General features: G+C 57.0%; 41 protein-coding genes and 4 pseudogenes. 19 read left to right on the top strand and 26 right to left on the bottom strand.

Annotated elements, in window-relative coordinates:
• Positions 1–127: 127 nt before the first annotated feature.
• Positions 128–1,213 (bottom strand): annotated as a pseudogene (locus EFD55_RS31140) (cation:proton antiporter); the annotation flags it as partial.
• Between the two features lie 96 nt (positions 1,214–1,309).
• Here EFD55_RS31140 and EFD55_RS31135 point away from each other — a divergent pair.
• Positions 1,310–2,548 (top strand): flavin monoamine oxidase family protein, encoded by a 1,239-nt coding sequence (locus tag EFD55_RS31135; protein WP_125850724.1) that lies wholly within the window; start codon positions 1,310–1,312, stop codon positions 2,546–2,548.
• A 476-nt stretch (positions 2,549–3,024) separates the two neighbouring features.
• Here EFD55_RS31135 and EFD55_RS31130 read toward each other — a convergent pair whose 3' ends face one another.
• The 5 genes from EFD55_RS31130 to EFD55_RS31110 all read right to left on the bottom strand — a co-directional run bounded on the left by EFD55_RS31130 (position 3,025) and on the right by EFD55_RS31110 (position 7,993).
• Complete coding sequence (locus EFD55_RS31130; RefSeq protein ID WP_125850722.1) at positions 3,025–4,128, bottom strand: NADH:flavin oxidoreductase/NADH oxidase; 1,104 nt, start codon at positions 4,126–4,128, stop codon at positions 3,025–3,027.
• A gap of 76 nt (positions 4,129–4,204) precedes the next feature.
• The gene (locus tag EFD55_RS31125; RefSeq protein ID WP_125850720.1) at positions 4,205–5,434 is read right to left on the bottom strand and encodes an MFS transporter; all 1,230 of its coding nucleotides are present in this window, start codon (positions 5,432–5,434) and stop codon (positions 4,205–4,207) included.
• 124 nt (positions 5,435–5,558) lie between these two features.
• Positions 5,559–5,858 carry a putative quinol monooxygenase gene (locus EFD55_RS31120; protein WP_125850718.1) on the bottom strand — a complete coding sequence of 100 codons (300 nt, stop codon included), beginning with the start codon at positions 5,856–5,858 and terminating at the stop codon, positions 5,559–5,561.
• A gap of 424 nt (positions 5,859–6,282) precedes the next feature.
• On the bottom strand, positions 6,283–6,966 hold the full coding sequence (locus tag EFD55_RS31115) for a type 1 glutamine amidotransferase domain-containing protein (RefSeq protein ID WP_125850716.1): 684 nt from the start codon (positions 6,964–6,966) through the stop codon (positions 6,283–6,285).
• Between the two features lie 145 nt (positions 6,967–7,111).
• Positions 7,112–7,993, bottom strand: a complete 882-nt coding sequence (locus EFD55_RS31110; RefSeq protein ID WP_165504879.1) for a helix-turn-helix domain-containing protein — start codon at positions 7,991–7,993, stop codon at positions 7,112–7,114.
• Between the two features lie 218 nt (positions 7,994–8,211).
• Here EFD55_RS31110 and EFD55_RS31105 point away from each other — a divergent pair, with 218 nt between their 5' ends.
• The 5 genes from EFD55_RS31105 to EFD55_RS31085 all read left to right on the top strand — a co-directional run bounded on the left by EFD55_RS31105 (position 8,212) and on the right by EFD55_RS31085 (position 16,924).
• Positions 8,212–9,681, top strand: coding sequence for a xylulokinase (locus tag EFD55_RS31105; protein ID WP_125850712.1), 1,470 nt, complete (start codon positions 8,212–8,214; stop codon positions 9,679–9,681).
• Between the two features lie 527 nt (positions 9,682–10,208).
• Positions 10,209–13,076 (top strand): ATP-binding protein, encoded by a 2,868-nt coding sequence (locus EFD55_RS31100; protein ID WP_125850710.1) that lies wholly within the window; start codon positions 10,209–10,211, stop codon positions 13,074–13,076.
• A gap of 319 nt (positions 13,077–13,395) precedes the next feature.
• Complete coding sequence (locus EFD55_RS31095; RefSeq protein ID WP_165504880.1) at positions 13,396–15,267, top strand: FUSC family protein; 1,872 nt, start codon at positions 13,396–13,398, stop codon at positions 15,265–15,267.
• 119 nt (positions 15,268–15,386) lie between these two features.
• A complete protein-coding gene (locus tag EFD55_RS31090) occupies positions 15,387–16,148 on the top strand; it encodes a response regulator transcription factor (RefSeq protein WP_245438661.1) in 762 nt (253 codons plus the stop codon).
• Between the two features lie 257 nt (positions 16,149–16,405).
• The gene (locus EFD55_RS31085; RefSeq protein WP_125850706.1) at positions 16,406–16,924 is read left to right on the top strand and encodes a Dps family protein; all 519 of its coding nucleotides are present in this window, start codon (positions 16,406–16,408) and stop codon (positions 16,922–16,924) included.
• Between the two features lie 539 nt (positions 16,925–17,463).
• Here EFD55_RS31085 and EFD55_RS31080 read toward each other — a convergent pair.
• The 3 genes from EFD55_RS31080 to EFD55_RS31070 form a co-directional block, all read right to left on the bottom strand.
• Positions 17,464–18,369 (bottom strand): alpha/beta fold hydrolase, encoded by a 906-nt coding sequence (locus EFD55_RS31080; protein ID WP_245438659.1) that lies wholly within the window; start codon positions 18,367–18,369, stop codon positions 17,464–17,466.
• Between the two features lie 20 nt (positions 18,370–18,389).
• Complete coding sequence (locus tag EFD55_RS31075; RefSeq protein ID WP_125850704.1) at positions 18,390–19,142, bottom strand: alpha/beta fold hydrolase; 753 nt, start codon at positions 19,140–19,142, stop codon at positions 18,390–18,392.
• Between the two features lie 217 nt (positions 19,143–19,359).
• Positions 19,360–20,826, bottom strand: coding sequence for a mechanosensitive ion channel domain-containing protein (locus EFD55_RS31070; protein ID WP_125850702.1), 1,467 nt, complete (start codon positions 20,824–20,826; stop codon positions 19,360–19,362).
• A gap of 430 nt (positions 20,827–21,256) precedes the next feature.
• Here EFD55_RS31070 and EFD55_RS31065 point away from each other — a divergent pair, with 430 nt between their 5' ends.
• Positions 21,257–22,231: an alpha/beta fold hydrolase gene (locus EFD55_RS31065; RefSeq protein ID WP_125850700.1), complete on the top strand. Its 975-nt coding sequence runs from the start codon at positions 21,257–21,259 to the stop codon at positions 22,229–22,231.
• A gap of 101 nt (positions 22,232–22,332) precedes the next feature.
• Entirely contained in the window at positions 22,333–23,007 is a 675-nt protein-coding gene (locus EFD55_RS31060) for a type 1 glutamine amidotransferase domain-containing protein (RefSeq protein WP_125850698.1), read from the top strand.
• A 184-nt stretch (positions 23,008–23,191) separates the two neighbouring features.
• On the opposite strand, the gene EFD55_RS34010 is transcribed toward EFD55_RS31060, so the two are convergent.
• Positions 23,192–23,404 carry a hypothetical protein gene (locus EFD55_RS34010; protein ID WP_376774120.1) on the bottom strand — a complete coding sequence of 71 codons (213 nt, stop codon included), beginning with the start codon at positions 23,402–23,404 and terminating at the stop codon, positions 23,192–23,194.
• Positions 23,405–23,640: 236 nt separating this feature from the next.
• Here EFD55_RS34010 and EFD55_RS31045 point away from each other — a divergent pair, with 236 nt between their 5' ends.
• The 5 genes and pseudogenes from EFD55_RS31045 to EFD55_RS31025 all read left to right on the top strand — a co-directional run bounded on the left by EFD55_RS31045 (position 23,641) and on the right by EFD55_RS31025 (position 25,825).
• The gene (locus tag EFD55_RS31045; protein ID WP_097596198.1) at positions 23,641–23,919 is read left to right on the top strand and encodes a type II toxin-antitoxin system TacA family antitoxin; all 279 of its coding nucleotides are present in this window, start codon (positions 23,641–23,643) and stop codon (positions 23,917–23,919) included.
• On the top strand, positions 23,916–24,443 hold the full coding sequence (locus tag EFD55_RS31040; RefSeq protein ID WP_097596161.1) for a GNAT family N-acetyltransferase: 528 nt from the start codon (positions 23,916–23,918) through the stop codon (positions 24,441–24,443). The genes EFD55_RS31045 and EFD55_RS31040 overlap by 4 nt, the downstream gene beginning before the upstream one ends.
• A 190-nt stretch (positions 24,444–24,633) precedes the next feature.
• Positions 24,634–24,833, top strand: a pseudogene (locus EFD55_RS31035) (helix-turn-helix domain-containing protein); the annotation flags it as partial.
• A gap of 176 nt (positions 24,834–25,009) precedes the next feature.
• The gene (locus tag EFD55_RS31030; RefSeq protein ID WP_125850696.1) at positions 25,010–25,309 is read left to right on the top strand and encodes a type II toxin-antitoxin system TacA family antitoxin; all 300 of its coding nucleotides are present in this window, start codon (positions 25,010–25,012) and stop codon (positions 25,307–25,309) included.
• A 3-nt stretch (positions 25,310–25,312) separates the two neighbouring features.
• On the top strand, positions 25,313–25,825 hold the full coding sequence (locus EFD55_RS31025; RefSeq protein ID WP_125850694.1) for a GNAT family N-acetyltransferase: 513 nt from the start codon (positions 25,313–25,315) through the stop codon (positions 25,823–25,825).
• 786 nt (positions 25,826–26,611) lie between these two features.
• On the opposite strand, the gene EFD55_RS33400 is transcribed toward EFD55_RS31025, so the two are convergent.
• From EFD55_RS33400 to EFD55_RS31010, 3 genes are read right to left on the bottom strand one after another with little or no spacing between them, the layout of a single operon-like run.
• On the bottom strand, positions 26,612–27,049 hold the full coding sequence (locus EFD55_RS33400; protein ID WP_165504881.1) for a hypothetical protein: 438 nt from the start codon (positions 27,047–27,049) through the stop codon (positions 26,612–26,614).
• Positions 27,050–27,083: 34 nt separating this feature from the next.
• The gene (locus EFD55_RS31015) at positions 27,084–27,380 is read right to left on the bottom strand and encodes a type II toxin-antitoxin system RelE/ParE family toxin (protein ID WP_125850691.1); all 297 of its coding nucleotides are present in this window, start codon (positions 27,378–27,380) and stop codon (positions 27,084–27,086) included.
• Positions 27,377–27,643, bottom strand: coding sequence for a type II toxin-antitoxin system ParD family antitoxin (locus EFD55_RS31010; RefSeq protein WP_125850689.1), 267 nt, complete (start codon positions 27,641–27,643; stop codon positions 27,377–27,379). The genes EFD55_RS31015 and EFD55_RS31010 overlap by 4 nt, the downstream gene beginning before the upstream one ends.
• Positions 27,644–27,930: 287 nt before the next feature.
• Between EFD55_RS31010 and EFD55_RS33395 the strand changes: the two genes are divergently transcribed.
• On the top strand, positions 27,931–28,104 hold the full coding sequence (locus EFD55_RS33395) for a hypothetical protein (protein WP_165504882.1): 174 nt from the start codon (positions 27,931–27,933) through the stop codon (positions 28,102–28,104).
• Positions 28,105–28,218: 114 nt separating this feature from the next.
• Here EFD55_RS33395 and EFD55_RS31005 read toward each other — a convergent pair whose 3' ends face one another.
• Positions 28,219–29,154, bottom strand: coding sequence for an NmrA family NAD(P)-binding protein (locus tag EFD55_RS31005; RefSeq protein ID WP_125850687.1), 936 nt, complete (start codon positions 29,152–29,154; stop codon positions 28,219–28,221).
• A gap of 73 nt (positions 29,155–29,227) precedes the next feature.
• On the opposite strand from EFD55_RS31005, the gene EFD55_RS31000 reads away from it, so the two are divergent.
• Positions 29,228–30,055 carry an AraC family transcriptional regulator gene (locus EFD55_RS31000; RefSeq protein ID WP_125850685.1) on the top strand — a complete coding sequence of 276 codons (828 nt, stop codon included), beginning with the start codon at positions 29,228–29,230 and terminating at the stop codon, positions 30,053–30,055.
• Between the two features lie 218 nt (positions 30,056–30,273).
• Here EFD55_RS31000 and EFD55_RS30990 read toward each other — a convergent pair.
• Together EFD55_RS30990 and EFD55_RS34005 are read right to left on the bottom strand one after the other, a co-directional pair.
• Positions 30,274–30,891, bottom strand: a pseudogene (locus tag EFD55_RS30990) (AraC family transcriptional regulator); the annotation flags it as partial.
• A 3-nt stretch (positions 30,892–30,894) separates the two neighbouring features.
• Positions 30,895–31,192, bottom strand: a pseudogene (locus EFD55_RS34005) (DDE-type integrase/transposase/recombinase); the annotation flags it as partial.
• 210 nt (positions 31,193–31,402) lie between these two features.
• Between EFD55_RS34005 and EFD55_RS30985 the strand changes: the two are divergent.
• Entirely contained in the window at positions 31,403–32,617 is a 1,215-nt protein-coding gene (locus tag EFD55_RS30985; protein ID WP_125850684.1) for an AAA family ATPase, read from the top strand.
• 74 nt (positions 32,618–32,691) lie between these two features.
• Here EFD55_RS30985 and EFD55_RS30980 read toward each other — a convergent pair whose 3' ends face one another.
• From EFD55_RS30980 to ilvB, 3 genes are all read right to left on the bottom strand, one after another.
• Positions 32,692–33,069, bottom strand: a complete 378-nt coding sequence (locus EFD55_RS30980; RefSeq protein WP_312860854.1) for a DNA-binding protein — start codon at positions 33,067–33,069, stop codon at positions 32,692–32,694.
• 193 nt (positions 33,070–33,262) lie between these two features.
• A complete protein-coding gene (locus tag EFD55_RS30975) occupies positions 33,263–33,601 on the bottom strand; it encodes a hypothetical protein (RefSeq protein ID WP_245438352.1) in 339 nt (112 codons plus the stop codon).
• Positions 33,602–34,107: 506 nt separating this feature from the next.
• A complete protein-coding gene (gene ilvB / locus EFD55_RS30970; protein WP_125850680.1) occupies positions 34,108–35,805 on the bottom strand; it encodes a biosynthetic-type acetolactate synthase large subunit in 1,698 nt (565 codons plus the stop codon).
• 291 nt (positions 35,806–36,096) lie between these two features.
• Between ilvB and EFD55_RS34000 the strand changes: the two genes are divergently transcribed.
• The gene (locus EFD55_RS34000; protein ID WP_125850678.1) at positions 36,097–36,315 is read left to right on the top strand and encodes a DUF6500 family protein; all 219 of its coding nucleotides are present in this window, start codon (positions 36,097–36,099) and stop codon (positions 36,313–36,315) included.
• 400 nt (positions 36,316–36,715) lie between these two features.
• Here EFD55_RS34000 and EFD55_RS30960 read toward each other — a convergent pair whose 3' ends face one another.
• The 3 genes from EFD55_RS30960 to EFD55_RS30950 all read right to left on the bottom strand — a co-directional run bounded on the left by EFD55_RS30960 (position 36,716) and on the right by EFD55_RS30950 (position 39,258).
• The gene (locus EFD55_RS30960) at positions 36,716–37,927 is read right to left on the bottom strand and encodes an MFS transporter (RefSeq protein WP_245438657.1); all 1,212 of its coding nucleotides are present in this window, start codon (positions 37,925–37,927) and stop codon (positions 36,716–36,718) included.
• Between the two features lie 146 nt (positions 37,928–38,073).
• Positions 38,074–38,490: a GlcG/HbpS family heme-binding protein gene (locus EFD55_RS30955; protein WP_125850676.1), complete on the bottom strand. Its 417-nt coding sequence runs from the start codon at positions 38,488–38,490 to the stop codon at positions 38,074–38,076.
• A 69-nt stretch (positions 38,491–38,559) separates the two neighbouring features.
• Positions 38,560–39,258 carry a type 1 glutamine amidotransferase domain-containing protein gene (locus tag EFD55_RS30950; protein WP_125850674.1) on the bottom strand — a complete coding sequence of 233 codons (699 nt, stop codon included), beginning with the start codon at positions 39,256–39,258 and terminating at the stop codon, positions 38,560–38,562.
• Between the two features lie 166 nt (positions 39,259–39,424).
• Here EFD55_RS30950 and EFD55_RS30945 point away from each other — a divergent pair, with 166 nt between their 5' ends.
• Positions 39,425–40,333, top strand: coding sequence for a LysR family transcriptional regulator (locus EFD55_RS30945; RefSeq protein WP_125850672.1), 909 nt, complete (start codon positions 39,425–39,427; stop codon positions 40,331–40,333).
• A gap of 821 nt (positions 40,334–41,154) precedes the next feature.
• A complete protein-coding gene (locus EFD55_RS30940) occupies positions 41,155–41,349 on the top strand; it encodes a hypothetical protein (RefSeq protein WP_125850670.1) in 195 nt (64 codons plus the stop codon).
• An 84-nt stretch (positions 41,350–41,433) separates the two neighbouring features.
• Here the strand turns inward: EFD55_RS30940 and EFD55_RS30935 are convergent, their stop codons facing one another.
• The 4 genes from EFD55_RS30935 to EFD55_RS33995 form a co-directional block, all read right to left on the bottom strand.
• Positions 41,434–41,706 carry a hypothetical protein gene (locus tag EFD55_RS30935; RefSeq protein ID WP_125850668.1) on the bottom strand — a complete coding sequence of 91 codons (273 nt, stop codon included), beginning with the start codon at positions 41,704–41,706 and terminating at the stop codon, positions 41,434–41,436.
• Between the two features lie 139 nt (positions 41,707–41,845).
• Positions 41,846–42,058 carry a hypothetical protein gene (locus tag EFD55_RS30930; protein WP_125850666.1) on the bottom strand — a complete coding sequence of 71 codons (213 nt, stop codon included), beginning with the start codon at positions 42,056–42,058 and terminating at the stop codon, positions 41,846–41,848.
• Positions 42,043–43,368 (bottom strand): HipA domain-containing protein, encoded by a 1,326-nt coding sequence (locus EFD55_RS30925; RefSeq protein ID WP_167493250.1) that lies wholly within the window; start codon positions 43,366–43,368, stop codon positions 42,043–42,045. The genes EFD55_RS30930 and EFD55_RS30925 overlap by 16 nt, the downstream gene beginning before the upstream one ends.
• A 26-nt stretch (positions 43,369–43,394) precedes the next feature.
• A complete protein-coding gene (locus tag EFD55_RS33995; RefSeq protein WP_245438655.1) occupies positions 43,395–44,003 on the bottom strand; it encodes a helix-turn-helix transcriptional regulator in 609 nt (202 codons plus the stop codon).
• Positions 44,004–44,702 lie beyond the last annotated feature (699 nt).

Genomic DNA, 44,702 nt, shown 5'->3' with positions numbered 1-44,702 from the left:
GTCCAGATCCAGACCGAGCTTCAAAGCCAACTCAGCTGCGATGATCACCAGTGAAATCGACGGCCAAAAACATAACTCGTGAAAGCCTCGGCACCGAATACCCGCAGTTTTAGACGACCGCTAACAGGAGAGCGAAGGCAGTCGCAAGAGTGACGAGGCCACGCATCCCGGCCCACCCCACAAGCATAGTCTCTCCATGTTGGAATGGTGCGAGGTAACCCCCTCTTTTGTGTCGGTACACGACTACCGCGTGAAAGAGAAAAGCAATCGCAATTCTGCAAACGATCACGCTGATGACGACAATCGTGGCGAAGCTGATCGCGCGGGTTAGCTCATCAGGAGACATTGTCTGAACGATGCTTTTCGCCTGCAGGCCCATCAGCAAGAACGCTACCACATTCAGGAGAAAAACCACGGTCGTCCATACGGCAAACGAATGGACGCGCATCCGGGGGGAGTCGTTGACAGTCGCCAAAGTGGCGATAGTCATAGCGCTTGATACGGTAGCCAATACCGCCGACAGATGCAGTCTCTCGGCGATTATCCAGGTTGCGAACGCGTAAACGAACTGGAGAAGCGTCCCGCCTACCGTGTTTTCCGTGAGTGGCCTGAGTCTGGAAAGAAGATAACCGAATGCGATACCGAAAAGTATCCCACCCGGTGCCGCGATCGCAATCTTGATAACGGTCGCCGACCCTAGCCCGCCACTGGCATGGACGTTCAGAGCCGCGCTGAACAGCAAAAGGGCGGTCGCGTCGTTGAACAGGCTCTCGCCCTTGAGCAGCGTATCCACCCTGCGATCGACGGGTAGTCCTGACAGAACGGCGGTTGCCGCCGCAGCGTCCGGAGGAGCGACGATCGCGCCAAGAGTGACGGCAACCGCTAGGGGGAGGCCGGCGGTCATCGTGCCGATAGCAACGACGATACCCGTGGTAGCGAGAACGGCTACTACTGCGTAAACAAAGATCGGCAGGAGCATGCGCCTCGCAGCGCCGATAGGAAAGTCATAGGCGGAGTCGACGAGGACAGGCGCGATAAAAAGCGCCAACGCTGTATGGGGATCAATCGGGATGTTAGGTGCTCCGGGAACCATCGCGACCGCTACGCCAGCCGCGGCAAGGATGCCTGGATAGGGCAGGTGGACTCGCCTTGTGATCTGCAACAGAAACACGGCGACTGCCAGAAGCGCCACTAGGGTTTCGAAAAAGCTCATGATGTACAATAACAAAGATCTGTAGGCGTTATAGTCTCGGTAGCCCGAATCATGAGCATCCGGCGGCCAATTTCACCAAAATTAACGGAGCGCGTTATGGACTTCGAGGTGGCAATAATCGGCGCTGGGGCAGCTGGTATTTCCGCGGCCCGTATGCTGACCTCGCTGGGTCGCAAGGTAGTTGTCATTGAAGCAAGCAGCCGCGTCGGCGGCCGAGCCTGGACCAACGAGATCTATGGTCTCCCACTCGACATGGGGTGTGGCTGGTTACATTCTGGTGAACGCAATCCGCTGGTCGATATGGCAAGGGCTGAAGGCTTCGATGTCGTAGAAGGTCGCACCGCTTGGCAGGATCAATGGCGGGACCTCGGATTCACTCCCGATGATCGAAAAGCTGCCCTTGAGGCTTGGGCGGGAATGTCTAAACAGATGGAAAGAGACCCACCTGCCTCTGACCGAGCTTCGGATGCCCTTGACCCGGGTGGGAAGTGGAACGCTTACTGTCAGTCTCTAAGCGGATATCTCAACGGTGCGCCGCTCGATAGCCTCTCAGTCGAGGATTTCCTTGCCTACGACAAGGCTGCGACCCAGGCAAACTGGCGGGTGCGTGAAGGATATGGAACGTTGTTGGTAAGGAGTATGCCGGCTGTTCCTCTTTATCTATCTTGCGCTGCGAGGAAGGTGCGGCTAACCCGAACCGGCGTTAGGATTGAGACCGATCGCGGAGCAATTGGTTCCCGGGCGGTGATTGTGACGGTCTCGACAGCCGTGCTTGCCAGAGCCCTTATCGAATTCGATGCGGAAATGGACGACCACTTGCACGCAGCTGGGAACCTGCCGCTTGGCCTGGCGGACAAACTTTTCTTCCACCTTGAAGGCAATCATGGTCTGGAGGCGGAAACTCATCTTCTGGGCAATCCCGCAAACGACAAAACGGGCAGTTACTACATCCGACCGCTTGGTCGTCCGATCGTTGAGGGATTTTTTGGCGGACCTGGCGCGATCGCGATCGAAGACGCTGGAGTTCTCGAAGCTTTCGCCTTTGCCATCGAGGAGTTGACGGCGCTGCTCGGTGGTAAAATTGAAAAATACCTCAAGCCAATTTCGTCCTCTTCATGGTGCAACGTTGAATGGATCCACGGCTCATACAGCCATGCATTGCCCGGATGCGCTCGAGACCGCGAGACATTGGCAAAACCAGTGAGCGAGCGACTGTTTTTTGCAGGCGAGGCGACAAGTCGTTTCGACTTCTCTACAGCTCACGGTGCATGGGAGAGTGGCATCAGGGCAGTTCAAGAATTCGCGGCGTGCTATCCTAAAGCAGTCGCTCCCTAATGGGCAGGACTGACCGCATAGCGAATAAGGTTGGCTTTCAAGATTCGACATTTTCTTCTAAACCCGAACCCCGATCCCCTCCGAGGCATCGCTAATTTGCGGCCACGCGGCCAGCGGCGTGCTCAGCGTCGACGGCCGCAGCGGCCATCGACCTTTGGAGACCTACGCCTTCTGCGAAGACGAAGCCCGGCTGACAATGCCAAATGCCGTTTTCAAGATCACCAAGAGAAATGGCGTCCATGCGCCCGCCGACCATTGCCAATCACTCCTCAACAAGAACGGCTTGGGTCTCTGACTTGGCCTGATCTATAAAATGGAGCCTTCCCGGACAGCTCCGAGTGGGATGCACCCCGTGAGTGTTAGCTTTCATTCGTCCGAGAAAATGTCCCCGCGCCATTTGCTGCATAATCCCGGAATCTGCAATGACGGGGCATCCTGAGATCCTTTCTGCGTTGATGTTAGCGTGGAGCTGCGTGTTATTCCGTCTCAAAAAGACCGCGATACCGATTGGGCTGCGAGCGAAGGTATTGGTTTGGTACACGAATTTTACCACCCAGCTCCGCTGCAGCGTGCCACGGCCAGTTCGGATCGAATAGGATAGTTCTTGCCAAGGCTACCATGTCGGCGTCACCAGTCCCGACGATCGCTTCGGCTTGATCGTAGCCGGTGATCAAGCCAACCGCGACCACGGGAACGTGGACGACCTTCCGCACCTCTCGAGCCAACGGGACCTGGTAGCTAGGCCCTACTGCGATCTTCTGGGCGGGATGGAGGCCCCCACTGGACACATGTATCGCGCCAGCGCCATGCTTTTCTAGTTCTTGTGCGAAAACAAGCGACTCTTCAAGCGTCAGGCCACCCTGAACCCAATCCGTCGCAGAGATACGCACTGAAACCGGCTTCTCACGGAATGCTGCGCTGACCGTATCGAAAACTTCTAAGGGAAAGCGCATTCGGTTCTCGATGCTCCCGCCATATTCGTCCGTGCGTTGGTTGGCTAACGGTGACAAAAACTGATGGAGTAGATAACCGTGCGCGGCGTGAAGTTGCACGATGTCGATACCGAGTTTGTCGGCTCGCGCCGCGGCAGCTCCAAATGCATCGCGAACGCGTTTCAGTCGCTCTTTATCCAAAGCGACGGGGGGTTGTTGATCAGCGTTGTAGGAGATCGCCGACGGGCCGTATGTTTGCCAACCGAGTCCGGCAGTTGGAGCAAACTGGCCGCCACCTTTCCAGGGAACTTCGGTCGACGCCTTCCTGCCGGCGTGACTGAGCTGAATCGCGATAGGCATGTCCGACCACCGCCGGATGCTCTCGAGCGTCAAGCTCATAGCCGCGTAATTCTGATCGCTGTAGAGGCCGAGATCTCCATAGGTAATCCGTCCTTCCGGGAGAACTGCAGTTGCCTCGATCGTCAAGAGCGCTGCGCCTGAGAGGGAAAGCTTGCCCAGATGTATCAAGTGCCATTCGTTCATGTTCCCTTCTTCGGCGGAGTACTGACACATCGGCGCGATGACGATCCGATTGGCCAATGTGAGGCCCTTGATTTCAATGGGCGTGAAAAGCTTTGGCTTGGACATTGTTGCTGCTCCCAACACGGCTTCCTGTTGCCGTACGTTTGTCCTTATGCGCTAAGGTACCACGATGTGTGACGGTCTAGGCGGCTGCCAGATTAGGACGGCGAGTGAGCGTCATGGTGAAGATGACGAGACCGGTGAGCGTGAGGCAAAACCCCGCCCAAGCGGAGGAGAGAATGCCAAAGCCGCTCGCAATCGCGAAGCCACCCGACCATGCCCCGATCGCATTGGACAGGTTGAGTGCCGCCAAATTCATCGCGCCTACAAGGGTGGGCGCCTCGGGAGCGAATTTAGTCAGTCTGACCTGGATAGTCGGTATCGCGGTGAACATTGTTGCGCCGACCAGGAAGAAACCGGCGAATAGGACGGGAAGCTTGAACCCGAAAGTGGCCAGTGCTGCGAGTACCACGACTGCTACGCCAAATCCGAGCAGGAGACCACGTGCCGGATACGTGTCGGCGAGACGACCGCCAAGAAAATTGCCTGCAGTCATCCCGAGTCCGAAAACTGTAAGTGCAATCGGGATCCATCCTGCTTCCAGCATGGCGACATCCGTGATTAACGGTCCTACGAAAGTGTAGATCGCAAATATGCTCGCAACGCCGAGAGCGGCGACGAGCATGGTCATCCATACTGCTCCTTTACGCAGAGCGCTAAGCTCCTGTATGACGGAGCTACCGTTCAGAGCGTGGGTTTTCGGCACGAACGCCATTAGCGCCAGGAACGATAGCGCGCCGAGGCCCGACACCGCAAAGTAGGTGTTTCGCCAGCCGATGGTCTGGCCGAGGAACGTCGCGAGTGGGGAGCCGACGATGGTCGCCACGGTCAGTCCCATCATCACCAGAGCAAAGGCCTTGCCGGTATGGCCAGGGCCGTAGACGTAGGTGGCTACAACGGCTCCTGCCCCGAAATATGCACCTTGGGGCATGCCGCTGATGAAACGAGCGAGTACGAACATCTCCAAGTTGGCCGCCAGCGCGGACAGGATATTCCCCAATACGAACTGCGCCATGAGCATGAGAAGCAGGGTGCGACGGTTTAATCGTGCAGCCGCTAGCGTGACAAGTGGTGCGCCGATGACCACTCCGAAAGCGTAGGCAGTCACGGCGTTCGTCGCAGTAGGAATGCTTATCCCCAGGCTTTCGGAAAACAGTTGGAGGATACCCATGCTGGCGAATTCGGAGGTGCCAATGCAGAAACTGCCCAAAGCCAGCGACAGCAGTGTCAGGCGGCATCGCCCGCGCTCCACGGGATCGGAGGAATGAACGTTAACCGCGGCGCATTGAGCGTGATAGGCTTTGTCGAGCATCGGTCGCATCCTTAATGGGGTGGGAAAAGTGTTTCGGACCCGTCCCTGTAACTGGATGCGTTATCTTCACGCCGGATATCGATCGAGTGTAATTAAGCGTTGTAAAATGCAGTGAATCTCATGCTCATAGGTCAGTCACGTCGACTGCTGTCACGGTATAAACGGATCGATCCGCGAGTTCGCCGATCTTGCCCACGTAGTTTTGAAAATGAGGAGTTTCACGATGAGAGGAGTTGGCCTCCGCGTCGATGTACATCTCGTCAAGGATGAAACGGCTCGGCTCCGCGGCGTCTCGCCAAAGATCATAGCGCAAGTTACCTTTCTCTCCCCGCGAAGGCGCAGCCATGCCTCTTAGCAAGTCTTCCAATTCTACTTCTTTCCCGGATTTTGCCGTAAGAGCCGCGTAAACTTTGACGTTTGTCATATAGTGTCCTTTGATCCGACCGCCCACCCATCACGGATGGGACGACAACCGACAGACACACTATCCGGTCGACTTGAGAGGCGTGCGTAAAACACGGTAAAAAAGCGTTAAACGATACCGGCTTCAAGAGTTACGTCGATAGAAGCCGCTGGGCCAAACCCCGACCTAACGTCTCCTTCGGCGGACGGGGCCTTACGATAACAGGGCCGTCGTTTCTAATCCGTTCAACCGCAAAAAGAATGACATGGGTTCAGGTTTCAGCTCTTATTCAAGACCTTTGGAAACCGTCGGCTGCCAGTGCGGGCAACATCCAAAAGACACGGATCCGCCTCTTCTCGGTTGTTGCGCTTGGCACGGAACAGCGGCTGTCTCTTCGATAGGATTGCACTACGCAGCTCACGCAATTGACTGCTCCGACCGCTTTTCATTCGGTTCGCAACGCAATCAGAAGGGTGATCGCTGCGGTCCTCGACGACGAAGGATTCTGGCCGGTCACCAGAAGGCCATCGCGAATGACATAGCTGTTGAAGTCCTCCGCGGCCGAAAACTTCGCTCCTTGGCTCTTGAGCAGATCCTCCAAAAGGAAAGGCACCACCTCCCTGAACTGCATCACGGACTCCTCAGAGTTCGTGAAGCCGGTCACCTCGAGTCCCATGGTTATTGGTCGGTCATCCGGGGTCCTGACGTTGGTGAGAATGCCTGGAGCATGAGACACCAGCGCAACCGGCTTGCTCGTCGCCAGCATCGTCTCGATCAAGGACAGCGCGTCGGGATCATTCGTCAGGTCCCAGAGCGCACCGTAGCCGCCTGAGAAAAACACTGCGTCAAACTCCGCTGCGGCGATCGACGAGAGTCGACGCGTGGCTTTCAGCGACGCCATGGCGGACGCATCGTTTTCGAATCGCCGCGTATCATCCGTCTGATAGGCGGCTTCGCAACTCCTGGGGTCGAGCGACGGAAAACCGCCCTTCGGTGAGGCTAACGTGATATCGACGCCGGCTTCTCGGAACAGGAGGTACGGTGCAGCAAGCTCTTCCAACCAGAAGCCCGTTTTCTTGCCCGTGTCGCCAAGTTGGTCGTGCGATGTCAAAACGATCGCAATCTTCACAGTGCCACCTCCTGCTCAGCTGCGGCACCACTCTATCTTGCTGGACTAGCTTCGCACGGTCACTGCGTGCTGCACATTATTCCGTCTGTGCGCAGTTGAGGTCCTTTGCGGCACACGCCGTGATAACCGGTCGATCAGTAGTGCATCACTGGCGGGACATGCGCCTGAACTCGCCCGGTGTCATCCCGCCGACGCGTTTGAAGGACCGGACGAAATTTGACTCAGACGAGAAGCCGCAATCGAATGCGATCTGGGCGATCGAAAGGCCGGCCGCGAGTCGTATCTTGGCCATTTCCAGCCGACGGTGACCGACGAAGGTGCTGGGCGACTGCCCGGTTGCAATCTTGAACATGCGCGAGAAATGGAAGCGGCTCAGCGAGGCCACAGCTGCCAGATCGTCCAAGGTAATCGGTTCTGCGAGATTAGCATCGATATAGTCGATCACGCGTTGGAGGCGCCTTGAGTCGAGACCTGGTGATGCGATTGCGCTGCGCGCAGGGTCAATCCCAAAACCCGCGTGACTATTCAGGAGCCTCAGAGCTAACGCGTCCGAGAGGGCTTCGATGAGCAAACTCCCGCCCCAGGTCTCGCAAGTTAGTTCCCTGACGAATTCCGTCGCGATGCACTCGATGAGCGGGTCACGAAAGCCGGCATGATAGTCGATAGAAGGCGATGACGCATCGCTACGGAGCGTGCCGGCAAGATTTGATACAAATGATGCAGGCAGATAGATGTGTACCATCTCGTCTATGGTACGAGAGATCGATTTAAAGTCCTCTCGTATCCCGGAGGGGCTTAATCCGATCGTTCCCGGCGCCCCTACGATCCGTTCACGCACACCCTCGGCCTGACGGGTTACCACCGTCGTTCCGCGCATGACGACACAGATCTCGTTTACGTCGATTGTACCAGGTGGCCTCTCGCCCGCGGGATGGAAGCGAAGTTCGGCCTGGACACCCTGCCAGCGCCTGCCGGAGGAACTCAGGATCACGCGTCCTCTGGCATAAGAGGCAGGCAGCTTATTCATGCTTCGCACCCTCATCATCACGGTAGCGCATACGATCACATTCGTTTACTTGGCGCAATTGGGAAGCGACTTGCGAGCGACCGAGGCAATGCGTTACCTCACCAGCCAGGGACTCAGTAGAATTCTTCGCAGCATTTACCTTGGGCAGGCAAGTAGTAGTCTATCCGCCGTGAGGTCAGTGAGCGTCCGAGCCGACGTGAAAGGCAGGTTGAACGGACATGAGTGATAAAACTGTTATCGGCATCGATATCGGCACCACCGCCATTAAGGCGGTGCTGGTGACCGGGGCGGGCACTCAACTGGGGCACTATGTCGAATCGTATCCCACCGCGCGTCCCGCTCCAGGGATCGTCGAGCAGGAACCTGATGACTGGATCAGGGTGGCCATTCAGGCTCTTGCCGGCTTCGAGCGCGATTTTGACCTCGGGGGGCTACAGGCTATCGGCATATGCTCCCAGGCCAATACTCACGTCTTCATTGACCGCAACGCAACGCCACTCGCTCCGGCGATTGTCTGGCAGGACCTGCGATGCGCCGACATCGCCGCCGAACTGGATGGGCAAGTGGGCGCTGAGAGTCGGATTGCATGGTGGGGTGCTCCATTGCCTATCGACGCCAGTCATTGTCTCAGCCGTATGGAATGGATGCGACGCAACAGGCCGGACATCTGGGGCCGCTCACGAGCCGTCATCCTGCCGAAGGACTACTGCATCGCACGATTGACGGGAGAGGTTGCGGCGGACGCGATAGCATCTATTGGTCTGGTTGACGGACAACTTAATTACATCAAGGCGCTTCTTGATCTCGTGCCGGATGCAGTGCAACGCCTGCCCCCACTGCGTGATTTCACACATGTCGTGGGACGCGTCTTGCCGGGGTTGCCCTGTGCGGGTACGCCCGTCATTGTCGGGACTATGGACGCATGGAGTGGCATGTTTGGCGTCGATGTCGGGAAAGTTGGAAGCGCAATGTATCTCAGCGGTACGAGTGACGTGCTGGGGATCGTATCGCCAAAGCGCGTTCCGACGCCGGGAGTTGCAGCATTTCCTACCTATCAGGAAATCACACTGCATGCCGCGCCGATACAATCCGGAGGCGCGTCGCTAGCGTGGCTCAGCCGTCTCCTGGGTAGAAGCATCGACGAACTCTGTGTTCTGGCAGCCGCCATGAGTGGACAGGAACGCATTCCGCTTTTCATCCCCCATCTGGATGGCGAGCGGGCGCCGCTCTGGGACCCATTCGCGCGAGGTATATTCCTAGGGCTCGACTCCTCCATGGGTCCCGCCCACCTGGTGCGATCGGTTATGGAAGGCGTTGCATATTCGGCGCAATGGGCGCTAGAGACGCTTGAGCGCTCCGCCGACAGCTCTCCGTCGATCCTGAACTGCGGCGGCGGCGGATTTGCTTCGGACGTTTGGAACCAGATTCGCGCTGACGTGCTCGGTCGAACGCTTCGATGTGTACGAAGCGCGGATGCGGCGGCGACCGGGGCTGCGGCCATGGCCCTTGCAGGAATAGGTGCAGCGGGCTCGATCGCCGATGCCGCCAGCCGCATTGTCCAATTCGAAAGAGAGTTCCGGCCTGATCCGGCTCGCAGAGGTTATCACGAGGTCCGCATGGCGCTTTTAAAGGACTCGTACGCGGCCACCCAAGACATCAGCCGACGCCACGTAACATCCGTCCTCTGACTAGCGACCGACGCGAAGATCGGGTGCGCCGTTGCGTCAGGTGGCGGTCCGCTGCCCGCAGCATGCGATGTAGACCAGTCCCCCGCCGGACGCTGCGCAACTGCGTGGCGACCCGTCAACGTTCCCGGCGCGCGTTTCCCATCCCATCGCGCCGAAGCAAAAGAGCAATATCTGAGAATCCTTCCGCAATAGCGGATCATGCGCCATCGCCGCCCTTGCGATAGCGTCCGAGTGCCGTTGGTATGACGTGCTCGATCGGTTTGTGCCCAAACCGCAAAACAGGATTGCTCGCAGTCATGATCACAACCGCTTCACCATCGTCGGCCATCCAGCCGACAAGTCCGTCGTTTCCACGGATGGAGAGTTACTTCCGAACGGTCGGTATTTCGTGCTCGCTGGGGTAGCAGCCGCTACTATTTACCGGTTTTAACCCCCGGCTTTTCTTACATCGTATAGACTACTGATAGTGATAAGTGTGCAAAGCCTCGGTCGCCACACAGTTGCGGTCACCAACGGGGGTGCGTGACGTGAACGCTGTTTTCAAATTTGGCCCTTTCAGCCTTAATCCGGTCTCGCGGAAACTCATGCGGGACGGGCGTGAGCTGCCGATCGGCAGCCGTGCTTTTGATATGTTGGTAGCACTCGTTAATAAACAAGGTGAGATCCTTTCGAGACGCGAACTGATGGCTTGCGCTTGGTCCGGCCTGAGTGTTGAGGACTCCAATATACGTGTTCAGATGGCCCACCTTCGCCGTAAGTTGGGTTGCGGCGTCAACGGCGACCGATATATTGCCAGCATCGCGGGCAGGGGCTACAGCTTCGTGATGCCTGTCAAAACGCAACAGGACGTATCCTCTGCGCATTCCCACAGCATCTCCGACGAAGCAGTTTTCGACGATCCCGTCCAACGCGAGATCAAGGTTCCGATCGCGTCTCGCTCGGACAAGTTTTTGGGTCGGGCTTCCAATCTTGAAGAACTGGAGCGTGCCGTCCAAGAGCGCCGGTTAATCACGGTGGTGGGACCAGGTGGGGTTGGTAAAACCACTCTTGTCACAGCCTTGGCGCGTAGCCTCCAGAACTTCGATGAGATCAGGTTCGTGGATCTCAGTGTTGTCACGGATGACACCCTGGTCGCGGCCGCCGTCGCATCATCGGTCAATTCAAGTGTCCGAAGCAGCGATCCGCTTCGTGACGCGGTTACATGGCTTTCTAAAAGGCGGAGCCTGTTGATCGTCGACAACTGTGAGCATGTCATCAATGGGGTTGCCGATGCGGTTTCGTTCATCCTGAAACATTCGTATTCTACGCATGTGCTTGCGACAAGCATCGAGGCACTACGGGTCACGGGGGAGGCGGTGTATCTCTTGCGGCCCTTGGGAACCCCCCCCAATACGGGACGGATGACTGCGAACCACGCTCTGGCATGGCCATCGGTTGAGCTTTTCATGAGCCGAGCCGTTGACGGTGGCCACAAAGGTGCCCTCGCTGACGAGGAGGCCGCCATCGTCGCTGCTATCTGCCGGCGGTTGGACGGGAATCCCCTCGCGATAGAATTGGTGGCCAGCCGCGTTGGCATGTATGGATTGGACGGAGTATTGGAGCTGCTGGATAATCAGTTATCGCTCCGGTGGCGCGGCGACAGGGACGCGACACCTCGGCACCAGACTGTTCAATCGCTGCTCGACTGGAGCTACGTTCTTCTGTCGAAGAACACCCAAACGGTCTTGAACAGGCTATCTGTGTTCGCCAGCGAATTCACGATAGATGCGGCGACGGATGTCGTTGCTGGATCCGGCATAAGTGACGCCGATGTTTCGATGGCGATAAGTGAGTTGGTCGACAAATCCATGGTGTCGTCGGGGGGGGATGAGACAACCGGCGCGTTGAAACTCCGGGAGATCGTCAGAACATACGCGGCCTTCAGGCTGACGCGCGAACCCGGGCGGCACGAAACCCAACGAAGACATGCCCTTTTTTACCTAAGAAGAATGCGCGCCCGCGAGGGCGGATCGGGCAAAAACACCTCGCTGCAGGATTTCGACATTGGAAACGTGCGCACTGCGCTTGAGTGGGCGTTCTCTGAAGGCGGAGACGCCGAGATCGGAGTTGAGACATGTTGTCTCCTGCTCGAAACCTTCCAAGATTTGATGCAGTTCGATGAGTGTAGAAGATGGTGCCAACGCGCGTTAGAGCTTTTGCCGCCCAAACATCAAAACACGGAACTGCACCTCAAGCTTTTGGAGAGTCTCACGATCGCAACGCTCTTTGGGCATGGCGGCGATACGGGGGTCGCGAACTTATTCGATGTCGGACTGCCGCTCAGCCGTCGCCTCAAAAACCATCGCATAGAATCTCACCTATTGGCGGGATTGGGACTGTATCATCTGAAGCAGGGCGATTTCCGTTCGGGCCTCAACGTTGCAGAAGCTTACGCGAACAAGGTCGATCACCACAGTAGCTCGAATGACAATTTTGTGGCGGGCTGGATGCTGGGAACAATGTACCACATGCTCGGAGAGCAATTGGAGGCTGCGGCCACTTACGATTATAGTCTCGCGCGAGCCACCGGATTTTCTCCGTCGAGATTGGGGTACTTCGAGCAGGCCCACCTTGCGCTAGCGAAGATCGCCCAAGCGCGCGTCACGTGGCTCCGAGGCTCGCCGGAAACAGCGTTGCAGATGGCCGAGAGTGCCATCGAGGAGGCAAGAAGCCAACCAGCCGCTTTATGTTTGAGCCTGCTAATGGGCATAACCGTTTTTCTGGACAGCGGGGAGCTAGATCGAGCGGATATCCTGACCGATGAACTGGCTGAACTAACGGCGACAAATGGCAATCTGTCCGGATACCGTGATGCTGGCATGGCGGTGCGCGGCCAGCTTCTGGTCCTTCGTGGCGAAGCGGAACAAAGCATAGATTTGTTGCGCGGGAAATTACGATCGGTGAGTTCGATCGGCTTTCAGAGTTTGATATTCGGAACCCTTCGTGCCCTTGCAGAGGGACTTGCCGTCGCTGGCGAGCATACCGAAGCGGTTTCGGCCATCGATACAGCATTGGGTCTGTGCGAACGCGCTGGTGGGACCTACCTTCTGCCGGAGCTTTTACGAACGAAGGCCATGATCCTCCTTTCGTCGCCACACTCGAACTTCAATGTGGTACATCGTCTTTTAAACGATGGTACCGCAATTGCGCGCAGAACGTCGGCGCTAGGGTGGGAGCTTCGATTGCACCTCGCCCGCATAAAGGCCGACAGATCGATGGGTCTTAATACGACGGAAGAAGGCTTCAGCAAGCTTGCGGAAATCGTCCGAAGTTTTCAGGACGGTTCCGAAACCGCCGACCTACGAACAGCCAACTCGCTTCTACGACAGCGCCTAGACACGGCGCTCGCAAGCTGAACGTGATTTCCCGCGACATAACCAGGCTCAACTCGCGGGCGCTCGAAGCAGCCGCTAGCGTATGCGCCAAGGGCCCTTCGCTGCCGCCGGATCACCTGCCTCAGCTGTGGTGCCGATGGGCCGCCACCTCTACCGGAAGAGCACACAACAAATGCGCCTAACTTCGAGGCTCGTGTCATTTGTTTCGCGACGGACCTTGTGGTCTGAAGGACAGGTCTATGCTGTCGTCCCTGAACAGTTGGACATTCTCGATGGGGTTCGAGCGGCAATTTCGATCGCTCTTTTGCTAGCCGGTGCAATCTGCCTTGATATACCAGACTTGGCATTCAGCGTTGTCGCCGCATTTTGGACCTCCCTTTGCGACCCGTTCGGCGGAGCCCGGTCTCGCTTCCGTGTCATGGCGAAATTTGCGATCCTAGGCGCGATCGTGTTTGCCCTCTCATCCTTCGGTGCTCACTTCGGCACCGTGGCTGCTACCGCAACGCTCTTCACTCTCGTCGCATTGTGCTGTCTAGGTCGATCCTACGCGCCCGCGTTCGGACCCGGACCCGCCCAAGGTAGCTTCATCTCCGCAATTGCAGTTGTGATCGGTGTGTCGACACCGCGTCCATTCGAGGGAGCGCTCCAACTTGGAGGTTGCTTCCTGCTCGGATCGACGGCGACAATCCTCATATCGACCTTGATATGGCCGAACCACACCAATGCCCCGGGCAGATTGTTGCTCGTGACGATCTACAGCCGGTTGCGGACGATGCTGAGCGCGCTGATCGATCTCGACCGATCTCCAGTTGCCGACAGCGCGGCCTGGCTGCAATATGAGACGCTGACCCGTAGGGCCGTGAGGATCGCTATTGAGCGAGGTCGCCAAATCGTTGCGCGACGTCTTTTGGGGAGCAAGCCGCACGGTCACGCGGTTGACGTAGCCTCGAGGTTACTGGGTAATCTGATCGCTCTCGGGCACCTACGCAGGTCAGGCGGGGTGTTCAGCGAAGATAATGTCACATTACTTCGCGATTTAGACGAGCTGTTGCGGGAAGTGATCGATTGCTTGGACTCAGGAGCCATGACCTCGGCTCGAATCAACGAAGACGCAAGGTCTCTCCACCGCGCGGCCGAAGACCAAAACAGGGCTTTCGGCAGGTGCATAGAGGGCGCGGCCATCGCACTGATGTCTCTGGGCGGAACAACAAGCCCGGAACAACGGCAAGATGTTTTATCCACCGGCCTATTAGCGACGATCTTCGAGAGGCCTGCGATGCCGTCTGTTGTGTGGCATCAAGCGTTGCGGGTGGCCACAGCTGTGACCGCTTGCCATCTCGTGGAGGGGTGGCTTGGAGTTACCTTGTCATACTGGGGAACGATTGCGACTTTGGTCGTGATGCAGCCGGCTTTGGGGACCACCTGGGCCCGGGTGTTGGAGCGAGCAACAGGCACTCTCCTCGGCGGGTTGGTCGCCGCGGGGTTGCTCATGAACAGCCCTGGCGACGTTGCGATGGCTCTAGCGATCGTTCCGCTCGCGGCCGCGGTCATTGCCTTACGCACGGTGAATTACGCGCTATTCACGATCTTCCTGACGCCGATGTTCATGTTGCTCTCTGACCTCATCAGACCCGCAGACGATCTGATCTTTTTAAGAGCGGTGAACGAGAGTCTTGGTGCTCTCTTCGGTGTGGTTGCGAGCATATTGATATTCCCGACCAAGGATCGTGTCGCGATTTCCGATACTCTCCGGACAGCCGTATCCGCAAACCTGTCATTTGCGTCCAGCGTGCGAAGGTCGCGCCACGGGCCGCATTCGGCGGAGCTTGCGAAGGCACAGGCGGACGCGGGTGTCGGCAGCTCCAGGGCTGAGGTTGCGGCGATGGGACTAAGTCTCGGCAACGGTGCCATAGCCAGCTCAGATGCTCTGAATAGTGTTCTCCTGGCGCTGAGAAATGTATGCGGAGCGTCTGCAGTCTTCGAAACTCTCGGGGACCACGATCCTCAGGTCGATACACAGCGAGCCGACTACTACGAAGCCATGTCATCGGTTCTCGAGATGCAGCTCAGGACTTGGACATTGGGGGATCTACCCATGCCGTTCCCAAAGTCCGGCGACGAATTGGACCAGGCCGTTGCTGATCTTGCATTGACGGTGCAAGCCTTCATCAGGGCATACGGCCGTGGTGGGAGGGGCTACGGCGGGCAATAGTGAGAGGAGTGGGTTTCCCTCGGCTTTCGCGCCGTTTGACACCATTTCACCGACTTCAACGGTTTGTCATGGGGAAACACGCGTAAAGTTAACGTGTCGAAACGCGAGAGGAAAAGTCAATGATGATTTCTACATCAAGGCGAGCAACGAGTTCCACTCGGGATGACGATCTTCATTATCTGGGGTGCGTTGCAGTCATCGAGGATGATCCGGACACTCGCATACTGGTATCGAGCCTGATCGAGAACGTTGGGTTTCCGGTCGTGACTTTCGTCGGAGCCTCCGAGTTTCTCTCATCTCCACTTACCGTCGAACCCAGCTGTATTTTGCTGGACGTAAAGCTGCAGGGGATGAGCGGCCTTGATCTTCAGCAGCGCCTGTCGCATCGAGGCTCGCAGTCCCAGATCGTGTTCATGACCGGCTTCGCAGACGTGAACATGAGCGTGCGCGCGATGAAGGCCGGCGCATTCGACTTTATCCAGAAACCTTTCCGGGAGCAGGAAGTCCTCGACGCCGTTTGCGCCGCTGATCTGGCGTATAGGCAGCGTGCCAGCATCAATCGTTCCAAGGCTGCGATTGACCGGCGTTTTCACTCCTTGACGTCACGAGAGCGCGAGGTCTTGGAGGGCGTTGTCGACGGACTGTTGAACAAGCAGATCGCCGCCCTCCTTGGAATCACCGAAATCACCGTGAAAGTGCATCGTGCAAAATTGATGAAAAAAATGCAGGCGAGGACCTTGGCAGAGTTGGTAAAGGACGTCTCGCTGCACCTTTCCTTCGAACGGTCCCAAACTCTTGCGAACGCGGACGACAGCGCCTTCAAGGACACCCGGGAGCGAACAACCGGCGCTCGGAGCCTCGTGATGCCGATCTTTGCCTGAATGCGGCATTGTCCCGATAGAACGCCAAACCAGCTGATCCGATGTCGTTTCAATCAGGGCCGGCTGCATGAGGTCATCGTTACTGCGCGTCCGCGCGGTTGGGCCAAGCCACGCCTATTCCCCGGTATAAGGCCTGCAAGCCTCTCGTTGCACTCGAGTATAGTGTATTTAAACCATCGAAAGTTTCTCTGCGGGCGTTCCAGCGGGTAAACTTGCGCTGGCTCTCTTGAGCTTCCTCCCCATCAAAGGATAACGCCATGGACAGAAAAGTAGCGCATCAACACCGAAGCCTTCCGCTTTCAACGCCGACGGACCTGGGGGAGGACGCAACCCGTGATATCGCGGCAGCGCTTACGGCTCTGTTGGCGGACGTTTTCGCACTCTACCTCAAGACCAAGAACTTTCATTGGCACGTGTCCGGACCGCATTTTCGCGACTATCACTTGATGCTTGATGAGCAAGGAGCCCAGCTTTTCGCGATGACGGATGATATCGCCGAGCGTGCTCGAAAGGTTGGCGGGCCGACGCTGAAATCGATAGGTCATATCTCGCGACTTCAAAGGATCCTCGATAACGACGCGGATTTCGTGACGCCAAGAGACATGTTGTCCGAGCTTCGTGACGACAACAAGCAGCTTGTCGGTATCTTACGTCAGCTACATGAGCTGACCTCTTCACATGATGACCATGCGACAACGAGCCTCATCGAGAACTGGATCGACGAGGCGGAAGGCAGGCTGTGGTTCCTGTTCGAGGCAACGCGTCTCGAGCGGTAGCTCCTCGAGAGAGGTGGCTGGATCCGTTGCGATGAACTAGAAATGCGAGCCGCCCCGGCGGGGGGCGGCTCTCTTGGACCGTATCGCAGGCGGCGGTGCGGAGGGGAGACCAGCAAGCCTTGGTCCTTGGTCGCCTCGGGAGGAGGTGGCGACGGACATGATGCTACCCCAATATTAGAAAGAACATAATTGAGCCGAGGTATCGGTTTGGTTACCCGGTCGGCTGACCTGCGCAGTGCTCTCCTCTGGGCGTTCCGCGAGGATGGAAACGCATTTCTTGGCATCGAACTGACGGCAGCGTCACTTCCGCTTTGGTTTGAATCTTCGCTGGTCGCGGTGGCCAGAACCAGGGTCGAGTCCGTCTTGGCGGTCTCGGAGACAAATGGATGCGAACCGCTATCCACAGATGCCGAGGGCGAGGGCGGCAAAGGCGAACGTAGGAAACATTAGCATGTAATTTCTCCATCGTTGAAGTACTCATCGATGATCGCGCAACCTCGCAAAATTCGAAATTGTCCGAGTTTTTCGCACGCTAAGCTTCACGTCTGGGGGCGAGCGTTGAAGCCAGCCAAAAATTGGCCGATCAGGGACGCGACCTGAGGGAGGCATTCCTCGAGCGCGAAGTGTCCAGTCTCGAGAAATTGTAGGTGAGCATTGGGGAGATCGTCCAGGTATGCCTGTGCTCCTGCCGGTGTGAAGAAGGGGTCGTTCTTACCCCAGACGATCAGTGCGGGCGGCACGTTGGCTCTCAGCCATTCCTGCCATTGCGGGTAAAGGGGCAGGTTGCTCTTGTAGTCGAGAAGCAGGTCAAGTTGTGACTGCTTGCGACCCGGCTGCTCGATGTAGTGCAAATCGAGATCGTAATTGTCCGGCATTATACGTTCCGGCCGCGATGTTCCCGTGAGGTACTGGAAGCGAACTCCCTCTGCTGTGAGCAGCCCTGATAGTTCGGCGGTGACTGCGGGATCCTCTGGTCGAGCCGACATTAGCCTCTTTGCTGCCTCCGACAATCCGGCGTCGTAACAGTTTCCGTTTTGAATGATCAGGCCGGCTATGAGTTCCGGCCTTCTGGTTGCGATCCTCATCCCCACTGGGGCACCAAAGTCGAAAATGTAAAGGATCACCCTGGTTAGGCCAAGGGTATCTATAAAGGCCTCGATGGCACGTGAAAGGTTGTCGAATGAATATTCAAATGTTCCTCCCTCCTTCTTGCTGACAGGAGCGGTACTTTGACCGAACCCGGGATAATCGGGAGCGATCATGCGGAAGCTTCCTCCAAGTCGCTCCATAAGAGCTCTGTATTGATGCGACGTTGAAGGAAACCCGTGCAGTAGCAAAATGGGAGGAGAAGTCGATGCCGCATCTTTCGGATGCGTCTCGCGATAGAAGATCTCCGTGTCTTCGACGGCGAGCCGGCGGTAGGTCATTTCGTAATAGCTCGTCATCGCGCCTTCTCCCATCCACTTTACTTTGCCGCCTGAATTATCAGATCCGATACTTCCTCGGCATGCGATAGCATCGCGACATGGCTTGAAGGTATTTCGATCGCCTTGGCGTTGGCCGCCTTAGCCTGATCCTTCTCGAGCTGTGGCGGGATGATCTGGTCTTTGGTTGCCACCACCATGAAAGTCGGTTTCTCGCGCCACGCCGCTTCCGAGACCTTTGCGCTAAGGCATCTGACGTGGAACGGACCCTGCGTCGCAGCTACAACCGCTTTAGATTCAGGGTCGAGATCAGCTGCGAAGTACTTCTTGATGCCTTGGTCGCTGATCCTCAAGAAGCCGTCGTCGTCCTTCATGTATTCCTTGCGGCTTTCCAGCTGGGGATATTTTGACGTAACGTCCTCTAACGACTGCCCTTTATCGGGCGCGCAGGCCGCCACATAGACTAGAGACTTCACCTTCGGATCAGTTCCAGCTTCCGTTATGACAACGCCTGCCCACGAGTGGCCGACGAGAACTACAGGGCCTTCGGCGTTCTTGATCGCGCGCTTGGTAGCGATGACATCGTTTTCAAGCGAGTCCAGAGAATTTTGTACGGCTATTACTTTGAGGCCAGCCTTCTCCAGGCGCGGAATTACCTTTTGCCACGATGTCCCGTCGGCGAAAGCGCCGTGGACAAGTACGACTGTTTTTGCAGCCCCATCCGCGGACCAGGCCGCGGTCGATAACGCCAAACTTGAAAGCAGAAGTGCTGCGGTCGACAAAATCGTCATCATCTGAAGTCTCCTTTTTGCCGATTTTCGGCGTGAAAACTCGATCGATTGTTTGACTTTCCCGTTGCATCCGGGCGGCGTCGATGAGAGGCCGCCTAGTGGGAAAGTGGCAGCATTGGCCGTCGATCGTTATTTTTGCGTGGGATGCTCTCCCACGACATCCAGGCTAGAACACACGAGGTCACGCATCTCGTTAAATCCTGCTAAAGCACGGGAATTCCTAGAGATGGAAGAGCCTAAGGATCCGCATCCTCAGGTCGGGGGCTGTCGTGGAAGCGCGGTCACTGCTGGCTTGGTGAAGCGCGTCCTCCGCCTTTGTGCGCGTAAGCAGCAAAGCTGCGAGGTCCTCAGCGATGGCGGGGCGTTCTCTAAGTATCTCTGCAATCTTGCCTTTGCTTATCTGATATAGCGTCACATCCGTAAGGCATATGGTATCGGCCACTTCCTTACTACCCAGCAAAACGCCTCTTTCTCCAAGAACGTCTCCAGGCGAGAGCCTTGCGAACTCAATCCTTCCGTCATCAACACCGTCTTCGACAATCGCGACGCCACGTGCCAACATCATAAGTGCGCTAGTCGTCGAGTCTTTCCTAGCGATTACCGCTCCTTGCTTCATCACCACGCGCTCGGCGGAAGAGGCCAGTGCGTTCGCTTCGTCGTTCGTGAGATTGGCGAAAATCGGTGCCAAGCTGATGAGGCTCTTAACAAAATCAGGTTTTCCAGCACCCGCCGCCGTTTTTTCCGCGGGAGGATCTGAAGCAAGTGGCAAGCTGGCAGCGAAGGTGTGGCGATAAATCAGGTCGAATATTTCGTTCCTCGCCTTCGCAACAGATAACAAGGTGGGTACACGGAATGAAAGTTCCACTTCGATGCTGTCTCGACTCATACCCGTTATCGAGACCGATGGGCTTGGCGATCTCAATATCTCCCTGCTACCAAGCAGCACCTGATGCATCGTGTCTTCGATGGCTTTGGGTGGCACACTCGCTTGCATCTTAACAGTCAGGCTGGCTCCATGTGAGATGTCTGGCACACTCAGATTTGTTATGCGGCTCTTCGCTAACATGCTGTTGGGGACAACAACGAGGTCGCCAGTTTTGTTGAGAAACTGTGTGGACCGCCAGTTGGTCTCCACGACCTTGCCCTGAACGTCATCGTCCAGAACGACCCAGTCCCCCACAGAAAGGAGCCTGTTGAGGTTGAGCGCGATGCCCGAGAACACGTCGTTTAAAGTGCTTTGAAGGGCAAGGCCGAGTACGATGGCGAAGACGCCGGATGTCGCAATTATTGTTCCGACCGGCAGGCTGAACACATAGGCTATGATGCATAACGCTGCGCTTACGTAGATAATTGCTACGACGAGATCTTGAAGAAGTCTGCCTTCGCGAGGCTTGTGTTCAAGAATTAGAAAGACGCGCGCGCAATTCGCTAAAACCATTGCACCCGCCAGCCACCATATGGTCTTGAGGCTCCCGTGCACGAAGCGCAACGTTACCGCAGACCCCAGGTCTTCCACAGAGTAGGGCGGTATGCCGTTCCAAAGCAGTAAGGCAGTCAGTGCCAAGAAAAACACGCAGTCGATGATCAATCGACGGGTTCCAGGAGCGGGAGACACTATATGGGCGGCTGCTCTGGCTCCGAACAGTATAGAGAACTGTATCCACAAATCGGTCAGAACGGATGGCATTCGCGTCTCCCGGCCGTTGCTTGGCGGCACGTTCCGCCATCGCGGGCTTTCGACTTAATCGAGCAATACGACAGAAGTGGCCGCAACGCAGGTGAAATGATGTAAACATGCGTGAAACGCGGCGGCTGCGCGCGAGTGGGGATAGCAACATTCTCACGATTTGACGGTGTTCAACACCCCGTTTTTGGCCCGCCCTGTTACTTGGCTAGCTCAACGTCGCTGTAACTGCGGTTTGACTGTCGCAGTCCAGTTGCCGCGCCTGGGCGTCTTCGCCGGACCAATGCTCCATCCAGCGCCAGCGATGTTCCTAGGTCAATCGCGATGCTCGTTTCCCTGGGATTTACGACGATTAACTCGTTCGGGGTTCTGCGGTCAGGCAATATCCAGCAACGAAATGAGCACTGTCCGATCGTAAGAAGGGAGAACGTGCATGCGCCGTTTTGTCTTAGCCTTGCTGCTAGCTATCGTCTCCGCGGCACCTATTGCGCGGACTGCGAATGCCAGTGCGCAGACCGCCCCAGAGATGCACGCTACGGTCGTCACCGTGCACTATCGGTCAGCCAAGATCCAGGGCTTGAACGTCTTCTATCGGGAGGCTGGACCGGCGGACGCTCCCGTCGTGCTCTTGCTTCACGGGTTCCCAACCTCTTCACACATGTTCCGAAATCTCATTCCCCAACTGGCGGATCGATACCACGTTATCGCCCCCGATTTTCCCGGTTTTGGGCATTCCGACGCTCCGGATCACAAGGATTTCAAATACGGCTTTGGGGCGTATGCAGACATCGTCGACGAGCTGGTGTCCGGTATCGGTGTCCAGAGCTACGCGATGTACGTGATGGATTACGGCGCACCTGTCGGTTACAGGCTTGCACTGAAACACCCCGATCGTGTCACCGCGTTGATTATCCAAAATGGAAACGCCTACGATGAGGGTCTGCGAGAACTCTGGGAGCCGATAAAGGCTTATTGGGCGGACGGATCGAGCATACACCGGGACGCGCTATCTGGCCTGGTGACCCTCGAGGCGACCAAGTTCCTATATACCGACGGAGTGTCGGACGTCAGCCGCATAAGTCCTGACAACTGGGTCCAGGACCAAGCGCTCCTGGATCGGCCCGGTAACAAAGATATCCAAATGGATCTCTTCTATGACCACCGTACCAACGTGCCGCTCTATCCAGCATTCCAGAAATACTTCCGCGACCATCAGCCGCCGACGCTAATCGTCTGGGGAAAGAACGATAAGGTCTTCCCTGAGGAAGGAGCGCGTGCCTACCTTCGGGATCTGCCACAGGCCGAAATCCACTTGCTCGATTCCGGACACTTCGCGCTCGAAGACAAGTTGGATGAAATGGTTCCGCTAATTCGCGGCTTCCTGGATCGTGAATTGGCCAAACTCTAGACGCCGCTCCACCGAGCCGGCCGTGACACTTTAAGTACGCGGGTGGCGTCCGCCAACGAGCAAGATTCCCGTATGCCAAGTATAAACAAACGGAGAAGCAAATGACAAAGCACGTTCTATTCATCGTCACAAATGCAGCAGTGATCGGTCCGCACAATCGTCCCACCGGTTTCTTCTTCGCGGAGGTTGCTCATCCGTTTGACGTCCTCGACAAGGCGGGCGTCGCCGTCGAGTTCGCGTCACCTGCTGGCGGATGGACTCCGTTTGACGCCTATGACGAGAAAGACGCCGCGCAGAAAGAGTTTCGTGGGAGCAAGGCTTTCCGCCGACTGAACCGCAGTCGTCGGCTGTGCGAAGTGAACGCCGCGGATTATGATGCGATCCTCATTCCCGGAGGCCTGGGGCCGATGGTCGACATCCAACGCAATCGTGAGGTCCAGAGTGCGATCGTGCGCGCCTGGACGACGAGCAAGATCGTCAGCGCGGTCTGCCATGGACCGTGCTCGTTACTTGGCGTTGATCTTGGCGACGGAACACCGTTCGTACGCGGCAAAAAGGTGACGGGCTTCTCGAAAAAGGAGGAATTCGACTACGCCCGCGAGGATGTGCCGTTCGAGCTTGAAGATGCCTTGACGGGCGAGGGTGCTATCTATTCGTCTGCGGCGAACTGGGAGCCTCATGTCGTCGTCGATGGTCGCCTCATCACTGGTCAAAATCCGGCTTCCGCTGGGCCTCTGGCGCAGGAGTTGCTTGCGGCCCTCAGAAAGCAGGGGTGATCATCGCTCCTATTGCTCGCCTGCCAGCGCATACTGCAGGCGAGCAACCCGTCGTTTGCGTTCAGCGTTTTATTTCCTTGCTATGCTGTCCATCGGATCGTCGACGTTGGTAAGCTCCTTCGCCACCACACTCTACGCGTCGTCCGCCGGGAGTGCCAACCTCAGATATGACAGTGGGATGTCGTTACTCGCGAACTTCGAGACGGTCTCCGTATTTGAGAGCGAGCCACCTGCAATCTTCGCAATCAAGCTCAATGCCATCGAGTGTGACTGTCGCAGCCGCGGTGCTGCGAACAGACTGATCCAACCTGGCGACACGAAGAATGGCGTTGCCAAGCAGCATCTCACATGGAGCCTGATCTACTTCAGGGCCGCCGACAGCTCGGACTATCTGCAGACTTTGCGTCCGTACTGGGCGTCAACGGGCGAAATCGGACGCCCGTTGCTCCTGAGGGCGTTCGCGATGGTCTGAAAATCGCTGAACAGCTGACAGGTGATCCCAACGTTCTGCAAGCCCTGAGGCAAGCCAAGAAGATATAGAACTGCTCCCATCCGCCGTGTACGCCTTGAAGGCGCACACCATTGACGCCGAGAGGTGTTTCGCCTATATTTCATTGAGAGATGGAGGCTGACATGCCGAGTATAGCGAACGAGAACAGTGAGCGTATGAGTTTGAGGGTGCCTGCCACGGCCAAGGCTAAGCTCGTGCGCGCTGCGGCACTTCGTAATACCGATCTGACGAATTTCGTAACCCAATCCGCACTGCGAGAAGCAGAAGCTGTGATCGAAGAAGCCGAAACGATCAAAGTGTCAGAGCGCGATCATCTTCGCATTCTTGAGCTTCTGGAAAATCCGCCCAAACCCAACGCCAAGCTGCGCGCGGCGATTGCCGGTTTGCCGGACAGCCTATGACTTTACCTGCATGGCATGAGGAACCGATCGCCAAGTCTCACGGTCGGGCGGCCTTCGATTGCGGCGACGCTCAGATGAACGAGTTCCTGCTCCGCTTTGCCCGACAAAGCCATGAGCAGAATGCCTCGAAGACCTTCTGTGCTATCGACGACGCAGTGCGCGACCGCATTCTTGGGTTCTATACAATCGCGCCTTCGGCAGTCGAGCACGCAACTGTGCCTGATGCAATGACACGCGGTCTTGCCCGCCATGATGTGCCGGGCTTCAAGCTCGCGCGATTGGCTACCGACCGAGCGGTTTCCGGACAGGGACTGGGAGGCCAGCTCCTAGCCGCCGCAGCGCTCCGCTGCCTACGACTTGCAGGAGAGGGCGGGGGACTTCTATTGATCATCGATGCCAAAGGCGAGCGCGCCGCCAACTGGTACGCTTCCTATGGCGCCGAACCGCTGAAGGACAAGCCGCTGACTCTCGTGATGCCGCTCATCACCTTCGCGGCCGACTTGCGGGCTAAACGTCTTCTTTGATCCCCTTAAGGCGCGGGGACACGATTGATTTCGCCGAAAGCGAACTGTTGCATCATGGCGATCAGCTTAAGGACTAGCTCTACCACAATTGCCATCTGGAAAGCCGGGAGCCCCCAGCAGCCGTCTAGAGAGGAAAGAGGCCGAAGCGGCCTTCAAGGCTCCTGTACGAGGTCCGGCGATCTGCTGATCTGAGCATGACCGGCTGGCGCTGGCCCGAACACTGATGAGACGAAAGCTGGACGGACGCCGGACGTCCTCAAAGCTACCGTAGCTAGTCAATATGGTGACGGCAAAACCATTGGTGTCGGCCGGGATGGTGGCGAAAACGTGGAGCTCGGCCTGCGCGAGATGACGGGGAGGGGGAGGTTTCGGGCGTGGGGAATCGTGTAGCCCGCGGGTGGAGTCTGCCCCGCATGCCCACTCTCGGGATTTCCGCCTCTGTCGCAGTGGGGGAGAGGAGGACTACCCGTCTTTCTCCTGACGATGCAGCAGGGCATCGCATGATTGATCGCTTCACTTGCTATTTCCGGCCATTGGCCGTACATATGTCAGAAAGGAGAATGTCGATGGTCTCTACAGTAAATTCGCCTCGTGAACGGGTCCGCGGCGAGCGTCTTGAGACGCGCGTGACGGCTGACCAGAAAAGTCTGATCGAGCGCGCCGCGGCCCTCCAGGGACGGACGGTGACAGATTTTGTACTGTCCAGCGTCCAGGAAGCCGCCCGACGGGCAATCGAAGAACACCAGCGCATGGATCTCTCGGTCCGTGACAGTGAGGCCTTTGTAGAAGCATTGCTTAATCCGCAGCCTGTCAATGATCGTCTGCGTGACACGGTGCGTCGCTATCGCCAAATGACCGGCGTCTGACGGGTGGCGCACGACATAGGAGAAGCTCCGCGAGTCGAGATCCTCGGTACTCAGCACGACAGATCTGCGTTTGAAAGTGGAGTCGAGCCGCTTGACCGGTATTTGCGGGTTCAGGCCGGCCGGGATGCCCGCAAGAAAATGGCGGCACCTTTTGTGTTTGTGTTGTCGGACGGTGCCATCGCGGGCTATTACACCCTTTCGTCGACGGCAGTGAATCTCGGGGAGCTGCCGGAAGAGGCAGTGCGGAAACTGCCGCGCTATCCGCTCGTTCCAGCGACCCTTCTCGGGCGACTAGCGGTCGACAGACGTCACCAGGGCAAAGGCTATGGACGGTATCTGCTGGCGGATGCCCTCTTTCGTGCCGTCAGGAGCGAGATCGCGTCCTTTGCTGTTATCGTAGACGCCAAGGATCATAACGCACGCCGTTTCTACGAGCGTGAAAGCTTTCTGCCCTTTCCCGACCGGCTAATGAGGCTGTTCCGGCCGATGGCGGACGTGGAACGGCTCTTCCAATAAGAAAGAGGAACGAGCGGGAAGAGCACGGCGTGCTGAACTTGCACAGGTTTAGTCCGCTTATCACGCCCGTAGCCGTCCGAATTCTTCGACAGGCCTCAGGGTTAGAATTTGCAAGAGTCAGGTTCGGCGGGATTCCAATCGCCTACCAAATGCCTCTCTCCCTGTCTGTCGTACGCCCGGCGGGTGGACGTGGGCAAAAGCACGTGGAGCCAGTCCCCTCGCACGCGAAAGTCCGGCATAGTGGAGCATGAACGCATGGTATGTCGGCCTTGCTGCAAGAACGCTTGCCCTCGCAACGCAGATCATGCGCCGGGTCTGACGTGTCCATACAAGTGCGCTCTTCCGTGGAGTGCAGAGAGGGCGCTGGACAATGGAACCAGCTGGCTGAGCAATGGATACCAGTTATTTCGGGCGATCATAAGGTCCGACATTGCAGGCAGAACGGTTCCGCCGGGCGCAGTCGATCCCGCCTTCCTGCTGTAGCGGCGCTTCTCTAATCGGCGTGTCGAGGTCAAGCGCCTTTCGCGCATTTTCTGGGCGGAGCGAGTGAGATTGTCGTCCGCAGTCGGCCCTTTGCGGACTTCTTTCGTTGCCTTTGACCAGTTGCTATGGTCCCGCGAAAACGAGAGGCCGAACGCCATAAAACTTGCTCACATCAACTTGGTAGCTCACGATGCGGAAGCACTTGCAGCGTTCTACATGCATGTCATGAAATGCGAATTGCTTCGCGCTCCTTAAGTCTCGCGAGGTAATGGACTGCCGAATTCGGAGATTTACACCATCTGGCTAAAATTTCCCGCACTTGAACGCCCTTTTCTCGAAATATATCAGCATACGACCACCCACCATCGTGATCAGCCGAGGGTCAACGAACTGGGCCTCGGGCACCTTTGTTTCCAGATGGACAACATCAACGACGCGCTTTCGAAGATCATCCAAGCTGGTGGGGCGCAGATCGGCCAGATTGCGGATTTCGGGACGAACCTCCGGTGTAATCACGTTGGCTGGTGGACCGCTGGCGATGATCTCCCCTCGATCGAGGACCGCAAGCTGATCGCATTTCCGGATCGCCAGGTTGATGTCGTGGATCGTGATGACGCCGACGGGACTGGTTTGCTCGAGCATCCGCCGTACTGCCGAACCGGCGCAGATCGAGGGCACTCGCTCCCGAACGTCAAAAGCAGACCAATTGAACGGCGGGGCTTCAGGTTCGATTCGCATCAAGAGCGGAGACTACGTCCTCGCGGGGCATCTTGAATCATTCGCCGAACAGTTGGGCGCCATAGTCGGTGGCGCCATGCAGGATATGGATGATGACCAACTTACCGGGTTCAACGCGATAACAGATCAGGTAGTTTCCGTGAACGCGCCGACGGATACCATGGTTTTCGTAGCGCGGGACGAGGGCACAGCCATTCGGGTTAATGACCAGATCTTCACACTTTCTCCGCAGCTCCTGGATGAATGAAATAGCGCGACTTGCATTGTGCTCGGCAATGTAATCGGCGATCTGCTCAAGATCGCTTTCGGCCTCGCTGGAAAACTCAAGGATCATGCCGATTTTTCGGCCTTGTCAGCCATCGCACGGTATTTAGCGTCAAGACGGCTGAATACATCGCTTGCCGGCTTGGTCCGGCCGGCGTCCGCATCGGTAATGCCGCGCATTATGGAAGCATCGAGCGCGGCTAGTCGAGTCTCACGGTCCTGGACCAATCGCACACCTTCACGCAGCACTTCGCTTTTTGAGCCGTAGCGACCTGTATCCACGAGCTGCTGAATATAGCTTTCTAGCTGCTTTCCTAAATCGGCACTGATCATGCAGTCCTCCATCTAAGGTAACGAAAGGAGCCTAGTTGCTTTATCAACTATTATCAAGCGTGATCATCCGGGTTTCTACTGTTCACCTCTGGAGAGTTTTGGCGGAAATGCTATTTAGGGCCCAGTTTTGTGACCATGAACCACTTCACGTTCAAGGATCGGCCTTATTGCCTCGTTCTCCGAGACGAAGGCTTATCATCGGCCCCCGGTGACCCTACTACACAGGCGAAGTCCATTTCTTCGCGGGCGAACTGTCTGTTGCGAAGTTCGATGTCACCAAGGATCTCATGAAGGACTATTCCGAGTGGCAATTCTCCGACGTGAAGGGCTTCAGGGTCGGTGATTGGATGCAAGACGTCCTCGACATGGCCGCCCAGATCGAGACCCATCGTCAGCGCTCAATGAACCAGTTCGTCGACGATCGCGCCCGCAAGGCCGCCGACGAGATCGATTTGGGATGAAGGCGGATCCAGAACGATGTTGAGGTTCCTTGCCAACCGTTAAGCCACTGACAACGTGACATCGCCTTCCTGAGAGGCGTCGAGCTCTTTCAGGCCGCCGATCCAACTCAGCAATTATTCTTGTGAGTTCCACGTCAGGAAGGTCTCTGGTTTGACGCCATCCGTCCGCGCCTTCTCGATCAGCGGTCTGAGGGTGTCTTTGGCGAATTCTTCCATTGTCGTGCGCAGCGCCGGACGATCATCGCGAAACTTCACACGCCCATCGTTAAGAGCAGCCAAGGTGTTGTTATCATAGACCCACCGTTCGAGAGTTCCGAACCTCTCCCGGAATACCGTTTCGACCTCGCGATCGCTCGTATCGACGAAGCGATAGTCCACCTCTCTACCGAGTGCCCGGCCGATAATCGCGGCGATCTCAGGCATCGTGTAATCGATGCCCAGTTGCTTTACGGATCGGTGCCGGTCAGTGGGCGTGTCGAACTCCTTCGCCGCGAAATCCGCGATGTCTTGAATGGCAACCCAAGGAGCTTTGACGTTGGGGTCAAGCGACCAGCCGATCCTATCGTGCTGCGCGATCGAATCGACCCACCTGGACAGGTCCTCCATGAACCAGCCACCCTGCAGGTGCACCAAGTTGATGTCGCGTAGTCGGTTGAGGATCTGATCCAGGATATGGAAGCCCTGAAAATGGCCGGTGTTCCCGCTGACCTCGGATCCCATTCCGGTCAGGCTCACGGCAAATTTCACTGGGGAATTCCGAAGTGCGTCGAAAAACCGAAGCGCTACCGTAGGGTAGTGCCCATGAAGGTCCTCCGCCTCCCAAATGGTTTTGACCATTAGGAACGCAGCGTCAACGTCTTCGAGGAACGTGCCAAGCTCACCAGCACCTGTGTCGAAGCTACCAAGGAACGGTTCTGCTCCTTTCGCGACAAGTACATCGAGCGCGGGCCCTCCTCTCGAAAGAGCTTTGACTGAATGGCCTTTGGCCAAGAGGTTCTCGGTAAGTTTGGCACCGATCCTGCCGGTCGCGCCAACCACGGCAATACGCATGGCTAATCTCCTAGAGTTGTTTGACCAACATCCTAAAGGTTTGCATCACGAGCAAAATTGGAGATAATGCCATATGATCTCGAAATCGGGCCAATCGTCGAATAAGCGCCCTCCCTGCAGTACCGCTTGCGATCTGAGCCTCTCGCACGGGCCGGCGATGGCAATCAGGATGGACTTCGCCGACTATGAAGCCGAGGGACTGCTGCACCAGCACCGGCAGGGTCAACTGATCGTGGCGCTCCATGGCGCGGTTACTTGCAGAGCGGAAAGTGGGGTCTGGATCGTTCCTCCCGACTGCGGATTTTGGGTACCCGGTGGCGTTCCTCACAGCAATCAGGTCACGTCCAATGCTCGTCTAACGTACCTGTTTGTCGAGCCCGGCGCGGCCATGCTTCCGGCTGAATGCTGCACGCTTTCGGTGTCGCCGATGCTTCGGGAGATGATACTCCGGGTAGCGGAACTATCAGAAAGTGATGCGCGCGACGCTCATGTCGATCGCCTCGTGCGGGTTATGCTCGATGAGCTCGCGCTGATGCCACGTGAGGGGCTGGAGCTACCTATATCTGACCATCCAAAGATCGCCTTGATCGCTGCGGCTCTTTTGGCAGACCCGAGCGACCGCCGTACCCTCGGCCAATGGGCTGAGCATGTCGCCGTCAGTGAGCGATCGTTGAAGAGGCTTATGGTCCAACAGACAGGATTGAGCTTCGGCCGTTGGCGGCGCCAGCTACATCTAGTCATCGCGCTGCGGGAACTTGCCGGCGGTGCAACAGTCCAACAGGTGGCAGGCGACTTAGGGTACGAATCCACGACGGCCTTCATCGTCATGTTCAGGAAGGCGCTTGGGACCACGCCATCACGCTACTTTGCCGATCGGCTTTTGAGCGCCGAGCGCGCGTGAGACGTTGCCCATCTGAAGTATCGACGGCGACACTCCTGAGTCTACTTTCTGCCTGAAGCCGGAGTGAGGTGGGGATGCTGTTGAATCAGGATAATGTCGGCGTCCCCGTATTCGATACCACCCTGGTTCATTGCAAGGCTGCGCTTCAGGCTGCTCTGCAATGAGATGCCAGGCATTTTGATTATGCGACGCGCTCGCAAAGAAGCCTCGGGGAATGGTCAGATCTGTTCTCCGAGGTTTTGTTGAACCCATTTCGCCTCTTCCGACGCCGTGCGCCCGAAATGCCGTTTAAAATCGCGGCTGAACTGCGCCGGGCTGACATAGCCGACTGAAGCCGCCACCGTCGCGATCGTCCCGCTTTGGCGGGCGATCATAAGTCTCGCCTCATGGAGCCGCATCGCTTTTACGTATTGCATCAGGTTCTTGAAATGAACGTGGTAGGAAGGAACACTCATTCCCACGTCTCGAGCCAGATCCGCGACCGCAATTTCGGAGCCGTAGTTTGCCCGCAGCCACGCCACGCTCTCAACAAGTTTTCCGGACGTTCCTTTCCGCTGAAGGGCCGCAATCGCCGCGCCGCCTTGCGGGCCGACCATGACGCGGTAGTGCAATTCGCGCAGGATCGAGGTGCCGAGCACAGCGACATCAAGCGGGCTGCCGAGGGCCGTCAGTAATCGCAGCAAGACGTCTTCGATGCCGCTATCCATTTTGCTCGAAAAGAGACCTCTCGGCTCGGCCTTTTCAGGGCCGGCGTATTGTTCGACCTGCAAGGCAATCTCGGCCGCCATCTGCATATCGAACTGGAGATAGCCGGCCAGCAGTGGCCGCTGTGGACTGTCCAGGGCTGAGCTTTTACGATGCGGGGCGACGAAAAGATTTCTGACTGCGGAAAAGACCGAGATGAAACGTTGCAAGCCTTCGACAGATCGGAAACCCTGCATCACCCGCTCTCGGAGCGGCAGATGGGAATTTTCCGCGCGATTGCAGGCCTTTGTGCGATCGATGTTCGACAGCGGACATCACATCTCGCTTCGCCGCCGCGTAAGAGCGCAGTTTGTCGGTGACTATGCACTTTGACGGCAGGCCTTGCTTCTTCATCAGTCTGATCAACAACCGCTTGGCCGCCTTTGTATCGCGACCGAAACGCAATGTTCTCCGCGATGAGTTGCCATGATTTGCCGGCTGCTGTTGGTGCGTGGCGCGCGCGATACCGCACCATACATCGTCTTGTCTCCTAGTGCGAAGAGATGAGCGGTAGATGATTCGGAATGAGGAGGATCATTTGATTTTTTTGTCAAAGTGCTTTCCTTGCTTTGTCATAAATCGTGTCGAGTGGTGGATATCCACATGCTTCATCGTGTCGAGATCGAGAATTTCTACTCAATCCATGATCGCCAGGTCATCGATTTGACGGTTGCTGCAAACGCGCCCGATGAGCCCGGTCGCTTTGCTCCATTATGGAGGGGATCTAATGAGAAGGCGCCGAAAGTCATTGCGCTTTTTGGTCCGAACGCCTCGGGAAAATCGACGGTCTCAAAGGCCCTTTCTTTCATAAAATGGTTTGCGAAAGACAGCTTCTCCGCGCCTCGGGGCAGCCGTATGCCTTTCGATCGCTTCAACAGCGAAGAAATGCTTGTTGCTCCGACGCGGATCGCGATACAACTTGCAGGCATCGAGGATATTGAGAAGGTCGATGACCCGGATGCAGCGCAGTGCCGATATGCGTATGAATTTGTCATTGGCGGGCGCGATGGTCACCAGACGGTTGACCACGAAGCCCTTTACTATTGGCCGTCGACGGCGAGCCGCAAAGTACGGTTGTTTGAACGGAATGCCGCCGGCGAGGTAGCTGCGTCGAAGCCATTCGGGCTGTCAGGATATCGCCAGGCGCTGGAAAAGGTATTGCGGCCGGACGCGAGCGTAATTTCCACCCTTGCGCAGCTAGATCACCCCTATGCGAAGCTACTGTGGCAGACAGCCGGCTTGGTCGTGTCGAACATCCTAATTGAGAAGTTCGATGGCACCGATGACACTGCCGTAAGACATTACGCTGCTAACCCCGATCTGGTAGCTGTCTTCAATCGAGAGATACAACGAATTGACGTAGGAATACGTGAGATGCGGATCGAGCAGGGTCACAATGGCCCGATAGCTCTTTTTGAGCATGAGGGACTGGCGGTTCCCATGCCTATCATCTACGAGAGTCACGGAACTCGACAGTTCATCCGGTTGTATCCATTCATTCTCGGGGCGCTGCAAAGCGGCGGCATTGCCGTTCTCGACGAACTCGACGCAACCATACATCCGCTCCTTTTGCCTGAGATTCTTCGGTGGTTCTACGATTCTGAACGCAACCCCCACAACGCGCAGCTTTGGATGAGTTGCCACAATCCCTCGCTCTTAGAGGATTTTCTGAAAGAGGAAGTTCTATTCTGCGATAAGGACTACCAGGGCAGAACCACGGTCTACGGTCTTCGCGACATCCAATCCGTCAGGCGATCAGACAACTACTATCGCAAATATCTGGGAGGCAGCTTTGGAGCTGTCCCAAAAATAGGATGAGGCGGCGCGTCGTTATTCCAAAATGGACATTTGCAACAGAGCCGGTTTGACTCCGTTCAAGGCGAGGGCGTTCGTCACGCAGCCACCCGATATAGCAAAACCCTAGAAGTCGGCATCAATTGCAGCAGGTAGTCAAAATCGCTCACATTCGCGGTTAGAACCGCCAAGCCGAGCTTTTGTGCCTGGAGGAAAAGAACGCAATCGTGAAGCGCTCTCAAGCGTGCGTCATGCTGATAGCCCTGAATTCGGCATAAGATACCCGAGAGCATTGCGCCGCGGCCGAGAACATCGGCATTCGGTGTGAAGATGCGATGCTCAGGCATTGCGGCGATGGTTGTTTTGATCTGCCCAATAGCTGTCTTTGTTCCCAGATGCCCCGGATCCAGAACACCAATGGTGTGCATCAACTCCTGGATCGCGACGGTTGAGTGATTGATCTGGCGTATGTCCAAGAGGTCTGCCACTACGTCAGGGGATCTGCCCTGCATTCCATCGATATAAACGCAGGTATCCAAAAGAAGCTCGTTTCCAGCTTCTGCTGTGTCCGAAATGAAAGGGAGGTGCTCGTCTGCTCGTCGGGCGAGCGTCCTTCCTGGATCGAGGCGCGCCCATCGAAGCGCGGAGTCGACATCGAAAGCTGGCAAGTCAGAACCCGAGCTTTAATGCGGGATCGACGGTGCCGCGCGTCTTTCGAAAGGTTTCGGCGAATTTATCCTCGAGAGCAACACTGGCGAGGGCAAATTCGATCAGGTCCGTGTCCGTCTCGATCCCGGTGTGCTTCTTAGCCTGCTCAACTAAAGCTGAGCTAATGCGGCCGCCAATGCGTTTGCTCTTTTCACCCAGTAGCCCGGAGTGCTCAGCAGCTTCCATAACGGCACTAATGCGTGCTTTGACGGTCACGTCCCCCGTACGAGCCTTTCGCGCTGCTGTCGCGGCGACACGCGGTGCTGCCGGAATGATTTTTTCTGTTGGAGTTTTCTTCATGATCCGACGACTGCCGTTGTCTAACAGAATGCAGTTTTGTCTAACATACCGCTAGATGGTACAATTTCCAAGCTGTCGAAGCTGCCAACCTGCCGTATCACCAGAGAAGTGCCGCTCTCCATTTTCAGTCGCGCGTTCAACCAGCCGCAAACCTGAGCTCTTTATCAGGAGGTGCGCTGCGTCGATGTTCGCTCCATGGACGGGTCTCCCTTATCTGACTTCCGGCAGCCACACTTTGCACATTGCGATGCCGGGAGCGGAGGCGTCCACCAGATCAGGGCAACATCGATCCGAAGGAATGGCTGGGCGATGTTCTCGCCCGTATCGCCGACACGCAGATGTGGGTAATTGCAAACTTCACCGGAATCTGGCTCCAGTCGAGAGACGGTCTTGACCGCGATCACCACGCAAGTGCGCGACCTCGGCAACTGCAATTCGATCGTCACGTGGCCCTTCTCGGGACAAATTGAGCATATGAAAAAAGGCAACTGCGGGCGTTACCGCGCCTAGGCGTCGGCAAGGCCTGCGACTCGGCAGTCAAAGAGCACCGGTCGGTCCGCGTCGATCATCTCCTCTATCCTGGCATCGAGTTCGCTGGGGTTCTCGCAACGAAGGCCGATGGCGCCATAGGCTTCCGCGAGCTTGGAAAAATCAGGCAGCGAAGCCGCATAAGCGCGGGATCGATGATTGCCATCTGCAACCTGACCCCATTCTCGCGCCATGCCCGGATGCTCATTGCGCAAGATGAAAATCTTGATCGGGGCTTGATGCTGTATCGCCGTCGACAGCTCTTTCATCGTCGTTAGCACCGACGCGTCGCCGGCAATATCGATGACAAGACGGCCGGGATTTGCGATTTGCGCCCCGAGCGCGGCAGGAAGGCCGAAACCCATAGTCCCCAGCCCGCCCGAGGTAATCCAGCGATTGGGTTTGTCGAAACCGAAGAACTGCGCCACCCACATCTGCTGACCGATCTCCGTCGCGATGATGGGGTCGTGCGGCTTTGTCAGCGCATGCAGGCGCTTCAGGGCATGTTGCGGCGTAATTGCATGGTCCAGCCGCTCGTAGGAAAAGGAATGGTGGGCTCGCCAATGATCGATCTTTGTCCACCACGCCCGCAACCGCTTCTGGTCGGGCATATTGGGGAGCGACCGCCAGGCATGGATCATATCAGCCAGCACATGCGCGGCGTCGCCCTGAATGCCGATGTCGACGAGAACGCGTTTGTTGATCGATGACGCATCGATATCGATCTGGATTTTCTTCGAGCGAAGTGAAAACTCCTGGGCACGCGAGGTCGCAAGGTCGTCAAAGCGCGCGCCGATGGCGATCATCAGGTCGCAATCGCCAATGGCCATATTGGCTTCATGCGATCCGTCCTGTCCGGCGACTCGAAGCCAGTTCGGTCCGGTGGCGGGGTACGCTCCAAGCCCCATGATGGTGGACGTTACGGGAAAGCCCGTGAGGTCCACGAACTCGCGCAACAATCTCGACGCCTCCAGTCCGGCGTTGATAACGCCGCCGCCGGTATAGATGATCGGGCGCCGGGCTTCGGCCATCAATGCGACAGCCGCCTGGATCGCGTTCTGATCGCCTTGCATTGCAGGCTGGCAGCTCGGCAGCAGAGCCACCTTGTCACGTGAGACGTAGGTCCCGCTGGCGAAGAGCACGTCCTTCGGCATGTCGACGAGAACAGGACCGGGTCGACCGGCCGCCGCGATCCGGAAAGCCAGATGTATCGTTTTGGCCAGATCGTCGATGTGTTGGACCAGGAAATTGTGCTTTGTGCAGGGGCGGGTGATGCCGACCGTATCGCATTCCTGAAAAGCGTCCGTGCCGATCAGATTTGTCGGCACTTGACCGGAGAGGCAGACGAGCGGAACGGAGTCCATAAGGGCATCCTGCAGCGCCGTGACCGCATTTGTAACGCCCGGTCCCGATGTCACCAGCATGACGCCGACCTTTCCCGTCGAGCGGGCATAGCCTTCGGCTGCGTGTCCGGCGCCTTGCTCGTGGCGCACCAGGAAATGTTTGATGTCCTCCTGTTGGAAGATTTCGTCATAGATCGGCAGCACCGCTGCACCGGGGTAACCGAAAATGTGTTCGACACCGTTGTCGCGCAACGCTTGCAGAACGATCTCGCCTCCGTTCATCAGCGCATCGGAGGCGCTGCCAGAAAAGGAATTAGCTTTACCGCTGGTCATATTAGGTTCCGTCATGGTGAAAGATGAGGTGTGCGACGGGCATAAAAAAAGGCCCGTCAGGGACCTTGTTTTCGGCGCACGGGCGACAGCTGCCGGACGGTTACACCGTCCTGCCCATGCGCGACATCACCACTACGAGAACCGTTGCGATTACCATGAGTGGCAGAGTTACATGCAAATCTACACGTCGTCAACGTTGCTTCTACGCAATACCACCATTGATGGAAAATAGTGAAATGAGGTAACATCCTGCGGGACATTTGAACCTCCATGTGAAGCTAGGGCCACATCATGAGACTAACCCTAAGGGCGAAAGCCATTTCAGTCTGCGACGAAAAAATCTCAAAAAGGGGTGAAGGCGTTGGCCTGTCATTCTATGCATTCTTTGCAAACAAGAACGACGACCCCGACCTCCTTATGGAAGCCGCTGAGTGGTGGATTAAAACCCATGCTCTCGATCATTTCGAGAAGGCGACTAAAATTCGTGAGATGATTAGATCTGGGCAGTAGGTGATGACCGCTTTCAGAATCGTGTCTGCCTGCGTTAAACACCTGCAATGGGGTCAATTGCGGTCCAGCCCCTCCCTGCTGCCAGTGTGCTCAAGCAGGGGTCTGCGATGATGGTGGGCAACGGCCTGGCAGCCTTTGGGTGGCTGCTCAGGGGGAAGCTGTCCTTCATCTGCGCTAAGTGATGCGACAGTTGTCGGTCATACAGGGCGTCGTCCCTTTGCTTGTCACCGGCTTTGGGTCGATCTTTCGTATTGCTCAGAGGCCGAAAAGGGGGTGGGCAGCCGCTCGGCTCAGGTCGCGCTATAGTAGACGGCGAAGATACGAATGAAGTCACTGTTTTGACGTGTGTTTGGAGGCGACCAAAAAAAGCGGTGGACACGGTGATTGCTGCTTTCCCCAGCTAGATACGGCCGGGGTGAAGCAGCGGGGCTAGTGACAGCTTGAGAACTGCAGCGATAACCAGCATCCAGACTGGAACAGTGAACCCCCCGGTGCTGTCGCGCGCCACACCAAGCAGAAATGGACCCAAAGCTCCTGCGAAGTAGCCGATGCCCAGAACAAAGGCTGTCCAGGAGTTCGCTTCGTTCGCATCCCGAGCGTGGTCGAGCGGCAGCACCATGCCAAAGGTAAAGGAGCCTCCGACGCCAACGGCAATCAGGGGAATGAAAAGATACGGCATCATCGACGGCATAAGAACAATCGCTAAGATGCCGAACAGAGACGTAGACGCGAACAGGGCAATCAGACGCCGCCGATCGTTGTTCCGACTGATGAAACCGGCAAGCGGATTTGCCATCGTGAATGCAGCAGTGAAACTGGCGAGGAGTAACGCCGCATCCGCGCCGCTCATGCCGCGCTCGATATACATGGGCGCAGTCCAGGCGACCAGACCAAAGAATAGGAAGTTGTTAAGCGCGAAATAAGACGCGGCCAGCCACGCCATTCGGTTGGTGAACGGGAGCGAACTACCCTTCTGGGGCGCAAACGTGCCCGACTTAACCGTCCCGGCTCGCCGCTCCGCTCGCGCAATGACCATCCAGGCGCCGATCGCGATAAAACCAGGCAGGGTGAAGATGCCCGCACCAATTCTCCATCCGCCGCTTGCTTCAGCCAGATGTCCAGCCAGCGCAGCAGATATTGTGCTCCCCAGCCCGATCGCGGAAGCATAGATCCCTGTGAACAGTGCCACGTGACGCGGATAGTTCTTCTTGATGAAGCCGGCGACCAAGGCCCCAGCAACGGCAATTCCCGCGCCCACACCCGCTGTGGCGGCGAAAAGTGACGTAACATTGTCCGCGAACGCACGCGCGAGCGTGGCGATGGCGAGGGTGGCGAGCGCAACCAGCATCACCTTGTCGCGCCCGAAGCGACGGGCAAGCCATGGTGTCGGGAAAGCGAACAGCCCCATCAACAGTGCAGGGATTGCGGTCAGCAACGATGCCTGTGCGTTCGAAATCGCAAACTCGTCCCGGATAGAAGGAAGAAGCGGACCGATCGACACAATGGCCGGTCGCAGGTCGATAGCAACCAGCACCATACAGGTGATGGCGACCGACATGGTCAATTCAGAGAACTTGGGGTCGTCTTCCTTATCGCAATCAGCTCCATTCATTTGCTTTCTCCCGAGATTGATGACCTGCTTGCAAGATGCGCGAAGCCGTTGACTGGTTGGTCCAGTCTTCGAAGCGCGACGAGTGGTTGATTTGATGACTGAGCGAGGGCGCTGGGCTCTTTTCGGAGACAGGCGCTCGCCGGAAATTACGAGGAGGCTGCCGAGCCGGCCTCGGCGATGGCGATGTCTTCCGCGACGGTCCCGCCGCTCACGCCAATTGCGCCGATCGTCCGCCCTTCAAATCGGATGGGAATGCCGCCTCCAAAGACCACGACCCTTCCACCATGCGAATGCTGGATCCCGTAGAGTTCGGCGCCAGGCTGCGCCAGTGCATTCAGCGCGTCCGTCGGGTTGTTGAAAAGGTGAGCGGTAAAGGCTTTGTCGATGGCAAGCGCCGCTGAGCCTGCCATCGCCCCGTCCTGGCGAATAAAGGACAGCAGGTGCCCAGACGAGTCGACGACGGCGATTGAGCAGGCAAGATCCAGCGCGCGGGCGGCGGCGATCGACCTTTCGATCATCTGTTGGGCGTCCGACAGCAATATCGTTGCAACGGTAGTGGACATGGCAAACTCCAGTTTCTGAAGGTGATCCGCCGACACAAGCCGTCGGCAGATCACGGTGTTCCAGTTTGTTCAGGCGGTCTTGACCTTCCTCTGGCTCAAAGCGCCTAGCAGCGCCTCCGCTGCCTCGCTCGATGACGCCGGGTTCTGACCGGTGATAAGCTGGCCATCGACGACTGTGTGCACGCCCCAGTCCTTGACCTTGGAAAAGACCGCACCGAGGCCGATTAGTTCGTCCTCGACCAGGAACGGCACGACCTTCGTGAGACCGACAGCCTCTTCCTCGCTGTTGGTGAAGCCGGTGACGTAGCGTCCTTGAACGAACGGGGTGCCGTCGGCATTGGTCACGTGACGCAGGACGCCCGATGCATGACAGACGAGGGCAATCGGCTTGCCGGCCTTGACGAAGGATTCGATCAGCTTGAACGAGTTCGGATCTTCGGCCAGATCCCACAGCGGTCCGTGGCCGCCGGGGTAAAAGACCGTATCGAAGTCCTTCTGGTCGACGCTGTCCAGGCGCACAGTTTCTGCAAGCTGCGCCTTGGCAACCTCGTCGGCATTGAAGCGCCGCGTAAGGTCGGTCTGGAACATCGGCTCGTCGCTCTTCGGGTCGAGCGGCGGCTGGCCGCCCTTTGGCGAGGCGAGGGTGATCTCGGCGCCGGCGTCCTTGAAGACATAGTACGGCGTTGCCAGCTCCTCGAGCCAGAAGCCGGTTTTCTTGCCGGTGTTACCGAGAGTATCGTGGGAGGTAAGCACCATGAGGACTTTCATTGTCGGATCCTTTCGTCAGATGATGCCGCGCCATGAGGCGTCGTGCCGGTTGATTTGGAGTTCGACCAGCTGCAGCGGCTTGTCGATGAGCTCATAGTGACACCTGCCAACATATTTCAGAAATTTACTTCTTTGATTTTAGATATTCATATGGAATTATATCTCGATGAGATACGATCTGAACCTGCTCCCGGTTTTCCTGGCCCTGATGGAAGAGCGGAGCGTGACACGGGCTGCAGCGCGACTGAGCATCACCCAGCCGGCGCTGTCCAATTCGTTGAACCGCCTGCGCGATACCCTGCGGGATCCGCTGTTCATCCGGGAAAGGTACGGCATAAGGCCGACGCAACTGGCCGAGGAGATCGCTCCGACGATCGAAGCAGCGCTGGCTCAACTGGACGATCTCATTTTCAACCAGCAGGAGTTCCAGCCGCAAAGCGCCGAACGTCTGTTCACGCTCGCGCCCAATAGTTATGTCGAGCTCGTGCTGATGCCTGCCCTTGTGGCGCGGCTTCGGGAGCATGCGCCAGGAATTAAGCTCCGTATGACACCATTTGGGAATGACCTTGCCGAAACCGGGGTGATCTCTGGTACCACCGCAATGGTGCTTGGCCGGATCGTCGATCCGCCCGACAATCTTGTCGTCCAGCATCTGATGGACGACGGACTTGCCTGCGTGGTGCGCAAGGACCATCCTGACGTTCGAGACCGTATTTCACGAGAACAATATGAAGGCCTCAAGCACGTGAACGTGCTTCCGCCGGGCCGGCTGCGTGCCGGCCTCTTCCAGGCATTGGGGCAACAAAACCTCAAGCGAGAGGTTGCCGTTTCTGTCACGCACTTCCTGGCCGTGCCAGAGATGCTTGCCGTCACGGATTACTGCGCAACGCTGCCGAGCCTGATCTGCCGCCGCCTTGAGCGGGATCCGCGGCTGAAGATACTAGCGACTCCCGTTGATCTCGGCACTTTCCCGGTCCAGATGGCTTGGCACGTTCGCTACCGCCACGACCCAGCCCACAGATGGTTGCGGTCGATGATCGGCGAATTGGCAAAAGAAATGACTTCTGAGACCTAAGATGGCCTAATTGTATTCGCGCTGATGTCCGCAAAGGCCAAACCGTGCCATTCATCGTGCCGTATGCCGATCGCCGGCTTCTGACTTGCCCGAGCTATCAGCAAGCAGCTTCAATGGCCCAACCCCAGACCTTGGCGCCGAACGCTTTAATGTCTGCTTTTCGCGTTGCGTGTCCTGGCAGTGAACTGTCTGCGGTCGGCCCCCACTGACGAGAGCCCGGGGGCGTAGATTTCGATTTTAAAGCAATTAGACGTCCCGACGCTTGCGAAACCCTCGAGTCTATCGGTCCCTTAACATCCCAGGTCCGTGGTCCTTTCGATGAGAAGGACGCAAAGACTATCTATGTTTAAAAGTAGAAGTGACCATTTGATTGCCCCAAGTCCGAAGGAGGCTGAAAGATACAACGTAATGGATGCCGCCTAGTCTACAATATCGCCCAGTAAAGCCGTTGACGGGCCTTCGATGATGGGGTCGGACGAACGTACATCATTTTTTACTTCGCACCTGCGGTAATTGTCATACGATTCAAAACGCTAAATAATAACAAAAATCAGTTGCTTACTCGAGGTTTCTCGACTACGTTTTTTACAGAAGAGTTCCGAAATAACCGGCCTTCGCCGGCGGTACTCAGCGGTCGTTTGACCTCGCTTGAGGAGGATGATGACGTTGTTTGTCCGACTTCGTTTCTTCGCAATGGTGCAGCGCGTGCGTGATCTCGTCTCGATCCGATACCGACCTACGACGGCAATCTGACGCGTCGTAAACCCTTTGTTCCACTTTTCTAAGATGGTGCTCCCGTGTGGCGCGCCCCGAGGTTTGTTATGCAAAAGCAAGCTGTCGTATTCAACGGTCAGGAAGTCGGGATCGCGGTCCCTGTCGAAAACCGCCTCAAATTCATCGCTGTCCGCTTCAATGTCATCGACTTGGACAACAGGCTCTTCGACACGGTCACCGAAATCCGGCGCGCCATTACAGAGCATCTCTCGTCCAGCGGTCGTGCGATCACCTCGCACTGAATGGCAGGAGATATTCTTCTGATGTCCGATTGAGGTTCCTTGGGCCCAGCAAGCTGATCGGCCAGGGCTCAGGGCTCTTGCGTCCTACTCACGAACTTCAAGCTTATCGCCATATTTCAAGGCAAGCCGACGGCAATCCTCGCAATTCAACGTAATGCCCTCCGCAACGACACTCGCGGCGGCGGTCGTGCAAACCGAAGCGTCCAATCTCGCGACATGCAGAATTGCATTACCCAGTAGCATATCGCAGGGCGCAGTCTCGACTTCGGCCCCGCCCACGCTATGCGCAACGACGCCGCGCACGGTCGCCAGCATTCCGCGCTTTCTTAATATGGTTATGTCGGCATCCCTTGCCATGACGATCTCTTCTGCCGCCCGAGGCGCAGGATGTCCCGCCCGATACACCGCATCTGCAACTAAACGGCCGCGAGACACCGAAGTTCCCATCGCCTATCCAGCGGACATTCCAGGAAGAAGCGACGCAGATTTTCGTTCTTCACATCCTGTTCCACGCATCAGCGGACGAAATATCGGGGGGCTGCGTGGCGTGGTCGCGTATATATGCTTCGACGTAGTCGAACACCTCGACTGCGCCGGCATCCGTCTCGATCGGGCGACGGCCGCCGAGATGCGTGCTCTCCCTGCGCGCCCATTTCAGGACTTCGCCTTCGGTGCGCAGGTTGCAGGGCACCCTCAACTCAACAACCACCCACCGGCTCGTCCAATATATGCGTCACGGTCTCTTGCAGGGCCGGGGACTTCGATATCCAGTGCACCGAGAAGCGTGCGCATATTGGAGGCGATGAGGTCGGCAAGCGGCTTTTGTCCGCCCTTCCCAAGCCGGTCTAAATGTCCGGCAAGCTTGGTGGCAATCTCTGTGGCGTATCTTTTCGAAAGGCGCTGGCGCGCCGCGGCGCTCGAAATGCCAACAGTCTGGAGGAAGAGATCAAAGTCTTCTCCACTTATCTCGTCCAGCGTCGTGGCATCACCAATTCGGTAAGCAAGTTCATCTGTGAGTGTATCGTCAAGCCGTGTAGGGAGAATGTCGTAACGGGGTGAAGTACGGATCCTCCCACCTGGCTCATGGAAAAGCGCGAAGTTCTTTGCGTGACCATCCACGTTTCCCACGAGAAGGTCAAAAAGCGTCGCTTGAATAAAGAGTTCTCGTTCTCCCGCAGGATCGTCTGTCGCATCGAGAATTCGCCGGACCGCGTCGACATCGAAACGCCGGCCGGGAGCCCCTCGTCGTTCGTATTTGAGCGCCGAGGGAAGACCAAGGGCTTGCGCAAAGTCCTCCTGGTGAATTCGTACAACGCGGCCGTCTCTGTCGAGCGCGCGGTCAAACCGCGTTACCAAAAGCACCTCGATGCCAGCGAGTGGAAGCAAGGAGACATCGGCTGTAGAAAATCCGACCGCGTGGGACAGTCGCATTGCTTCATATTCAAGAGAGCCGTCATGAATATGCTCTTGGTCGGGAACTTTCAGGATATGCGTCGTCGGCGCACCAGAACCGGGCAACGGCCCCGCGAGGGATCCGTCCGGCAGGAGAGTGAGAGCGGTTTTGCTTTGCATGCCAGCAAGGGGGGAGGGGTCGTCCGTGCCGGCGGGCAATCGCCGCCGCTTGTGAAGCGAGTCGACGATCGCGATCAGCCGGTCGTCCTCGAGGCGCTGATAGTCTTTCTGATAATCACCAGGAACCTTGGTCGGAGGTGAGCCAGCGGGCAGAACCGAAAGCGCTCCTGCACAATCCTTGCCCAGATGAAACAACAAGCCTGCGATATCATCACGAGCTATACCTTCGCGAGCCATGATGTCGGAAAGCGCTCCATCACGCTCTTGAAGCAAATTGTCAAAGAAGGGCCGGGCAACCGCTTCCTCAAACGGCTCTGCCGTTAAGGGCAGGGAAAGAGAAAGGGAGATCGCCCCCGGCTGTGACACATAAGCTCTGTCGTAGGCGAAGGCCAAGCCGCCGCGTTGATCGCGGACGAGCACGCCCACCGGGTTTTCCGAACTGTCCAAGCGGACATCGAGAGCGAGTATTTCCATTATGACCGGTCGCGCACAAGGAGGGATATCCCGGCCGCCTGAGCGACTTGAAGAACTTTTGCGAATTCCAAAGTCGGCTTGCCGTTTTCAAGTTCAGAGAGGAAGCGGCGTCCAACGCCTGCCAGATCTGCAAATTCCTGCTGCGATAGTTTTCGACTTTCCCGTAGGCGACGGACCATGTTTCCGAGATCTTTGGTGCTATCGAGTTGGACTTCCGCTTGTGCAAAGGTCTCTGGACTTGCTTTTTGTATGGCAACCGGGGCATTTTCCGCTGCCTCGGCGGAGAAATCCGCCAATTGCTTGGGCAAGGATGCCATTATCGTTGCGGAAACGTTCGGTAGGTTCAGTTTAATCTTCGGCAACGTTTCGGTTAATTTGGCAGCCAGATCGGAATGGTGCGATAATCGCCTTGCAATGTCTGAGGCAGACTCGATCGACTTGATTAGGTCGTTGTTCGACCCAAAACTCTCATTGAGAGCGTTCAAGGCTTTTGCCGGGGCGTCGATCGAGGCAAACGTGCGGGCCAGCTCGATTGCCGGACTGGCTTGGTTGACCAGTTTCTGGATGTCTCTTGGCGAATCGAGCGTTTTCTTGGGCAATTTCACCACCTTTTGCTCCCGATCGGGAACATATCAACTTCAGTAGGTCATTGCAAGCCAGCTTGCACCCTTACGGGATCAGAGTGCGGGGGATGTTACCGTACGGGCTCAGCGGGCTGCGTATGCCTTATTTAAAGTCATTTCGTTACCGCTCGGGAGCAGAGCCTTTGGTCTCAACGACGTCCGTGCCCCACGCTGGCAGGGGAGCATGGCTTCGTGTGCTGAAATGCGGGCCAACACCTGGTCGCCGTGCTGAAAGATGGCGCTGAGTGTTCCCCAGTGTGAGTTTCGGTGTGCGCTTTGTCTCAAAAAGTTAGGGCGGGCGCGATTTGGCGAAAATGACCTGTCGGAGGCCGGACAGCGAATGTTACGGGCCAATCTCGAGGAAACATGGTTGGGAGACGGCCAATATGAGCGTGCGGCCACATGGTTGAAGATCGTCTATTGGGACCGCCACCAGACCTGACGCCAATGGAGACCACCCTTAAAGCCTACGACAACATGCCAAACGTCCAATCCCAAATGCTCACCTCACAGCTTGGGCTACCCAGGCGTCATGGCCGGATTCTCGTCAGATTGAGGATCATGTCCCAGGACGTGGTGTAGCTTAGACGACCACGGCTCATCCCAGAGGGCCGGATGAGTGTCAGCTTGCTGCTGGCAGGCTGATGAGGGGATCATCGCTCATTGTGGCGATTGTCTCAAGTG

This window comes from Rhizobium pisi (assembly GCF_003938655.1).
GTDB lineage: Bacteria > Pseudomonadota > Alphaproteobacteria > Rhizobiales > Rhizobiaceae > Rhizobium > Rhizobium pisi.
Note: the sequence above shows the minus strand (reverse complement) of the source record. Positions and strands in the feature narration are given on the sequence as shown.

What these genes read in the sequence shown, in the direction of transcription:
- EFD55_RS31135 (WP_125850724.1), top strand. Translation starts at nt 1,310, where the DNA reads ATGGACTTCGAGGTGGCAATAATCGGCGCTGGGGCAGCTGGTATTTCC.
- EFD55_RS31130 (WP_125850722.1), bottom strand. Translation starts at nt 4,128, where the DNA reads ATGTCCAAGCCAAAGCTTTTCACGCCCATTGAAATCAAGGGCCTCACA.
- EFD55_RS31125 (WP_125850720.1), bottom strand. Translation starts at nt 5,434, where the DNA reads ATGCTCGACAAAGCCTATCACGCTCAATGCGCCGCGGTTAACGTTCAT.
- EFD55_RS31120 (WP_125850718.1), bottom strand. Translation starts at nt 5,858, where the DNA reads ATGACAAACGTCAAAGTTTACGCGGCTCTTACGGCAAAATCCGGGAAA.
- EFD55_RS31110 (WP_165504879.1), bottom strand. Translation starts at nt 7,993, where the DNA reads ATGAATAAGCTGCCTGCCTCTTATGCCAGAGGACGCGTGATCCTGAGT.
- EFD55_RS31105 (WP_125850712.1), top strand. Translation starts at nt 8,212, where the DNA reads ATGAGTGATAAAACTGTTATCGGCATCGATATCGGCACCACCGCCATT.
- EFD55_RS31090 (WP_245438661.1), top strand. Translation starts at nt 15,387, where the DNA reads ATGATGATTTCTACATCAAGGCGAGCAACGAGTTCCACTCGGGATGAC.
- EFD55_RS31085 (WP_125850706.1), top strand. Translation starts at nt 16,406, where the DNA reads ATGGACAGAAAAGTAGCGCATCAACACCGAAGCCTTCCGCTTTCAACG.
- EFD55_RS31080 (WP_245438659.1), bottom strand. Translation starts at nt 18,369, where the DNA reads ATGACGAGCTATTACGAAATGACCTACCGCCGGCTCGCCGTCGAAGAC.
- EFD55_RS31075 (WP_125850704.1), bottom strand. Translation starts at nt 19,142, where the DNA reads ATGATGACGATTTTGTCGACCGCAGCACTTCTGCTTTCAAGTTTGGCG.
- EFD55_RS31070 (WP_125850702.1), bottom strand. Translation starts at nt 20,826, where the DNA reads ATGCCATCCGTTCTGACCGATTTGTGGATACAGTTCTCTATACTGTTC.
- EFD55_RS31065 (WP_125850700.1), top strand. Translation starts at nt 21,257, where the DNA reads ATGCGCCGTTTTGTCTTAGCCTTGCTGCTAGCTATCGTCTCCGCGGCA.
- EFD55_RS31060 (WP_125850698.1), top strand. Translation starts at nt 22,333, where the DNA reads ATGACAAAGCACGTTCTATTCATCGTCACAAATGCAGCAGTGATCGGT.
- EFD55_RS31045 (WP_097596198.1), top strand. Translation starts at nt 23,641, where the DNA reads ATGCCGAGTATAGCGAACGAGAACAGTGAGCGTATGAGTTTGAGGGTG.
- EFD55_RS31040 (WP_097596161.1), top strand. Translation starts at nt 23,916, where the DNA reads ATGACTTTACCTGCATGGCATGAGGAACCGATCGCCAAGTCTCACGGT.
- EFD55_RS31030 (WP_125850696.1), top strand. Translation starts at nt 25,010, where the DNA reads ATGGTCTCTACAGTAAATTCGCCTCGTGAACGGGTCCGCGGCGAGCGT.
- EFD55_RS31015 (WP_125850691.1), bottom strand. Translation starts at nt 27,380, where the DNA reads ATGATCCTTGAGTTTTCCAGCGAGGCCGAAAGCGATCTTGAGCAGATC.
- EFD55_RS31010 (WP_125850689.1), bottom strand. Translation starts at nt 27,643, where the DNA reads ATGATCAGTGCCGATTTAGGAAAGCAGCTAGAAAGCTATATTCAGCAG.
- EFD55_RS33395 (WP_165504882.1), top strand. Translation starts at nt 27,931, where the DNA reads ATGAAGGACTATTCCGAGTGGCAATTCTCCGACGTGAAGGGCTTCAGG.
- EFD55_RS31005 (WP_125850687.1), bottom strand. Translation starts at nt 29,154, where the DNA reads ATGCGTATTGCCGTGGTTGGCGCGACCGGCAGGATCGGTGCCAAACTT.
- EFD55_RS31000 (WP_125850685.1), top strand. Translation starts at nt 29,228, where the DNA reads ATGATCTCGAAATCGGGCCAATCGTCGAATAAGCGCCCTCCCTGCAGT.
- EFD55_RS30985 (WP_125850684.1), top strand. Translation starts at nt 31,403, where the DNA reads ATGCTTCATCGTGTCGAGATCGAGAATTTCTACTCAATCCATGATCGC.
- EFD55_RS30975 (WP_245438352.1), bottom strand. Translation starts at nt 33,601, where the DNA reads ATGAAGAAAACTCCAACAGAAAAAATCATTCCGGCAGCACCGCGTGTC.
- ilvB (WP_125850680.1), bottom strand. Translation starts at nt 35,805, where the DNA reads ATGACCAGCGGTAAAGCTAATTCCTTTTCTGGCAGCGCCTCCGATGCG.
- EFD55_RS34000 (WP_125850678.1), top strand. Translation starts at nt 36,097, where the DNA reads ATGAGACTAACCCTAAGGGCGAAAGCCATTTCAGTCTGCGACGAAAAA.
- EFD55_RS30960 (WP_245438657.1), bottom strand. Translation starts at nt 37,927, where the DNA reads ATGAATGGAGCTGATTGCGATAAGGAAGACGACCCCAAGTTCTCTGAA.
- EFD55_RS30955 (WP_125850676.1), bottom strand. Translation starts at nt 38,490, where the DNA reads ATGTCCACTACCGTTGCAACGATATTGCTGTCGGACGCCCAACAGATG.
- EFD55_RS30950 (WP_125850674.1), bottom strand. Translation starts at nt 39,258, where the DNA reads ATGAAAGTCCTCATGGTGCTTACCTCCCACGATACTCTCGGTAACACC.
- EFD55_RS30945 (WP_125850672.1), top strand. Translation starts at nt 39,425, where the DNA reads ATGAGATACGATCTGAACCTGCTCCCGGTTTTCCTGGCCCTGATGGAA.
- EFD55_RS30940 (WP_125850670.1), top strand. Translation starts at nt 41,155, where the DNA reads ATGCAAAAGCAAGCTGTCGTATTCAACGGTCAGGAAGTCGGGATCGCG.
- EFD55_RS30935 (WP_125850668.1), bottom strand. Translation starts at nt 41,706, where the DNA reads ATGGCAAGGGATGCCGACATAACCATATTAAGAAAGCGCGGAATGCTG.